Raw genomic sequence first — 57,671 nt, 5'->3', positions numbered from 1 at the left:
TGCCGATCCCGTCGAAAGGTTCGGAAGTGAACGTGGGAACCATCCCGGTTCCGCCGGGGCACCGTCGCAGCCAGCGACGATTTCCTCGGCTGAGTGCACGGTCTGCTGATCGGGCCGGGGTGGGGCGGAGGGCCTGTAGTAGTCCGAGGCCGGGAAAGCCGGTCACATGGCGAAGGGGTCCAGTGTGATCGCAGTGACAGAAGCAGAAAAGGAGGCACAGCCGTGAATGCGGATGTTCCGTGGCCTGCCGACACATCGGAGGCGTGGGCGCGGGTACTGACTATGCAGACGAAACTGCACCAATGGGCGACGGGCGATCCTGCTCGTCGTTTCGATGATGTGTTCAATCTGGTCTATGACCCCGCGTTCCTCGCCGCGGCGTGGAATCGGGTGGCGGGAAACAAGGGAGGCCGCACTGCTGGAGTCGATGGGATCGCGCCGCGATCCGTCACCCCGGACCGAGTGTCGGGGATGCTCGCCGATCTGCGCGAGAGCGTCAAGAACGGCGAGTTCGTCCCGGAACGGGTGCGTCAGAAGTCGATCCCGAAGGGCAACGGCAAGGTCCGTAGCTTGGGGATTCCGACGATGACGGACCGGATCGTTCAGGCCTCCCTGAAACTGGTGCTGGAACCGATTTTCGAGGTGGACTTTGTGCCGTCCTCGTATGGGTTTCGGCCGCGCCGTCGGGCGCAGGACGCGATCGCGGAGATCCACTACTACGCCTCACGTGGTTACGTGGAGGTATTTGAAGCGGACATCACCGCGTGTTTCGACGAGATCGACCACGACGCGCTCATGCAGCGTGTCCGCGGTCGCATCACCGACAAACGTGTATTGCGTCTGACCCGCGGTTTCCTGAAAGCGGGAGTCCTCAGTGAGGACGGTGTGAACAGGGACACGTTCACCGGTACCCCGCAAGGCGGGATTCTGTCGCCGTTGCTGGCAAATATCGCCCTGTCCGTGGTGGACGAGCATTTCCAACGCAAGTGGGAGGCGCTCGGACCGCAATGGTCGCGCACGAAGTATCAACGCGCTGGGGGCGCGACGATGAAGATGGTCCGCTACGCGGACGACTTCGTTGTCCTCGTCCGTGGCACCCACGCTGATGCCGAAGCGCTCTGGGACGAAGTCGCTGCAGTGCTCGCGCCGATGGGATTACGCCTGTCGGTCGAGAAGACGATGGTCACGCACATAGACACCGGGTTCGACTTCCTCGGGTGGCACATCCAGCGCCGCCGAATCAGAGGTCATGGCGGGAAAACCGCAATCTACACCTACCCGTCATGGAAGTCCCTGGCTTCCATCAAGGACAAGGTGCGGACGCTGACCCGCCGGGCATCTCATCGAACACTCGCCGACCTGCTGCGCCGGTTAAACCCGGCATTGAGGGGTTGGTGCACATACTTTCAACACGGCGTCGTAAAACACCTCTTCAGCTACATCGACCACTTCGCCTTCTGGCGGATCGTCGGCTGGTTGAAGAAACGACACCCGAAACTGAACATGCGCACCCTGGTACGTCGTCATCTGCCCGGCTGGCAGATCCGCGACCAAGGAATCGAGTTCTTCCGATGCCAGCAGGTCACCGTGGCCCGCTACCGGTATCGAGGAACCCGCATTCCCACACCATGGACGAACGCCTTGGCATGAGCACATGGAGAGCCGGATGCTCAGGAATGGGCACGTCCGGTTCGGAGGGCGGCCAGCAGAAACCCACCAGTTCAAAGATTGGCAGGGCGCTGCTGGCCGACCCTACACGGAGCACAAAACGAGCGAAGGTCGGCTGTATCTTTGCGCGGTCAAGGACGCGTTCAGCGGTCGGATCGTGGGCTACTCGATCGACTCGAGGATGAAGGCATCTCTCGCGGTCCGCGCTGTCAGGAACGCCGTCCGGATGCGCGGAAACGTGGACGACTGCATCGTTCATTCAGATCGTGGATCGCAAGCCGTATTCAACTGGTCGTCGCAACACCTACCCGATGGAGGTGTTCGATGGGCACTAGTCCGAGGCAGAAGAAGATCAGGGAAGAGCGAGGGCTCATGTTCTCGCCAGGACGCCCCAGCATCGCGTGGCGTCAGGACAGAGTCCGCTTCTGGGAAGCTATCGCGGCCGGCGCGAAGACTCGAGAAGCCGCGGTCGCCGCTGGGATTTCAGAGCCTGTAGCTCACCGCTGGTTCAAGCATGCTGGTGGAGTGAATCCACGACTGGCACCCACCACCTCCGGACGATACCTCTCCTCAGCTGAGCGGGAGGACATCGCCTTATGGCGCGCCCAGGAAGTCGGAGTCCGTGAGATCGCAAAGCGACTGGGCCGCAGCCCGTCGACCATTTCTCGGGAATTACGCCGTAACGCCTCCACTTGCACCTACCGCCTGGAGTACAAAGCATCAACAGCGCAGTGGCACGCCCAACGCCGAGCCAAGCGACCCAAGACCGCGAAGCTGGTCACCCACCACCAGTTACGCCAGTACGTCCAAGACAAGCTCAGCGGTGAAATCGTCACCGCCGAAGGTGAGATCGTCGGCCCCACCGGGCCGATCTGGGATGGAAAGAACAAACCTCACCGCGGGGACCGGGAGTGGGTCACCGGCTGGAGCCCTCAGCAGATCGCTCGGCGCCTGCCCTTGGACTTCCCTGAGGATGAGTCGATGCGGATCTCCCATGAGGCGATCTACCAGGCGCTCTACGTTGAGGGCCGTGGCGGGCTTGAGCGCAAGCAGTCCTGGCACCTGCGCCGAGGCGGGGCCAAACGGACCCCGAGAGCGAGAACCCGCCAACAAGCCTGGGCGCACGTGACTGCGGAGACGGTGCTTGAGAAGCGTCCCACGGAGGTCGAGGACCGCAAGATCGCCGGGCACTGGGAAGGTGACCTGATCATCGGGTTGAAGCGTTCGGCCGTGGCCACGTTGATCGAGCGCACCACCCGCTACGCGATGCTGGTCCACCTGCCCCGCCAGGCCGGGTACGGGCAAATTCGACCAACGAAGAACGGCCCGGCACTGGCGGGGTATGGGGCGTTGATCATGAAAGACGCTCTGGCGAAGTCGATCACCCATCTGCCTGAGCAGCTGGGCCGTTCTTTGACCTGGGACCGCGGCAAAGAGCTCTCGGCACATGCGCTGCTGACGAAAGAGACTGGGCTGCCGGTGTACTTCGCTGACGCGAAGAGTCCCTGGCAGCGTGGCTCCAACGAGCACCTCAATGGTCTGCTTCGGCAATACTTCCCGAAAGGCACTGACCTCTCCAGGTGGAACGCCACCGAGATCGCAGCTATCGCCACCGCCATGAACAACCGGCCACGCGGGATTTTGGGGTGGCGCACTCCCGCCGAGGCGTTCGCCGATCAACTACGCTCAGTCGAACAACACACTGTTGCGCCGACCCGTTGAATACGGCCAATTTCGAAGCAGGAAGCTGCGCCGCGAACTTGCCACGCACAACCTAGTCGGGTCGATGGGCCGGGTGGCGTCCTGCGGCGATTGTCAGTCTGTAGTCACCGATTCCCGCAAGGATGAGGAAGTCCCGGTCGGTGCGGTCTGACTCTTGCTGGCGACTGACCCACTTGGTGTCTTGGCGTTGATCTGTCGACCGCCCGGCTGGGCACGTAGTGAGCGCTGCCGCCGGACCGGGCGTGACCTAATAGGAGCCTGGAGCAGCATGTTGAGAGCGTCCCCGTGACAGTCCTGTCCACCCGCCGGCGACAGCGTCAGACCACGCTAGCCGTCGAAGGAGACAGGCACCATGAACACACTCGAATCCGTCCGGTCTGGATATGTCGTCGTCGGCGTCGACACCCACAAGCACATCCATGTTGCCGCCGTGCTGGACACCGTGGGCGGCATCCTCGCGACTCTCACCATTCCGACAAAGACGGGCGGCTTCAAGAAGCTTGAGGCCTGGGCGGGAGGTTTCGGAAAGGTCATCGCGTTCGGCATCGAGGGCACCGGCTCCTACGGCGCCACGCTGACCTCGTTCCTGCGACGCCACGGGCACAAGGTTGTTGAAGCGGGGCGTCCCGACCGGCGAGCTCGACGGCAGAACGGGAAGTCCGACACGCTCGATGCGGAGAATGCGGCTCGCTCCGTGCTCGCAGGGTTCGCCACCGCGATCCCGAAGACTGCGGACAACACGGTTGAGATGATCCGCCAGCTCAAGATCGTGCACGACTCCGCCGTTACCGACCGTTCAGCCTCGATGATCTCGATGAAGGCGATGCTCGTCCACGCCGACGACAGCTTGCGCCGTGAAACGAGCCGGATGTCGCCGACCAAGCTCGCTCGCCACCTTGCTGCACTACGCCCTCGCCGCCTCGAGACTCCCGCCGATTCGCTACGTCACTCCCTGCGGTCCCTTGTGCGCAGATGGCAGTACCTAGATGCAGAGATCAAGGAACTTCGCGGATCGATCGAGAAGCTCATCCACGTGACCGCTCCTCAACTCCTTGAGCAGTTCGGCATCGGGATCGATACCGCGGCCGAGATCCTCATCGTCGCCGGCGACAACCCCGAGCGCATCCGCTCAGAGGCAGCGTTCGCGAAGCTCGCTGGCATCAGTCCAATCCCTACCGGGTCGGGCATGACCAGCGGCCGTCATCGCATCAACCGTGGCGGCCACCGGCAGCTCAACGCCGCCATCTACCGGACCGTGATCGTCAGGATGCAGTTCCACGAACCGACCATCGCCTACGTCGCTCGACGCACAGCCGAGGGAAAGAGCAAACGCGACATCATCCGCTGCCTCAAGCGCTACGTCATCCGCGAGGTCTACCACCTCATCAAGATGAACCCTCGAACCGGTGAGATCGCGACTTGACTGCTATAGGAGCGTCAACGCGGCGATGGAATCGTTCTTCAGCCTGCTGCAGAAGAACGTCCTGAACCGGCGCTCCTGGGCCACACGCGAACAACTACGTATCGCGATCGTGACCTGGATCGAGCGGACTTACCATCGCAGGCGTCGCCAGGCCCGTCTGGGCCGTTTGACACCGATCGAGTTCGAGACCATCATGAACAACGACCTGGCCCTCGCGGCCTAACTAGAACTGTCACCTGTTCCTGCACCAGACCCCACGACTTGAAGAGGCCGCTCGCCAGTACTTTATTGGCACCCTTGCTGGCGGCCGCCAGCAAAACGAGTTGATCGAGAGAATTGTCGCTCGTCTTATCGGCGACTTGGAGGAGAATGGAGCATTCGTTGACTCGGTTAGACAGAACTTCTCCCTCCTCGTCCTGTATACGGTCAGATTCCTTGTCTATGTTGGCGACAGCGCCCCGCCATACACCAAGCCCATCCCTCGGGACGGTTCTACGCCGCTTGAGGCAGATCTACAGCAGCACTTTCACCAGTTCCTTAGCGGAACCGATCTCGTCGGTCGTGTAGGAATGGAACACCAGAGAATCGCTGGCGGGCGAGCTGATGTCGTCACGACCTTCGACGGTGCCCAGGGGTACGTGACCGAAGTCAAGCGTGAACTCAATGACGCGGCTCGTGAGAATTTGGAGGAGGCATACCTCGCCCAAGCGCTGGAGTACCAGTCCACAAGTCAACCTCTAGGGCAGCTGCTAGTTCTGGATCTTACGGACCATTCGTCAGGCACGCCCCACATCAACGACTCAATCTGGGTGGCCCATCACCGGGACGTCGAAGGCCGCGTAATCAGCAGTGCGCTCGTCGCCGTCGTGAGAGGCAACCGACCGACACCCAGTGCGATGCGGTGACTCACTGTTATGTCATCGACGTCATTGGCCGACGACCGGGAACGATAGGAACCGCTTCTCGCTGTCACTCAGCCCGTCGTCGACCGCCGACCCGGATCTTGGCACCTGCTGCGGCGATCGCCCGGCGAACCGCCTGCTGACTCACGCCAAACCGCATACCGACCTCTGTCAACGTTAGCCCGTCCGCATAGAGTCTGGTGGCCTCGGCTACATGCTTCTCATCAAGCCCTCCTCGACGGATCGGAATCGAACGACGGACAAGATGCGCGGCCACGGTGCGGCGATGCACGCTGAACCGCTTGGCAAGCTCGACCAGCGTCATGCCGTTCAGATACAGGGCCACCAACTCGTCCACCTGAACCGGGCTCAAAAAGGTTTGAGCCATCTCAACTGCACGCACCAACCGACCTCTTGAGTCCACCACAGCCGGCTCCAACGGTCGCCGGTCCCGCCTGTAGACCCCGCGAGAACGCCGCGAAGCCACGGTTTTCAGGACCGGGGAAGGGTTCTCAAACTCCCTACGGAGGTCCACAATGTAATGTCCTGGGACATCGTGCAAACGATGTCCCAGGACATTCGTGTTTTCTGGCTGCCTTCTAGTGGGTCCCGCACATTTTCTGGTGATGCAGAGATGAGGTCAGCGGGGTGTTTTCACACGGACGTATCGGGGCACGTCGATGCTGGGTGATTTTCTCGTTGCGGACAGTGTTCTCGATATTTTCGCCGGCGCTTGATGCAGCCGCATCGGTTCATGAATCCCACCGTGTCGTTAGTCTGCCGCGTTCCAGGGGGGCGAGCGCGTGTATCTACGTGTCGGGTGCCATCGTGCTCGCGGTGTCGTGCTGTCCGGCGTTGAGGGGCGGGGCTTGTGCTGTTGCCTGCCGGACGAACGATGTCTTAGGACTTTAGGTGAAGGATCTCTGTGGCTTCTAGGTGCTCGTCTTGGTGGTGTTGGGGTGCGAAGGATGTCTCAGGACATGGGTGAACGATGTGTTGAGATCACACAACTCTGAATTCACCCCGAGCAGCCTGAGGGCATGCCGGTCGGCGCGCGTCATGTACGGGTGCGACGGGAGGTCACTGCAAGCATCCGCAACACCCGCTCACGCATCTCCGGCGAGTACTTCCTGTTTGTCGTGTTCTATCCTTGCTTGAAGAACGGAATGAACGTCGGGCCGATTCAGTAGTCTCATTCATCGAGGACCGCCTCGACTGGTCGAACAATGAGTTCGTCCGGACCACACGCTGCAACCTCGCCATCCGCGTGCAGAGCATCATGGCCGACGGGTTGGCCCACGTTGGTGAACTTGCACAAGCAGCTGCGAAGCTGTGAAACCAACGCGCCGAAAATATGGATCTGGGTGACAATTAGCCGACCCAGGAACAATTACCATTCGCGGAAATCGACCACGTCACGATCGCGCTGCTGCTCGATGGTTCGGGCTCCCGACTCGCTCAGATCTCGGTAAAACGCCTCCGCATGTGAGCCGGGGGACAACCGCGATGCAATGGCTGCTCCTTCGTCACGAATGCGAACATCTTCAGCGAATGGCTCGCCGACCGTGCCTGATCGGGTGCCGGTGACTGCGGACGCCCACAGGCCGCTTCTCATTCGCTGTAGCGACTGAGAGCCAAGACGAGCAGCAGCGTCGAGCAATTCTGAAACCATATCGATCTGGTCGAAGACCATGCTGGGAGCTGCAGCTGAGAGTACTTCCGCGATTGTCGCACAATCCTCGGATGTTCCGGTTTGGACGAGCTTGAGCAACAGAGAAAGAACCGTATCATCGAAAGATCCTGCCGCCGCGGCGAACAGTTCCTTGCCCATATGCCGACGCTGCCAAGCCTCGCCTGAACCAATCCAACTCAGGACCTCCGTCAGGTACTCCAAGAAGGCAGGATCGCGTCGCAGGTCGAGCGAGTCATTCCAGAGAATCGGGACAGGTTGGTATCCCAGGGGAGCGTCCTCCCGCTCCGCCAACTCAATTCGGCCTTGCAACATCCGAAGGATCCGACGCGGATCTTCTGCGGATCTGTGTCGAAGAAATTCCTCGATCTCGTGGCCATCGAAGGAGACCATCCGACTTACTTCGACCAAGATCGACTCCTTTACCTCTGGAGTGAGTGCGGACCAGGTCAGTTCGCCGGATTCCCAAGTGAGATACGACAGAACCCGGTGGGAGACCACCGAGGAGTCCGCGAACGGAACGTTGCAGAGCAAGCTGCTGGCCGACGCGAGGTCGGAACTGGCTAGTGATGCGGCGGCGTGGACAACCGCCAGTCTCACGGACGGATCGTCGTGTCTGGCCAATCTGTGGAGAATCTCGAGTTCGTCGGGCGCGAGTGGGTGGTCGTGACGAGTGCGTGTCGCCAAACCACAAGCGGCTGAGACGCGGACGGCGACGTGATCGGCTTCGGCCAAGCGCCGATAGCTATGGATCAGTCGTTCAGGCTGTAGCCTGCCCGACATATCGATCATTGTTGGAATAAGACTGATTAGGCTTGGATCATCTGATGCCACTGCCCTCGTCGCAATCTCGGGGAGGATACTTGGTCGCTGTTGAGCCATCTCCGAGATCAGGCGGTTCGCGCCAGTCGAATCTCGATCGGGATCCGAGCGCTCGACAGCGAGTCGCTCCAAGACGAGATCCACGGCTTGGCCGTCGTTGCATTCATCGAGTACCCGACGGGAGATTCGTGTGAGCATCTCCGCGGTGACTTGCTGATGCTCCCCGAACGTCATGTCACGTTCTCGTAGGAGGTGCCCCCACCCATCGTGGACCATCAACGCGACCTCAAACGATAGGGACGTGGGTAGCAGAAGGAGGGCCGCTTCGGCAGCGTCATGGACCACCCCAGCTCCGTAGTCAGCATGCCAGTGCAACGCCTCCATCAGCGCTACAACGACCGCGGGATCGAGGTCCGCGCTCGACATAGCTTGTGCCACCCCGTCTACTGTTGCCACGAAATTGTCATCCCAAGAGTGTCGCTCGTCGAGGCTCACCTGTCGCCCGAATGCTCCTTGCGGGTACCTGATAGCCGATCCGATGAACTTCGCAGCCGCTATCCCACGCCACGTGTCAGGGTGGCAGAGCTCGCGGAACGCTAGATCCATTGCTGACTGCCTAATCGGGCGCACGACATCCTGATTTAGTGAGAACGGGTGGAAGTGCAGTGCATGGTCGCGGAATGTCGTGGAATGTCCCTCGGTCTCAACGATCGCTTTGATTGGAGACAGTGGCGAGATTGAAGGAGTGCCCTCCGACCATGAGACCGCCATGTCGAGCATTGTTCGGTTGAATGCTACTGGTTTTGAGACGTCATATCCGGCGAGTTCTTGGAGAACCCGGAGGGGGTGGCTGGGGTGTTGATGTGTCGCACGTCGATCCGACTGCGCTAGCTTCCAAAGAATCTCGCAAGCGTCACGGATGTGATCGAGGGAGTAGGCGGTCGGTTTGAGCACGTCCGGTATAGCTACGAGAACATCTGACCAGGTTGTATGCCAATGCCAGCCGTCGCTTACAGACGGCTCGTCGCTCTCAACGGGATGGCGGAGGATTTCGTTCACAGCTTTGATCGTGCGCGACGGCTGATACTGCGCCACCCGCTTCAGCACGCTGAGCAGCTGGCTGTAGGCGGCGACGCTGGCATAGCTGCTGATCTCGGCCAGCAGCGCATCCCAGAAGCGCGCGCTAAGGCGGACGATTCGTCGATCGATCTGCCAGTCTACCCGTGCCGTGTTCACGAACGCGTTCGTCAATGCGTCACCGGTCGTTGCTTCATATACGCGCTTAAGAAATCCGCTGTCTGTGCCCGAGCCGCGGTCGATCGCCGCGTCGACGAGGATCACATCACCCAAGAGGTCGGGCACGATACGAAGACTGTCGCCTCGGCGCAGAAGAGCCCCCGATTCCTCAAGAGCGACCAAGTGAGGGAGTAGCCGGTCGAACGGCCGGCCGATCAGAGACTCAAGTGCCACCCTGAACCCGTCATTGCCGATTCGGAAGGGTTGGAGCGCAGCGATGCAGCTGAGCACCTCGCTGCGAGCCTCTGGGTCAGCGACCCCGCTGGTTCGAACAAGAATGTCCTTGAATTTCAAGAGGACCTCTGACCTGATGTCTTCGTCCTGCTCCAACAGCATCGGGTCCAGGGACCTGATGCGGATTAGGAACCCGCCGACTGTAGTGACGAGCGGACAGTCGCGCGATATAGAGGCAAGACGCTCGGCCAAGATCTCGTTATCTGGTCCGAGGGCCTGCTGCGCGAGCTCAACGGCCGCCGATTGCGTCAGGTCGCCCAACTCGACGGTGTGGAGGTCAGATAGGCGCATGGATATTCGTGCGAACTGGGCAGCAAGTTCGGGCCTGCCGTAAGGACGGGTCGCGATCAGAACCTTCGCGCTGTCGTTCCGGTCGCAGATGCGCGCAACGACATTCGCGCAGTCGTTTCGATCGTGAGCGTCGTCGATGACTATGAGGAAGTTGCCGCTGGCGGGGAGAAGCTCGTAGTCGTGAGCTGTCGGCACGGCGCCTGCAGGGAGTATCCGCACTTGCCAATGGTCTGCTTCTAGGGCGGCGGCAACCTCCCGGATCAACCGCGTCTTGCCAATCCCGCCTCGCCCGACGAGAACCGAGACAGGCACCACACCGCTTCCAATCTCGTCGCGGAGCGATGCGAGTTCACTCGAGCGTCCAACGAGTGCCCAATCGTGGTTGAACCCACTTGTTCCAGTGAAGGTGGCGAAGAACTGGTCTGGGGTCTGCCATGAACTCGGCTCAGGAACCCCGAGGAACGACTCCCGGTGGTTCGGGAAGTAGGTCTCGACGAAGCGTATCGCGGATTCCGGCGAGTTGACGAACAAATTGGACCGCACCCAACGAGACAGGTCCTCGCCATCCCACAGCTGCCAGGCGGGCACTTTTGCGATTTCTTTGCGAGCGGCCGCAGAAGCTGTTGTGCGCGAGAGGAATAGGTAGTTGATGGCCGCAGGCACGTCGACCGCAGCGATTGCATCTCGGACCTGCTTGGGGCCGAATTGACGATGACGCTTGCATTGCCCTTTGACGCTCAGCTCGCCGTCGACGAGAAGATCGATGCCATCTTGCTTCTCACCAGTCCCGCCGAACCGTGATGCGTGACCTTCCGGATGTAGGTATCCGAGAACCTCAGCGCAAGCGTCCTCAAAGCGCTCCGCACTCAGCTCGTGGAAAGGTAAAGTGCGCAGCATAGGTCGCACGGGGATTGCCATTGTCTCCGCCGAAGGGGTGGAACTGTAGCCAGCCGCCTCGAGGATGTCCGCGAGGCGCAGGTTGAGGGCATTGGCCAACTTCTCAGCCAATGGACGGCGAGGCCGACTTCCTCCGCTCTCCCAGCGACTGACTGCCTGCTGGCCTACGCCAACGCGCCTCCCGAGCTCGGATTGATCGATTCCGAGTCGACCACGAGCCGCGCGCAGCACTTCGCCAAGGTCTGACATGACTACATGGTACGCACTTGATGCGTGCGAAGGCATCAGGTGCGTATGGGAGGTCGCCGACTCAGGGTGCAGAGCTCTGCCAAGCATCGTACGTCTTGCCCGTCCGCTCCTTCAGTTCCCTACGAGGTCGGCATGCCGGTAGTTCACCTAGGCAACCTGAGAGGCGTGGCCCGAGCGGGCCACGAGATTGGCGCGGGATGCGCAGTGCTACCCGGCGACCATGAGCTCGGTGTGGCGGAGGTGATGGATCGCGGGGTGCGGCCGTCGGCCTCGGTCGCGATGTCCTGTCAGCACAGTTGCTGAACGAACTGACCACGCCCACTCATGTCCGTGACAAGTACTTCGCGTAAGTCCACACCGTCATACGGCGTGCGTCGCACCGCCGAGAGGTGGATACGACGTTCTCACCGTTCGTTCGGGCAGTAACTGATGGGTGGCGGCTCCGTCTCTACTCCGACCACATTGTTGACAAGCCTGCCGAATGCACACACAAGCCCATCCAGACTGCGTTTAGTGGTTTGACGAATTGCACAGAGTGCAACATAGATCCTGTAGCCATCGTCCCTGGCGAATCGGTCGGTCTAAGGGCCGAAACTTTGCACGGCTACCGCCGAGCTGTTCCGTCGGTGTGACGCACCTCGCCGTTAGGATTGAGATCGTCCGTCAGTTTGTCTTGTCTATCAGGAGAAATGTCAATCGTGTCAGCACTTTCCGGCTTTGTGTGGAGTGTCGCCGACACTCTGCGCGGCCCGTACTCCGAGTCCGAGTACGGCTCAGTCATCCTTCCCTTCACGGTGCTTCGCCGCCTCGAATGCGTCATGGACCCGCATCGCGAAGTCATGGCCGAGATCGTGGCGCAGTACGAAGGGGAGCAGCAGCGGCGCACGCATTTGAAGCTGAAGACGCGGACAGCCGAAAATCCGGGCCTGTCATTCTGGACTACGAGCGACTACACGCTGACGAAGGCGCTCCAAGACCCCGACAATCTCGCTGAGAACCTGATCGACTACGTTGGCGGGTTCTCGGCGAACCTTGACGTGTTCAAGTCCTTCGACTTCGAGAACATCATCGGCACGCTCGACAACCGCGACCGACTTTCTCAGGTGACCCGACACTTCGAAGGCATCGACCTGTCGCCGCATGCGGTGTCGAACGCCGACATGGGCGACCTGTTCGAGAACCTCATCTACCGCTTCGCCGAGTCGGCCAACGAGGGAGCAGGCCAGTTCTATACGCCTCGAGACGTTGTTCGTCTCCTGGTCGATCTCCTCTATGCCGATGACGCGGATGCACTTCGTGGTCGAGGAACGGTCAGGTCGATCTACGACCCGACAGTCGGCACCGGAGGCATGCTCAGCGTTGCCGACGAGCACCTGCGCAGCTTCAGCCCCGACGCGTCGACGGCGCTGTTCGGGCAGGAAATCAACAAGCGCACCTACGCGATCTGCAAAGCCGACCTGCTGATCACCGGTCAGGACCCGTCCAACGTGCGACAGGGCGACACACTAGTCGTGGACCGGTTCGAGGATCGCAAGTTCGACTACGTCCTCTCAAATCCGCCCTTCGGGACCGACTGGAAGGCCGTCGAGTCGCAGGTGAAGGCCGAGCACGCCCGCGGAGGACAGGGGCGCTTCGCTCCGGGGCTTCCTGCAGTCGGCGACGCGGCAATGCTCTTCCTTCTGCACGTCGCCTCGAAGATGCGCGACGTCGACGAGACGGGGCGCGGCGGCAAGGCCGGCATCGTCTTAAACGGTTCGCCGCTCTTCAACGGCGGTGCAGGCTCGGGACCGTCGGAGATCCGCGGCCACATGCTCGAGAACGACCTCGTCGAGGCGATCGTGGCGCTGCCGAACGACATGTTCTACAACACCGGCATTGCGACCTATCTGTGGATTCTCTCCAACGCGAAGCCCGCCGAGCGCAAGGACACCGTCCAACTCATCGATGCGACCAAGCTCGGCACGAAGCTGCGCAAGTCGATCGGGTCGAAGAGGATGGAGATCCCCGACGCCCGCCGCGACGCCATTGTGCGGGCCTTCACCGGCACCCCGCGCGAGGACGACGTCGAGGTCCCGGTGAAGACGTTCCACAAGCGCGACTTCGCGTACTGGACGGTCACGGTCGAACGCCCGCTGCAGCTGCGCTTCCAGTGCACGCCCGAAGCGATCAGTGCCGTGGCGGAGCAGAAGACCCTGGCCAAGGTCGACGGGCTCGCCGAGGCGCTCGAAGCGTTCGGTGACGAGGTCTACCTGAACCGCGAGAAGTTCGACAAGGAGCTCGGCCGCCACCTCGGCGACCACGGCGTGCGGCTCACGCCGGCGCAGCGGAAGAAGCTGTGGCAGACGATCGGCGTCCACGACGAGACCGCCGACTACTGCCGCATCCAGTCGGGAAAGAACAAGGGTGAGCTCGACCCGAACCCTGACCTGCGCGACACCGAGAACGTCCCCTTCGGCTGGGGTGAACACCCCAAGACGCATGGCGCGTTCCAGGACACAGTGCAGGCCTACTTCGACGCCGAAGTGAAGCCCCACGTCGCCGATGCGTGGATCGACTGGGAGAAGACGAAGACCGGCTACGAGATTCCATTTACGCGCCATTTCTATGAGTATGTTCCGCCTCGGTCATTGGACGAGATTGACGCCGAGCTCGAACGTGTCGTCGGCGAGATCTTGGGATTGCTTCGGGAGGTTGAGGGGTGATTTCAAGGAGCGAAAGCATGAACAAACTCCCATTTTGGCTGGGGGAGATCCCCGCGCGCTGGTCGTTGGTAAAGGCAAAGCGCGTAATGTCCGTAGTCAAGGAAATTCCGGGCGCAGGGCTAGCGGCTGACTACGACCGGCTATCACTAACAATGAGCGGGGTGTTGCCGCGAGCTAAAGATGACCGAGATGGTCTACAGCCAGCGGATTTCAATTCATATCAGTTGCTGCGACCCGGCCAGCTTGTTTTCAAGCTCATTGATCTTATGAATGTGGCGACAAGCCGAGTCGGACTGTCGGACGATACTGGTCTCGTCAGTCCAGCCTACATCGTGACTAGTCTTGGGCCGGGCGTGGACGCGAGATTCATGCACTATTACTTCCATGATCTGTATTCGCGACGCATCTTCAATTTTTTGGGGAGCGCAGGGGTTCGATCTTCACTCGGCCCCAAAGACCTAATGGCGTTGCCGATCCTGCTCCCTCCCCTCGACGAGCAGCGCGCCATCGCCGACTACCTGGACCAGGAGACGGCCCAGATCGACGCGCTCGTGGCGAAGCAGGAGGAGTTCATCGGGCTGCTGCGGGAACGACGATCTGCAGTTCGAGACAGTGCGCTCACCGGCGGGCTCAATGGCATTGGGGTAAGCAAACGAACTGGAAACGTTTGGTTGCCGATTCTGCCGAGCGGTTGGCGAGCCGTTCCGACTCGCCGACTACTCTCTTTTGGTCCAAGCAACGGAGTCTCGCCAGAAGCCGGTCGGGTCGGCGACATGCGCTCTCTGTCAATCGGCGCTGTTCGTGACGGTCGAGTAAAGGCCAGTGAGGAGGTCACGAAGTATGTTGACCGGGATTCCCTAAGGGACGTCTCCCAGTTTCTCCTCCATTACGGCGATGTGCTCATAGTTCGCGGGAATGGCAACATTAGTATGGTCGGGCGAGCGGGGATGGTTGGTAACGAATTTACTCAGGAGGAGTACATCTACCCTGACCTCTTGATCCGAATCCGAACGACTGCCGACATGCGCCCAGATTTCTTCGTCGCGGCATTGGACACGCCTACGAGTCGAGCACAGATCGAGCTGTTGGCGCGGACGACAGTGGGAACCTTCAAGATCTCAGCTGCCGATGTCAGATCGATCGTTTTGCCTTGCCCGCCGATCGACGAGCAGCACGCGATTATCGAGCACATCAGTCAGCAGACCTCGCGCATCGACGCCCTCATCACAAAGGCTGAGGAACATATCGCCCTTGCGAAGGAACGTCGCGCAGCGCTGATCACGGCCGCGGTGACGGGGCAGTTCGACGTACGTACGGCACGAAAGGCTGGATGAAGACGATGGCGTCACCAGACGGCACCCGCGAGGAAGCGCTCGAGGTCGAGATTGCCGAGTACCTCGGCTCGCACGACTGGCTCTATAGCCCGAATGATGACGGCTATGACGCGGAGCGGGCGATCTGGCCCGAGGACGTGCTGTGGTGGCTGAGCGAGACGCAGCCGGACGAGTACGCGAAGGTCGTGCGTGTCGGCACGGGTGCCGAGCAGGCAGACCGTGAGGCGTTGCTGTCGAGGCTCGTCACCAGGCTGGACACTCCGATGAGTTCGGGCGGCGGGACGCTCAACGTGCTGCGCCGAAAGTTCTCGCACACGCGCGGGGCGACGGCGCATTTCCGGATGTGCCAGTTCAAACCGGCGACGACACTGAACAAGACGGTGACCGAGCAGTACGAGAAGGTGCGGCTGCGTGTCGCCCGGCAGGTGTACTTCTCGCCCAAGCGAGGCGACAAGCGGTCGATCGACCTCGTCTTCTTCGTCAACGGCCTGCCCGTGGCGACCTGTGAGTTGAAGTCGTTCTTCAAGCAGCAGTGGCGTACAGCCGTCACGCAGTACCGGAAGGACCGCGACCCGGCCGGTCAGCCGCTGCTCGGCTTCGGTACCCGCGCGCTGGTTCACTTCGCCGTCGACGACGACCAGGTGCACATGACCACGAAGCTCGCGGGGGAGAAGACGTACTTCCTGCCGTTCAACCGCGGCCACGACGACACCGGTGCCGCAGGCAACCCGGCCAACCCGTCGGGTCCGGCCACGTCGTACCTCTGGGAAGAGGTGCTGCAGCGGGAGAACTTCCTGTCGGTCCTCGGTTCGCAGATGTTCCTCAAGACCGACGTGGACGAAGATCCGGCGACGGGGAAGATCACGCGGTCGACGGCGCTGATGTTCCCGCGCTACCACCAGTGGCGTGCGGTGAGGAAGCTCGTCGACACGATCGGCGATGAGGGCCCGGGCCGTAGGTATCTCATCGAGCACTCTGCCGGGTCGGGGAAGACGAACACGATCGCGTGGACCGCGCATCGTCTCGCGCGCATGCACGACCGGTCGAACGAGAAGGTGTTCGACAAGGTCATCATCGTCTCCGACCGCCGAGTCCTCGATGCCCAGCTGCAGCAGGCGGTCGAGCAGGTCGACGACACCGGCGGCAGCGTCGCGGTCATCGACTCGGCGGCTGTGCGCCGCTCCGGCGGCTCGAAGTCCCGGGCGCTGCTGGATGCGCTGACGGGGTCGTCGTTGATCATCGTCGTCACGCTGCAGACGTTCCCGTTCGTCAAGGATCTGCTGGAGACGACGCTCGGGACGAAGAACTTCGCGGTGATCGTCGATGAGGCTCACACCTCCCAGTCGGGCAAGACGGCGGCGGAGCTGAAGAAGGTGCTCACCGAGGGCGGCGAGGTCGCCGATGGTGAGGGCGAGCTCGACGGCCAAGACGTGATCAACCAGCTTGTCGAGGCTGACACCGCCCGTGAGCGTCAGATCGCTTTCGAGACCGCGGCACGTGCTGGGGCACGGAATGTGTCGCTGCTGGCGTTCACGGCGACGCCGAAGGCGAAGACGAAGCAGCTCTTCGGTCGTCCAGGCGATGACGGCCTGCCGGTCTCGTTTGATGTGTACCCGATGCGGCAGGCGATCGAGGAGGGTTTCATCCTCGATGTGCTGCGCGGATACCAGACGTACAAAACGGCGTTCGAGATCGAGCAGCGGGGTAAAGCCGGCATCACGACGGGCATCGACCCCGACACTGACGACCTCCTGGTCGATCCAAAGATGGCGACGCGGAAGATCATGCGGTTCGCGAATCTGCATCCGACGAACATCGGCCAGAAGGTCGAGATTATCGTCGAGCATTTCCGAGCCAATGTCGCCCACTTGTTGGAGGGACACGCGAAGGCGATGGTCGTTACCGACTCCCGCCAGGCTGCGCTGCGGTACAAGATCGAAACGGACAAGTACCTCAAGCAACGCGGGTATGCGTATCAGTCGATCGTCGCATTCAGTGGGAGCTTGAGCGACGATGACTATGGCATCGAGGACGCGACCGAGGCATCAATGAATCCCGGCATCGGGTCCGACCTCGCACGGGAGTTCCGGCGTCCCGAGTACCGGCTCATGATTGTCGCCGATAAGTTCCAGACCGGATTCGACCAGCCACTGCTGTGCGCGATGTACGTCGATAAGAAGCTACCGGACGTGCACGCGGTGCAGACGCTGTCGCGGCTGAACCGCACGTACCGTGCTCCGTCGGGCGAGTTGAAGGACCGCACGTTCGTGCTTGACTTCGTCAACGACCCCGATGACATCCACGAGGCGTTCTTGACGTATTACCTCGAGGCACACGTGGAGAAGGAGACCGACCCAAACCTAGTCCATCAGCTGGCCGCTAAGCTCGCTCAGGCTCGGATATACACGCCGAACGACGTCGAGCGCTACGCAGAGGCATGGTGGACGCGAAAGCAGTCGCATGCAGCGCTGGTTGCGGCCGTGACGCCGGCACGTGACGAGTACCGCAACCGATGGACTGCTGCGGCCGAGAGAAATGACTCCCAGGCTCTCGACGAGCTCAGGACCTTCAAAAAGGACTGCGGTTCCTATGTCCGGCTATACGATTTCATGTCCCAAGTGGTGGACTATGGAACGAGCGACCTGGAGAAGCTGGCTGAGTTCTTGCGCCAGCTCGTGCGTATTTTGCCGGGTGAGAATCTCGATGGCGACGCCGACGTATCTGGGCTTGAACTCCGCCGCGTTCGACACATAGCCCAAGGTGCGATCGACATCAGTTTGTCAGGGAATCAAGACGCTCCTTCGCTGCCCAGCATCTCGTTCGTCGGTTCCCACGTCTCTCGTGCAGACACACAGTTGCAGTTGCTATCAGACGTCGTGGCCCGCATCAACGCTCTCTTCGGATCGGAGTTCTCAGATCCGCAGATCGAAGGGTTCGTGGTCGCAGCTGCCGGCATGGCGGCTGAAGATCCTCGCATCGCTGCTCAGATCGATCACAACGCGCTGGACCAATTCATGTCGTCGCCTGAGCTGAGAGAGACTCTCACCGACGCCGCGGTGCTCAATAGCGATGCCTTCGGCAAACTCACCGATGCTCTGACGGGCGAAAGTGAACGGGCGGAAGCATTTATCCGCCTCGTGGGCGAGTACCTCTATGCATCGCGCCGTCTGCGAATGGACGATGCGCAGGAAGACGAAGGCGTCGAGCGTTTGGACGAGAGCGTATGAGCCGGAAACCACAAAGGCAGAACTCTCCGCATCCTGCACTCGAGTATGTGCTGGGCGACATCAGTGTCGATGCGCCTATTAAAGGAGATCTGCGCGGCAAAACTGAAGCCCAGCACACTACAAGCATTTCGCTTGCCCGTGCACTCTCCGTCGGCTGTCTGGCCCGCTTGGACTCAGTCACTTCCTCAGTCAACATCTGGGACCCGGCGGCGGGATCAGGGTTCGCAGGATCCGTCCTTGTCAACGCGCTGCGATCAGCAGGTGTGCAGACGCACTACCGCGGGCAGGTCCTTGACCAAGCTGCAGTAGCCGATGGCCAACGGCGATTTCATGGATACCAGGACGCAGAGATTGCATATGGCGACACGCTGGTATACGACGCATTCCCGGAGCACGAGGCCGATCTCGTAATCGTCGATGCCCCGTGGGGCATGGACTGGAAGAGCTCCGCGCCGGGAGTGGAGGCCCGTAGAGAGTCTGGTTCGTATGGGTTCGGCCTTCCACAGCATTCGGACAGCATCTGGCTGTTCATCTCGCTCGCTCTGGAGAAGTTGCGCCCAAGCGCCGAGGGCGGAGGACGGGTCGCGGCCCTGGTCACTCCCGGTGCACTGTCTAGCAGTGGTGCCACCGGTGATGTAAGGCGCAAGATTCTCGAAGCTGCTCTGCTCGAGTCGGTGACCCGGCTGCCAGATGGGCTTGCATCGAGCACCGGCATACCTTTGTATCTCGTCACCTTTACCAACCGGCCGAAAGATTCTTGGCGGGGCAAGGCGATGATCGCCGATCTACAGACCGAGTTCACGACTGAGCGCCAGCACCGCTCAATGCCGGTCGGTTCGTTCCGAGAACTCGAGTCGGGGCTGAGGACAGGAAATCCAGGGCCCCGTAACCGTAGCGTCGCTGTCCGGCAATTCACTCGACGAAACACGCGCCTCGAACGGCTGACTCGGGAGGGAAAGCGACTGTCATGGAACGTGACGACGTACGCCGATACACCGATCGACAATCGGTTCCTGGAGTCCCGCTACGGTCCGGACTCCGGGGTATCGGTCGTTGGTAACACCCAAGAGACCATCGATCTTGATCCGAGCCGCATCTTCGAGGACGACTCGCGCGAGCTCCTCAAAGACATCGAGGCGAAGGGCTGGAAGACGCGCCGCCTAAGCGGCCTGATCGCGGCTGAGCCTGCGCCGATGAAGGCTCCAGGCCGCGCCGAGCTAAACGGACAGTTGTACATCCCGATGACGCGCGAGGGCAGAGCCGCCGCGGAGGCCTCCGGCACGGGCTCCAGCGGCCGGGTGCTCTCGATTCGGCTGGACGACGAGACGGTGGACCCGAGTTTCTTGATGGCTTGGCTCAACTCGGAGCAGGGCGTCTCCGGGCGTCGACGGGCCATAGAGGCTAGTAGCACCGGGTCATTCCCCCGTGCGCTGAGACCGGACTCCAGATCCTTGATGCGCTGGGCAGATGAGCTCATCGTCCCCGTGCCGGATCGCGGGACACAGCTAGCGCTTGCGTCGGCCGATGAACGACTCGCCTCCTTCGAAGCTGAACTGAGCACCCAGCGCGAGAGCATTTGGGCATCTCCCGAGAGTGCAGAGGCGGTCGTGAGCAGAATCGCCGGGGCCTTCGATGACTCACTCGGTGCCTGGCTAGACCAGTTGCCGTATCCAATCGCTTCGGCGCTGTGGACTGCGGAGACTGGGTCGTCGCCTGGGGAGCAGCAACGCGCCTACATCCATGCGTGGGAGGCGATCGTGACTTTCCATGCCACCGTCTTGCTTTCCGCGAGTCGCACAGATCTGAGGCACAGTGGTGAGGTCGAGGCCGCGATCGGGCAGGCGTTGCGGGAGCAGCACCTGGGTATCGAACGGGCTTCGTTCGGGACTTGGGTGATCATTATCGAACGTGTCTCGAAGGAGTTTCGCCGTGCGCTCGAAAAAGGCGACGCTGATGAGATCGCTCGCGTGCACAGATCCTTCGCCGATCTCGGCCAAGGCGGGATAGAGCGACTGGTCTCGAAGGACCTCGTCAAGAAGGTAAACGAGGTGAACAACAAGCGGAATCGGTGGCTCGGCCACACCGGCTATACCTCGGACGAGGAGTGGAATGCGCAGGTGGTGTCCCTAGTGTCGGACCTCAGCGAACTGCGGCAGATACTCGGCAACGTCTGGGCACAGTTGCTCCTCGTTCGAGCCGGAAGTTCGAAGCTTCGGCGCGACGGACGCGTCCAGACGGCGGAAGTGGCGGTCGGGACCCGCTCACCGTTCAAGACCAGGGAATTCAGCATCGGGGACGAGATGATCGACGGGGACCTGTACCTGGCGAAGGACGGATCGCAGTCGCCTTTGCCTCTGGGACAGTTCGTGCAGTTGCGCTCGGCTCCGCAAGACGCCCAGTACACGACCTACTTTTACAACCGGACGGAGGGTGCAAGTGTCCGCATGATCAGCTATCAGTACGGGCCGCAAAGCGAGATTCTGGACGACACAGAGGGCTTCCGCTCGGCGTTTGGGGGCCTGTCGCTCGGATGACACTGACCCTCGAACAGATCCTGCGCAGCGCCGGAATCGATCCTGCTGATGCCCAGGTGATACGCCACGCGTTCGTGCACGAGCACGAGGGTACGGGCGTCCGAGGCATTCATGCCGACTCGATCGACGAGGAGATCCTCGCATACACGAGCCAGCAGCCGACGAAGTCGCGCATGTTCCCCGTAGAGCCGCCCCGCTTCTGGGTCGTGTTCATCCGCGAAGGCGGCGACAGGGCCCGGCTCTGGTCGGTAGTTGAGAATCGCGGCGAAGTGTCGAATGATGGCAATCTGCGCACCTTCGACTTGGCCGTCTCCGAGCACCTTGCCGACCTCAGGAACCGGCTGGTGATTGGTTGGAGGTCTCCGCGTACATGGCGCCTCAATGGTCCGACAGCGGCCAGCTACCCGGTGATGGAGATCGCTGATGCGAAGCCAGTGCCGTTCCCCGGCTTTGACCGGTTAGTTCTCGACCGCCCGCACCTGCAGGCGGTCATGCGCGAGCATCGGTACGAGGCTTGGAGGACGGCGCTCTCTTCGGTTGTCGGTATTTACCTCATCACGGACACCCGCGATGGCCGTCAGTACGTGGGCAAAGCTGACGGCGCGGAGAGCATCCGCCAACGCTGGAGTACGTACGCGGCCAACGGCCATGGCGGAAACACCGAGCTACGCGACATCGACCCGAGCGGGTTTCGCTATTCGATCCTGCGGGTCTTCGATCCGGCGACCCCGACGCGAGTAGTCAATGAAGCCGAGAGCCACTTCAAGCTCGCCCTCGACACACGGAAGCATGGGCTCAACCGCAACTGACCTACATTCGGGGAAAGTTTAGTTTCGTTCGGTTCTGCCAACGACTCGCACGACCGACAATCGCTACGCCCAGCGACTTGGACAGGCCACACCATCACGGGGTGTCGTCGTTAATGCGCTGTAGGTTGAACCGCATGGTGCGCAGCGCCGCCGACACGGTCCGGCGCTCGTCGTCGTCGAGATTCTCCAGTAGGCGGGTCTCGAGCTGATTCACGTCACCCTGACATTCCTGCAGGGCGCGGTAGCCGCCGTCGGTGGGGAACAGCAGCAACCGGCGGGCGTGGTCCTGATCAGGCTCACGCCGGACAAGCCCCTTGTCCATCAGCACCTTGACGGTATCCGCCATGGATTGGGCGCGCACAAAGGTCCGTCGGGCCAGCTCGGACGAGGTGATGCCGGGGCGGCGGGCGAGCACGGTCAGAGCCGTGTACTGGGCGGTGCTGAAGCCGTGCTCGCGCAGGAGCTGTTCGAAGGGCGGCCGCAGCCCAGAGTCCAGCAACTTAATCATGTAGATGTGCCATCCCTCGAGGGCGGTGAGGCTGTGGTGCTCGCTCATCGAGTTACTGTACCGCGGGGTGGTAGAAGAACTCATCGGTGATCGGGTCCTCCGTCAGGAAGCCGTACTTGAGCATGATTTCGTTGAGGCTGCGGATCGCATCCTCGGGAATCTCGGCGTCGAAGACGTCGCGCTCGATCGACAGCTTCGCCACCTCTTCGGGGGCTTCGATGAAGTCCATGGTCGCTTCGATCTTCCCGGACTCGTCGGCCATGAACTGTTCCAACAGGTCACTCATGGCCGCCTGATACCTCGAGATCAGCTCAGCGTTCTCCTCGATGGTGGCGCCGTCGGTGAAGCTGACCACGGTGGGTAGGCCAGGGATGATCTGGTTCGGGTGCCCGAGGAGACGATGTCCGTCATCGTTGACTGCCGTGTCGAGGAACGGCTCGGGGACCCAGATGGCATCGACGTTGCCCAGCTCCATCTGCGCCTGCATATCGGGGAAGGCGAGTTCAACGAAACTGACGGCGTCCGGGTCGCCGCCATCCTCGGCCACCGATTCCATGATCGTCACGTCGCCTTGGCCGCGCACCGCGTTGACCGCCACGCTCTTGCCCTCCAGATCGGCCCAGGTCTCGATATCACTGTCGGCGTCGACGACCACGCCGTTCACATCGAGCCCCTCCGGGCGCGAGCTGGAATAGCCCGAGATGACCCGCATGTCGATGCCCTGCTCCACGGCCTGAAGAAGATTCGCTGCGTTGCCAATGACCACATCGAGGTCGCCCGATTGCAGGGCCGGGAGCATCGCGGCACCGCCGCCACCGGTGCTGATGGTGACGTCCAGGCCGTGCTCTTCGAAGATGCCCTGTTCAATGCCGTAAGGGATCGCCGACATGGTCCCGATCGGAATGATGCCCACCGAGAGTGGCATCATCTCTGGGCTGTCTTCCGCCGGCTCGTCGTTGTCGGAGGAGCAGCCGGTCAGAATGATGAGTGATGTGACGGCCGCGAGTGCCGCTGTCTTGTTGAAGATTCGCATGTCATCTCCTGGTGTGGTGGTGGGCTAGTGAACTCAGAACCGGGTGCCGTGGTCCGTGACGGACGTGCGGAGGTCGCGCATGTTGATCTTGCCCGTGGGTCCTCGGTGGCTTCGCTCCGAAATCATCACAACCCGGGGTTTCTTGTATCCGGCAAGGTGGGCACCCACGTGCTCAAACACCTCTTGCGCGGTGAGCGTGCTGTTCTCGGAAACCGTCACCGACGCGGCCACCCGCTCACCCCAGGTGGGGTCGTGGACGCCGAACACGACCGCGTCGGTGACGTCGTCCAGTTGCAGGATGATCTCCTCGACTTCACCGGGGAAGACCTTCTCCCCGCCGGAATTGACCACCGAGGAACCGCGGCCGAGCAGCTGAATATAGCGGTTCTGCTCGACCTGGACGTAGTCACCCGGTCGAGCGGTGCGGACGCCGCGGATGATCGGATAGGTTTCTTGTGTCTTGACCGGCTCGTCGAGATATCCGCGCGGCAGGGCGCCCTGGTATGCCAACAGCCCCAGAGCGCCGACGACGTCACTGACATCCTCATCGTGATCGTCGAGCACGACGGCGTCCGGGGTGAGCCGAAAGCGTGCGGGAAGGTCGGAGGCCGCATGTGAGAGGGCCATCGCGTACGGCCCGCCTTCCGTGGAGGCGAGAATATCGACGATGCTGACCTCCCCCAGGGCGTGGATCCGTGCCTTGGTGTCGTCGCTGAAGCGCATTCCTGAACTGATGACGGATCTCAGAGGCACGTCCTGGGTCCCTGCGTGCTGCTCGAGGGCGTCTAAGAGAGGAAGCGCCACGGCGTCCCCCGCGACCACGAGTTGCGTGACCCGCTGGTCCATGATGAGCCGGGCCGCGTCGTCGGGGTTCAGGCTCGCGGCCGGGTTGATGACCACGGTGCCGCCGGCCACCAGGGTGTTCATGGCGGTGAAGAGCGCGGTGGCGTGGATGAAGGGCGCCAGCGGCAGGGTCACGATCGGCGCCCGATCGGTGTTCCTGACGAGGTCGATGGCTTGCTCGACGTCGTCGGGATGGTCCCACCCGAGCGGCCCGTAGATCGATTGCTGCTGCACGTGGAGCAGATCACTGACGCCCCAGACCACGGCCTTCGGAATGCCCGTGGTTCCACCCGTGAAGACATAGAGTTCGGCATCATCGGGCGGAGGGGTCAGCGGGTCTTGATGGGCACTGTCAGCTGCCGCAGTGGACAGGAAATCGTTCCAGGATGCGCTGGAGAAGGGCGACGACTGGCTATGCGGGGTGTGATCGTCTGCATCCAGGTGAATCAGAACGTCCGGCAGTGCGGACGCGGAGAGGCTCGTGGTCAGCGTTTCCACGACGTGCTGATTCTGGTGTGCGTAGATCAGACCGCGAGGGGTGCTAGTGGAGATCAACTCGGAGACCTCTCGCGCACCGTAGCGGTAGTTGATAGACACCGGGATCACACCGATCTTGAGGCATGCGTAGAACAGCACCAGATACTCGGGAGTGTTGTGCAGATAGAATGCCAACCGGTCACCCGAATCGAAGCCGTGATGCTTCAGCGCACGAGCGGCGGACTCCGCCTGGCCGCGGAATTCTTGATAGGTCTGCCGGGCGGTAGCCGTCTGCACGGCCGCACGACGCGGATGTTCCTCGGCGATGCGATCCCAGATGCAGGCGTAGTTGGCGAACATGGCGGCCCTACCAGTTCTCCGGCGACGGTTTCACTGGCGGTCCGGCGGGTTGCATCGCTCTTGAGAGGTCGCGATGCCAGGCGTCGGAGATGTCCTGCTGACTCCAGCCCCCGTCGCGATCGGCGATGGCTTCCTCTCGCGGATGCGCATAGACGATGATTCGGTCTCCGCCCAGTCCCAAGGCTTGGCCAGAGACACCCGCCGCATCGTCGGAGGTAAGCCAGGTCACCAGCGGGGCGACGTCCATCGTGCTTCCCAACCCATGTTCTCGGCGTGCCAACGGAGGCAGGTCGCGACCGGCTTCGACGTCCTTCACCCATCCGCTGTAGGCGGGGATGGTGGCGGTCATCTCCGTCAGGGCCGTGGGGATGATGGCGTTGACCGTGATGTTGAACCGCGCCAGTTCCAGGGAAAGGGTGCGTGTCAGGCCGACCACACCGGCCTTGGCGCTGGAATAGTTGGATTGGCCGAACGAGCCGTACTGGCCCGCGGGGGAGCCGACCAGAATGACCCGCCCGCCGTCGCCCTGCTCCCGAAACTGCTCCGCAGCGGCTTTGGCGCAGGTCCACGCGCCCTTGAGGTGGGTGCTGACGACGAGATCGAAATCCTCCTCGGTCATCTTCCAGACGACACGGTCACGAAGGACTCCCGCGTTGGCCACCATGATGTCGAGTCGACCCGTGTGCTCGACCGCAGTCTGCACCAGTTGCTCGGCCGTGGCGAGGGGCCCGATCGCAGCGATGTGCGCAGTTGCCTGTCCGCGAGCCTCGCGGATGTCGTCGACCACCCGGTGCGCGGCTGCCTCATCGACGTCATTGACGATGACGTGTGCACCGGCCGCAGCGAGTGCGAAAGCATAGGCGCGTCCCAGGCCTCGCCCTGCGCCGGTGACTACAGCGGTTCGCCCTGTCAGCGAGTCGGCCTCCACCCGGGATGCACGGAGATGAAAGTGTGCTGAATCGTCCATCGAGAGCACCTCAATCTGTGAGCTATGTCATATTGAGTTTCAGGCATCCTGATATTAATGTCAAGGATCTGTCGTGACGTGAGCAGTGCACTGACGGCCGATACCCGGGTGGGGCTGACCAGAGTGGCTCGCCCGCTACAGTGTTGACTCTCCCGTGAGGGGAGGCGGGAGTATGGACTCATGTTGAAAATTGGCGAATTCGCAGGACTGACCGGGCTGAGCGTGAAAGCGCTGCGGCAGAATGCTCACGACTTCGCGGTGGAGCTCTCGGTGACGGTGCACGAACGCTAACGCGCTGGAGCGGCGTCCTCCAAAACCCAGCGCATCAATGTCGCTCCGATGCCAGCCGATCTGAACGTGCGCGCCACCTTCGACCTGCGCGACGCTATTTCTTGAACAGGTCGCGCACGTCGAAGGTGGTGCGCTGGTAGGCCGCGTTGCGTGCCGCACGCTTCGGGTCACGGAGCCAACCCATGCCCTTCTTCCCGTAACCGGGGATCAGCGCGCGCTTGACCGCGCGGGTCGCTCGCCCGGTGGTGCGAGCGGCGATGGACTTGTTGAGCGAGGGCTTGCGCATGCCGAACTTCATGGACTCATCGTACGGCTACGCTCGCCGCAGGTCACGGGTTCAGAACGTGAGCATCACTTTGGTGGCCCGTCGTTCGTCCATGGCGCGGTAGCCCTCGGCCGCTTCTTCCAGGGGAAGGGTGAGGTCGAAGACGGCGCCGGGGTTGATCTGATCGGTCATGATCAGCTCGATGAGCTCCGGCAAGAACCGCCGCACCGGGGCGGGTCCGCCGAGCAGACTCACGGTGGAGACGAAGAGATCGATGCCCTCCAGGGTGACCCCGTGGCTGACGCCGACGAAACCGACGTGCCCGCCGGGACGGGTGGCGTGAATGGCCTGCAGCATGGACTCCTGGGTGCCCACGGCCTCGATGGTGGAGTGGGCGCCGTACCCGCCGGTGAGCTCCTTAATGCGGGCCACGCCCTCTTCGCCACGCTCTTCGACGATGTCGGTGGCGCCGAACTGGCGGGCCAGCGCCTGACGGTCGGCATGCCGCGACATGGCGATGATGCGTTCGGCGCCGAGCTGCTTGGCGGCCAGGATGCCCAGCAGACCGACCGCGCCGTCGCCCACGACGGCGACGGTCTTGCCGGGGCCGGCTTCGGCGGCAACAGCAGCGAACCAGCCGGTGCCGAGCACATCAGAAGCAGCGAGCAGGCTCTTGGTCTGTTCTTCAGTGGGTTCGCCGTCGACCTTCACCAGGGTGCCGTCGGCCCAGGGGATGCGGGCGTACTCGGATTGGGTGCCGATGGAACCCATCATCACCTGGTGGATGCAGCGGGACTGGAAGCCGGCCTGGCAGATCTCGCAGGTGTTGTCGGAGGCGACGAAGGAGCCGACCACGAAGTCGCCGACCTGGATGTCGCGCACGTCGTCGCCGATTTCTTCGACCACGCCGATGTATTCGTGCCCCATGGCGGCGGGGCCGTGGACGTCCTCAGCGCCGCGGTAGGGCCAGAGGTCGGAGCCGCAGATGCAGGCGGCGGTGACGCGGATGATGGCGTCGGTGGGCTCGACGAGGGTGGGACGTTCGATGTCTTCGACTCGGATGTCGCCGGGGGCGTGCAGCATGACAGCGCGCATGAGGTGCTCCTGGGGTGGGGTGCGGTTGGTCTGGTATCCATGAAAACACGGACGGCGTACTGCTGGGAGGCCCGGTCGAAACAGGTACCGACAGGGACTCCCTCCGGCGGGCGGGTCTGGCCTACCGTAGAACGATGGACAACAAGGCCGATGTGCGCGAGTTCCTCACCTCGCGCCGGGCGAAGGTGACGCCGCAGCAGGTGGGGCTGCCCGGCGGCTCGAACCGGCGCGTGCCCGGTCTGCGCCGCAGCGAGGTCGCGACGCTGGCCGGCGTGAGCGTGGAGTACTACACCAAGCTGGAGCGCGGCGCGCTCGGCGGCGCCTCTCCGGAGGTGCTCGACGCCCTGGCCCGGGCTCTGCTGCTCGACGACGCCGAACGATCGCATCTCTTCGACCTGGCGCAGGCGTCCAGCCCAACGGCGCGTCCGCGGCGCCGCAGTCGCTCGACTGAACAGCCGCCCCACGAGAGCCTCCAGTGGATGCTCGATGCGGTGACCGCCGGTCCGGCATTCGTCCGCAATGGCCGAATGGACCTGGTGGCTGCGAATCCGCTGGCCCGTGCCTTCTACCGTGACGTGTACGCCATGTCACCGGACCGCCCGAATATCGCCCGGTTCACCTTTCTCGACGAACGCGCTCACAGCTTCTTCCCGGACTGGGACTTCTACGCCCAGGTGACGGTGGCGAATCTGCGCACCGAAGCGGGGCGCGACCCTCATGATGGACGGCTGCAGGATCTCGTGGGGGAGTTGAGCACGCTCAGTGATGACTTCCGTCGGCTCTGGGGCCAGCACGATGTGCGCCACCATGGCACCGGGCGCAAGGTGTTCTGCCACCCCGTGGTCGGTGAGCTGACACTGGCTTACGAAGGGATGAACCTGGAATCCGCGCCGGGGCTCACTCTGACGGTGTACGCCGCCGAACCAGGCTCCGCCTCCGCCGAGCGGCTCCAGTTGCTGGCGTCGTGGGCCGCGAGCCAGGATCTGCCCGGGCAGGAGTCCACGTCCGCGGTGATCTGAGTGACTTGCTAGTAGGGGTAGTCGTCGATGCGCGCGAGGCGCAGAGTGCTGTCCGTCTGTGAGGTACATCACTGACGTGACTAGGATAAAGGCAGTCACCATGAAGAATTTCAAACAGAAGCTTGCAACGGTCCTCTGTGCAACGGCGCTCGTCTTCTCTGCCGGTGTGGTGGGCGCCGCGCCAGCACAGGCGGCCAGCTGTACAAATGCCACGACCTCCAGCAATCAGTGGCGCGATTTGTCCGTGACCTGTTTCGGCAGCGGCTCGCAGTATCGGATCACCGTGACCTGTGGCTGGTACTCAGCAGGCAAGGGTGGCAGCTTCTCCAAATCGTCCAGCTGGGTGAAGAGCGGAGCCCGCGCGACGGTGTCCTGCGGCGCTGGCCACGTGGTGAAGAAGAACCCGCTCTTCAGAGCGACGTTCCGCTGATCTGTGCCGGTAGGTCCCCACTAGACTGGGGAGCATGACCGCGACCCTCACCCTTGACGACTTCTGGCGCCAGTGCCGTACAGAGTTGCCGGAATTGCCGGAGGAGCTACCCGAAGCATGGGCGTTCGGGGCGACCCCGGAGCACGCCGACGGGCTGTTGGAGCTGGTGCTCGCCGGGGTGAAGACGGCGACGTCGTCACCGCTGTGGGACTACGAGCACACCGGCGAACCGGTGCCAGCGGTGGGGGAGCTCAGTATCATTCTCGATGGGCGCGGGGCACCCCGGGCGCTGCTGGAGACCACCGAGATCGCCGTCGTCCCCTTCGCGGAGGTGAGTGAGGAGCACGCTCATGCGGAAGGCGAGCATGATCGCACTCTGGCCGCCTGGCGTGCCATCCACGAGCGGTTCTGGCGCGAGCATTCCGAGAACCCGCGCGGCTATGCCCCGGACATGCCGGTGGTGTGCGAGCGCTTCCGGGTGCGCTACCCGCTGTCGGCTACAGACTTAGCAGGACCGTGATGGCTTCGGGCTGATCCATGGCGCCTTGTCGGTGGTCTTCACTGTGGTCTGAAGGACGCGTGAGGCCCGTTTTTCCTGGTTGAAACAAACGCCCTCGCTAGCGGAAACATCGCCTTGCGAACGTAGAACCATGAAGACAGAGGTTCGGCAGGCACCGGGATCAGAGGGCGTAGTCCAACATGTCGTGGAGACCCAGGACGTCCCCACGGATCGGCTGGTGATGGCGCGAGGGCGCTGGATCACCAACTGGCGCCCTGAGGATGAGCAATTCTGGGAAGGGCCGGGGCGGCGGACGGCGCGCGTCAACCTGATCTGGTCCGTCTTCTGTGAGTTTCTGGGCTTCGCGGTTTGGCAGCTCTGGTCAGTGACGGTGGTGTTCCTCCCCGCCGCTGGTTTCGATCTGACAACATCCCAGCAGTTCTGGTTGGTCTCGCTGCCGCCGTTGGTGGGTGCGACCATGCGCATCCCGTACAGCTTCACCGTGGCGATGTTTGGCGGAAGGAACTGGACGGTGGTGTCCGCACTGCTTCTGCTGATCCCGACCGCGGCCATGGCGATCGCACTGGCTACCCCTGAGACCCCGGTGTGGGTGTTGTTCGTCGTCGCTGCCACAGCTGGCTTTGGCGGAGGGAACTTCGCCAGCTCGATGGCGAACATCACCTTCTTTTACCCGGCGAAGGAGAAGGGGGCGGCGCTGGGTATTAACGCCGCGGGTGGCAACCTCGGCGTCGCCGTCGCCCAATTCATTGTGCCGGTCGCCGTGACCATCCTGGCTTTCGGGCAGTACGGCCCGGCTCTCCCCGTGGCCGGGCTCATCTGGATTCCGCTGATCCTGCTGGCCGCCTGGGGCGCGCGCAAGCATATGCACAACCTCTCACACGCCAAAAACGACGTGAAGGGTTCGCTCTCAGCGCTGAAGGAAAAGCACTTGTGGATTATCGCGGTGATCTACGTCGGCACCTTCGGCTCCTTCATGGGATTCGGGTCCGTCTTCCCGACACTGGTCAGCATCCAGTTCCCCGAGTTCTCGAGCTTCCAGGTACTCGGTGCGGCTCTCTCCCTGGCCTTCATGGGGCCGCTGGTCGGTTCTCTGGCCCGACCCTATGGCGGTAAACTCGCCGACCGCGTGGGCGGTGCTCGGGTCACGGCCCTCTGCTTTATCGCGATGGCCGCGGTGACCGTGGTGCTCGTGGTGACTCTGTCGCTGTCCAGCTTCTGGCTGTACCTGGTGTTATTCCTGGTGCTGTTCACCTTGACTGGATTCGCCAATGGAGCCAGCTATCGGATGATTCCCTTGGTCTTCCGGCTTTCTGTAGACGCGAACGACCGGATCGGTCATGAGAGGAAAGCTTCCGCCGCGCTCGGTTTCATCGGCGCGATTGGCGGTTTCGGCGGTTTCGCCATTCCACAGGTGCTCAGTGCTTCACAGAACATCACCGGCTCCTTCGACACGGCCTTCTGGTGCTTCGCTGCTGCTTACCTGGGCTTTGCCTTCTTCACCTGGGCGGTCTACCTGCGCTCGGGGACCGTCTACGCCCGCAACCGGGTCTGAAGGACTCATCATGACCGAGACGACGTCGATCCCTGAACAAAGCACCCGGACGGTGAAGACGCACTGTCCATACTGCGCGCTGCAATGCGCCATGACCCTCACGGTCACCGAGCGAGACGGCGCTGCCACCGACTACGAAATCGAGGGGGCTTCCTTCCCGACCAACCGGGGCCGTCTCTGCCGCAAGGGCAACACCGCTCACGAGCTGCTGAAACGCACCGGAGATCGAATCATGGCTCCCCTGGTTCAGGAGAGGGCTGCTGACGGAGCACGAACCGGGGCGTTCCGGGAAACCACGTGGGACCACGCGCTGAACGTCATCGCCGATCGGGTCCGGAACATTCAGGAAGCACACGGCCGTGACGCCGTCGGCGTCTTCGGCTCGGGCGGGCTGACCAATGAGAAGGCATATGCTCTTGGGAAGTTCGCTCGAGTCGGGCTGGGCACGTCCCACATCGACTACAACGGCCGGTTCTGTATGTCTTCGGCGTCCAAAGCCTCCACCCTGGTCTTCGGGTTGGACCGCGGCATGCCCTTTCCGCTGACGGATCTGGACGATGCCTGCACCATCTTGCTGTTGGGCTCCAACGTGGCCGACACCATGCCGCCCTTTGTCCAGCATCTCGACGGCGCCCGCGAGAAGGGAGGGCTGATCGTCGTGGATCCGCGGCGCTCCACCACAGCCGAGCTCACAGCGGACGGCGGCGGCCTGCATATCGCGCCTGCACCGGGAGGTGACCTGGTTCTGCTGCTGGCCCTGGCGAACGTGATCATCGAGGAAGGATTCGCGGCGCAGTCATACCTGGACTCGCGTGTTGAAGGGTATGCCGAATTCCGCCGGTCTGTCTCCCACTGGTGGCCTGAGCGAGCCCAAGCGACGACCGGGGTCGGGGCCGATCAGATCCGCGCGGTCGCGCGCAAGCTGGGGCACGCCGCTCATGCCGCACGCCACGGTGGGGACCCTGTTTATATTCTCACCGGTCGCGGGGTGGAGCAGCACCGTGACGGCACCGATACCGCCTGTGCCGCGATCAGCTTGGCCCTGGTACTGGGCCTTCCCGGCGCCCGTACGGACGGACGTTCCCGCGGTGGTTACGGGACGCTCACCGGCCAGGGCAACGGCCAAGGTGGCCGCGAGATGGGGCAGAAGTCGGACCAGCTGCCTGGCAACCGGAGGATCACGGATCCCGAGGACCGCGCGCATATGGCGCAGGTCTGGGGAGTGGCGGAGACAGAGATCCCTGGCCCCGGGACTCCGGCCACCCAGCTGCTCCACACCATGGGCACCGTGGACGAGTGGGGCGAACCCAAAGGAGTGAGCGCCCTGTTCGTCCACGGCTCGAACATTGCGGTCTCCGCCCCTGACACGGGACGGGTGATCCGCAACCTCCGATCTCTGGAACTGTTGGTGGTCGCGGACTTCTTCATGTCCGAGACGGCATCCGAAGCCGACGTCGTGCTTCCGGTGCTCCAATGGGCCGAGGAAGACGGCACCATGACCAATCTGGAAGGCAGGGTACTTCGCCGTCGGAAGGCGGTGGATCCGCCATCGGGTAGGTCCCATGCCAGCCCTGCGACAGACGTCGGTCCCCGTTCAGAACTGTGGATCTGGCACGAGCTTGCTCGACGCCTGGGCAGCCCGGCGGAGTTCCCCGTTGACCCACGCGCAGTCTTCGCGGAAATCCGCGAAGCCACCAGCGGCGCGGCAGCCGACTACTCCGGCCTCGACTGGGACCTCATCGACGCTGGCCACGCTCCTTACTGGCCGGTGCCGTCTTCCACGCTGTCGGGGGAGGAATCGCTGACAGGGGAACCTGTGGTCGGGACGTCGCGCATGTTCGAGGAGCGCTTCGCCCATGCGAATGGGAAAGCTCGGCTGACCGCCCTGCGTCCGCGACGTCAGCCTGTTCCCGTGGCAGGACAACTCACCTTCACCACTGGACGGGTGATGGAGCACTACCAGTCCGGTGCCCAGACCCGGCGGGTGGATGCCCTGCGCCAGGTTCATCCCGAAGCGGTTGTCCAGATTCACCCGGCCACCGCTGCCGAACACGGTCTGGACGAGGGCGGCTACGCCGTCGTTGAAAATGCTCAGGGGTCGATGGTCGCCAAGGTGGAGTTCGCAGCCGGAATCCGCTCGGACACGATTTTCGCTCCCTTCCACTTTCCCGGCCAAGGCACGGCGAACCTCCTGACGCGCGGGCTGACCGACCCGCAGAGCTTCATGCCGGAGTTCAAGAACACCCCGGCCTCGATCCGGGCCGCCACCGCGGAGGAAGTGCCTGCCGGTGAGAGTACGCCCGGTGCTCTCACCCCAAGAGAGAACCTGGCCTCAACGGAAGGAGCACAGTGATGGAGGGCAAGCCCCACGTGGTGATCATCGGATTCGGGCCCGTGGCGTCGCGTCTGGTGGAGGAGCTGCTGCCGGACGTCACTGCGGGGGCGTTACGGCTGACTATCGCCGGCTCCGAGTCCCGCGCGGCCTACCAGCGAATTCGTCTCGGTGACGTCAGCGTCGGCAGGATCGCGCCGGAAGAGCTGTCCACGGACAATGAAGAGGACCTGCGCGCCCAAGGGGTCGACGTCCTCCTCAATACGACGGCGACCGGGCTGGACCCAGCCGCCAGGATCGTCACCCTCAACGGTCCCGGTGGCGAACGGAAGCTCACGTACACCAAGATCGTGCTGGCCACCGGCGCCGAACCCATCATGCCCGCGATGTCCGTGGAATCGCGGCACAGCGGCAACGTCGACGCCGAAGTCACGCACTCGAGATACCCCGATGGCGTGACCGCACTGCGAGACATGACGGATGCGCTGCATATCCGCTCCCGTCTGAAGTACGGCAGGCCCGTCGTCGTGCTCGGCGGAGGGGTGCTGGGTGTGGAGGCAGCGCTCGCGGTTGCCGAAGTGGGCGTCCCCGTGACGTTGCTGCACCGAGGTGAGGTACCGATGGGCCGTCAGTTGGGCACTGATGCAGGCATGCTGCTCCGCCGCGAATTGATGTTGGCTGGTGTCGACGTCCGCGCCGGCAGTGATGTGACGACCGTTGTCGTCGACGACGGTGAGCTCACCGCGGTACGGACCTCACGGGACGAGATACTTCCGGCTTCCCTCTTGATTACGTGCACCGGGGTGAAGCCGCGTGACGAACTAGCCGCAGCCGCGGGCTTGCCGGTGAAGCGTGGCATCGTCACCGGGTGGGACGCCCGCAGCACGGGAACCGCCGAAGGCCACGCCGATGTATACGCCGTGGGAGACTGCGCCGCTGTCGACGGCCGAGACCCCTCCGGACTGATCGGTGCGGGCTGGGCGCAGGCAGAGGCCGCTGCTGCAGCGCTCCGTCAGCAGCTCAATCTGGGGGTGGCGATCGAGCTCGATGCCTCCGGAGCTCCAGTGGAGTTCGACGCCGCTTACGGCGATGGAACACAGGACTCGGTCGGTCTGGAAGTGTTTCTCTTGAAGTCCAAGACGCTCAACGTCGCGTGTGCTGGAGAGACCTCCCACGACCCATGGGGTAGCGATCTCTGGGATCCGGCGGCGCCCACCGTCTCCAACTGGTCGGATACCAAGCGCGGTCAGTATCTTCGCATTGTCACCGGGCCGAATCCCAGCGCGGTTGAGTCGTGCGCGGATGCTCCTACGGGAGAGCGACTGTTGGGATTTGTCTCCGTGGGCTTACCCCGCGCCGCGGCAGAATTAGCGATGCACGCTACGCGTGGCACCATTCCGGTGGCCGATCGCACAGCTTTGCTGGCGGCCGAGCACGCCACCAGAGAAGTTGAGCTCGGTCCCGACGACGTCCTCTGTCGCTGCGCGGGCATTACTGCGGGGACGGTCATGGAGGCAGCATCGACGTGTTGCCGCACGGTCAAGGAGATCAGCGCCGAGACTCGGGCTGGGACCGGCTGCGGAACCTGTCACAAGAACATCGAGAAGATTCTCGCCGCTGCCGCCTCGATGACCGCCCCCGTCTGAACCGAGCACCATGATCCGTACGCCGAGCGGGCGTGGCAGGGTCACCGATAATGAATAAACGAAACTTATACGCAAGCGTGGTAGCGGTCCAGAACGATCTGCGGGAGTTCTTCCGGCACGCGAGGCGTCCCGCCGGCGAGATGCATCAGGGGCTGCGACACCAGCACGGCCCCGGCCTGTGCAGCACGTGATTCCAACAACCCTTGGAAGTAACCGGGCGCCAACAGATAACTGACGATGGCCACGCGTCGCTCCGGTGCTCTCTTTTGTGCCTCGTGGATCGCTTCCGGCACGGTGGGATGGGCGAACGAGAGATAGGCCGCCCGCACGGGATTTCCCAGACGATCAGAAAGCAGTCGAGCTGTTGCTTCAACGTCGTCGACAGCGGAGGAGTCGGAAGAACCGGCGGCCGCGAGGATCACGGTGTCCTTCTGGGGGTCGGCCCCAGCCTCGGTCAGGCGTCGCTCGAGTACCGCGGCCAGGCGTTCGTCGGGTCCCAGTGCCCCGGCGATGACTGTGGGCCGGTCGGCCTCGGCCACGGCGTCCCTCATATCCACATTGACATGGAACCCGGCTGAGAGCAGCAGCGGTACCAGCACCGCGCCCTGGCCCTCGTCGAGGGCGCCGAGGGTCGTGGCGATATCGGGCTGCTGAACGTCCACATGGCCGGTCCTGACCGGACCGATCGCATCGTCCGACGCGGCCAACCGGCTGATCTCATCGGTGAGGGCTTGCACCACGGCCTGCCCGGCGGAGGAAGAGGTGCCGTGGGAGATCGCGGCAAGTGCAGCAGGCCCCGCGTCGGTCGGTGTCGTGGCCGCTGGTGATGAGCCCATCAGAGCTTCACTTCGATCTGGCCGTTCTCCACACGGACCTCGTAGGACCGTAGGGCCACCCCCTCTTCGGAGAGACATTCCCCGTATTCGAGGCTGTAGACCTGTTTGTGGATGGGGGAGGCCAGCGTGGGCGTACCTCCTCTGGAACCGACAATCCCGCGGGCCATGACGTTGGCCTTGGCCACCGGATCCCAGTGATCCACGGCGAAGAGCCGATTGTCGGTCAGGCGGATCAGGGCGACCTGTACGCCGTTCACCAAGGCCGCCTCGCCCCACATGGGCTCAAGTTCTTCGAAGGCGCAGATGCGGTGCCAAGATTCGGTGTCTGTCGCGTGTTCTTTGCTCACGCTCACCATGGTAGGTGCGGGTGATTTCAGAGGGTTTTCGCTCGTGTTAACCGAAGATCAAGCACCTTGCAGGCCTCTCAACGCAATGGCTGAAGACCATGTCACATCGGCTTTACAAAGGAGACATGCCAGGGAAATCGACTCTTTGTAGCGTGAAAACACTCTAATCGAGCAGAAGGTGAGGGACCGATGTCTGCTAAGAATCCACGTCACATCGCCGTCGTTGGCGGCGGACCTGCCGCGCACCGGCTGGTCGAGGCTTTGCTCTCCAGGGATCCTGAGGAGGTGCAGATCAGTCTCTTCACCGAGGAAGCGACGCCTCCCTATGACCGCGTCGGCCTGTCCAAGAGGTTCGAGGACCCGGCCAACGATCTCCTTCTCGGCGACCCTGACCTCTGGGACAATCCTCTGGTCTCCCTGCATACCTCCACCCCGGTCGTCGAGCTGGCCCCGGCGTTGAAGACTCTGACGACGAGCACCCCCGACGGGGGCACCAGCACATACACCTACGACGAGGTGGTGCTCGCCACTGGCTCCACCGCTCCGACACCGCCCATTGAAGGCCGCGAACACATCGCCGTCTACCGAACACTCGACGACGTCGACTGGTTAACGCAGCGCATCGAAGAGCTCCGCGAAGAACTGGGACGCACCCCGCACTGCGTGGTGATCGGCGGCGGACTGCTGGGGATTGAAGCTGCCGGCGGGCTAAAGGGCCGCGGTGCGACGGTGACCATCGTCCACTCCCGCGACTATCTGATGAACGCGCAGCTGGATGAGGGCGGAGGCCGAGCGCTCAACCGGCTGCTGGCGAAGGCAGGCTATGACTTGCACTTGGGCGAGCGGCCCTGCGCCCTGACTGTCAACGGGGCAGGCTTGTTCAAATACATGCTGAACTTCAACGAGACCGGCGACGTCGCCGCGGATCTGGTCGTCGCCGCCATCGGCATCACGGCCCGGGACGAGCTGGGCCGTGATGCCGGACTGGAGACCGACCCGCGTGGAGGACTGGTCATCGACCAGACCTGTGCCACCTCTGCGGAGAACGTCTGGGCTATTGGCGAGGTTGCCAGCTTCGAGGGCACGTGCATGGGCTTGGTCGCGCCGGCGAATGCGATGGCCGAGGTGGTCGCTGACCGGCTGCTCGGCGGAGAAGCTAGCTTCGATGGCTTCGACACCGCCGCCAAACTGAAGCTGGCGGGCATGGACGTGGCCAGTTTCGGGGACACCTTCGGCGAGACAGAAGGGTCGCTGGAAGTGGTGTATGCCGACGCCGTTGGTGGCGTCTATCAGAAATTGGTGGTCACCAACGATGCTTCCACCCTGTTGGGCGGCGTTTTCGTGGGCGACGCAACCCCGTACTCGTCCCTGCGTCCGTTGCTGGGCCGTGCGTTGCCGGCTGAGCCGGGGGCGTTCCTGTCTGCCGCCGGCGGGGACGTGGATATGGACCTTCCCGACGATGCCGAAGTGTGCTCGTGCAAGTCCGTTTGCGCGGGAGATATCCGGCATGCGGTCAAGGGTGAGACCACAGGCGAGCCCATCACCGAGATGGGAGCGCTGAAGAAGTGCACCAAGGTTGGAACCCAATGCGGATCCTGCGTGCCGTTGGCGAAGAAAACCATGGAGAAGGAGATGCTCACGCAGGGCATGGAGATCTCCAAGTCCATGTGCGAGCACTTCGATTACGCTCGCGCTGATCTCTTTGAAGCGGTGCGGGCGACTCACCTGACCTCATTCACGGACATCGTTGACCGCTTCGGCACACCGGCGGATTCGTCCATCAACTTTGGATGCGACCTCTGCAAGCCAGCGGTGGCATCCATGTTGGCGGCCCTCCACGACGAATACATTCTGGACAGCGGCCGCGGAGCCCTGCAGGACACCAACGACCGCGCGCTAGCGAACATGCAGCGCAACGGCACCTATTCGGTGATGCCGCGCATCCCGGCCGGAGAAATCACCCCGGAAAAGCTGGGTGTCATCGCTCAGGTGGCCCAAGAATTCGGCCTGTACACCAAGATTTCTGCGGCCCAGCGTATCGATATGTTCGGCGCGCGGCTGGAGCAGCTCCCGGCTATCTGGCAGCGACTGGTTGACGCCGGGTTCGAATCCGGTCAGGCCTACGGCAAGGCGCTGCGCAACGTGAAGTCCTGCGTGGGTGCCACCTGGTGCCGTTACGGCTTGCAGGACTCGGTGGCCATGGGCATTCGTCTGGAGATGCGGTATAAAGGGCTGCGCTCGCCGCACAAGATGAAGTTCGGTGTCTCCGGCTGCGCTCGGGAATGCGCCGAGGCTCGCGGCAAGGATGCCGGCATCATCGCCACTCCAGATGGGTGGAACCTCTACGTCGGAGGCAACGGCGGTGCCACTCCGGTCCACGCCCAGCTGCTGGTAAAGGACCTCGATGATGAGACGCTCATCAAGTACCTGGACCGTTACATCATGTACTACGTGCGCACCGCTGACCGGATGCAACGTACCGCCCGGTGGATCGAGGAACTACCCGGAGGGGTAGATCATATCTACGACGTCGTCGTGAAGGACACCCTGGGCATCGCTGAAGACCTCGAGAGGGCAATGGCTGAACATGTGGATCGCTACGAGGACGAATGGGCGGCCACGCTGAGGGACCCGGATAAGCTGCGTCGGTTCCGCAGCTTCGTGAACGCCCCGGATGCGCCCGACACGGACCTGAAATACGTCATGGAGCGTGATCAGCCCCGTCCGGCCTCCGAGCAGGAGAAGGCCTCATCCGTGGCCGGGAATGGTCCCGTCTTGATCGGTCCGGTCATCCCCGTCCGGTCCACTGCGACTGACGCCTGCGCCTCGGTCGAGGCGACGGAGGAGGGCGTTCACGAGCAGCTTCCGGTGCTCGTCGGCCAGAAGGTTGGTGCGGTATGAGCCTGATGATGACGACGGCAGGAACCACCACGACACCTGGGCGTGTGACACTGGTCGGCGGCGGGCCAGGAGCCGCAGACCTGATGACCGTGCGTGCCCGTGACACTCTTGCTGAGGCCGATGTCGTGTACTACGACCGGCTGGCGCCCTCCGACGATCTGCGGTCCTGGGCGCCTCGCGCCGAGCTCTTCGACGTGGGCAAACGTCCGGGACATCATCGGGTCATCCAGGAGAGCATCCATCGGATGATGATCGACGCGGCACGTACCGGAAAACATGTCGTCCGGTTCAAAGGGGGTGACCCATTTGTCTTCGGCCGCGGTTGCGAGGAGGTCGCCGCCTGCAGGGAGGCCGGTATTCCCGTCACCGTGGTTCCGGGGGTGACGTCCGCCGTCGCGGTTCCGGCCGCGGCCGGCATTCCGGTGACCGCACGCGGGGTGACCCGGGCCTTCACCGTCATTTCCGGTCATGACCCGCTGTCGGAAGAGGAACTCTCGGGGCTCGCCAGTCTGGGCGGGACCATTGTGGTGCTGATGGGTGTAGGTACGCTTGCCCACACCGTGGAGGGACTGCGTCGTCACGGGCTGGGCTCGTCGACTCCGGTCGGCATCATCGAGAAGGGGTACAGCCCCTCTCAGCGTGTGTGTCTTGCCTCGTTGGGCGACATCCTCTTCGCGTCCGCGTCCCAGCGAATCACCTCACCTGCGGTGTTAGTCATCGGTGACGTCGTCCGGCTCGCGGCCAACGGGCCCGGAACCGGTGAATCGGCTGTGGCAGTCGTTCGGGAAGCGGCCTTGCAGGCGGGCGCGTGGAGATGAGCGCAGCACATCAGCCTGCATGCTCCGAGCCCGACCTCAGAGCAGGGTCTGCTCTACCGCAGACGCTCGCGGGGTTTCGTATCGGGGTGACCTCGGACCGGCGCAGTGAGGAGCTCATCTCCGCTTTCCGGCGTCGCGGCGCCGAAGTGATGCATGCACCGGCGCTGCGCATCGCCCCGTTGACCGAGTCGGTGAGCCTGCAGCAAGACACGTACAAGGTCATCGACGTGAAGCCCGATTACGCCATCATCACCACCGCATACGGCATGCGACGCTGGGTCGAGGCTGCTGACACCTATGGGGTCTGGTCTGAGTTGCGTGACGTCCTGGAGAGGGCGACGATCCTGGTGCGCGGTCCCAAAGCCCGTGGTGCCGTGCGAGCCTCCGGTCTCGATGACGACGGCGCGGCCGAAGACGAGCGCACCGACACGGTGCTGGACATGCTGATTCAGCGTGACATCGCCGGCAAAACAGTGGTCCTCCAGCTGCACGGCATGGCGGATCACGGGCACATTCGCCGTTTGGAAGACGCTGGTGCGCGCGTGGTCACCGTGATGCCCTACACCTGGGCGCGGCCCGCCGAGGATAATGCCCTGCTGCGCATGATCGACGCCGTCATCGAGCGCCAGCTAGACGTACTTACCTTCACCGCCGCGCCCGCTGTTGAGGCGTTCCTGGGTGTGGCCCGACAGTACCGCAAACACGAGGAGCTGGTGGAGGCGTTGAAAACCGACGTGATCTGCGCGGGAGTCGGAGGCGTGACCGTCGCGCCGCTGACCGAGATCGGTATCGAAACGGTGATCCCCGATCGCTGGCGGCTGGGCGCAATGATCAAGAAGGTTTGCGACCATCTCGAACGGCACCACGCGTTACGTCTGCAGACCCAGTATGGTCCGGTGGAGCTACGTGGGGTTCAGCTGACCATCCCGGAGGTCAGCGAGGCGCCGGTCCGTCTGGCTCCTGGCCCGCTCGCCTTGCTGCGCGCCCTCGTGGAAGCCGAGGGGTCGGTACTCTCGCGCGAACATCTACTGGAGAAAGTCCGCTACTGCGACTCCGGCCACGCTCTCGAAATGTGGGTGTCCCGTCTTCGAAGGGCCATTCCTGCCGATCTGATTCAAACTGTCGTCAAGCGCGGCTACCGCATTAAAGTCTGATGTCGCTTCGACCACGTCAGTGGGCTCCTTGATCCTCGGGGGTACACCCCAGACATGCCCGTGGTGTGCGAGCGATTCTGCCTGCGCTTCGCGCTGCCGGAAAGGGGCCCGGAGCGCTAGGCTGAGCCTCATGACCGAGCAGAACGCAGTGTCCACCGTCCCGAACATCATCGCCGGCATGATGCGCATCGCCGACCGAACCGATGCCGAGATCCGCGCCGTGTACACGGCCGCGCGCGAGGCCGGGGTCACCCAGTTCGACCATGCCGACCTGTACGGCTTCAACCACCCCGGCGGCTACCACCACTGTGAGCGACGTTTCGCCGAAGCCCTGCAACTGAGCGGAGCGCAGCGCGAGGAGATCGTCCTGCAGTCGAAAACCGGCATTGTGGACGAGCCGTGGGGATACGACCAGTCCTACGAGCACATCATCGCCTCGGTCGACCGATCCCTGGCGGCACTGCGCACCGACTATCTGGACGTGCTGCTGCTGCACCGCCCGGACGCGCTGGTGGAGCCCGAGGAGGTGGCGCGGGCCTTCGACGAACTGGAGGCGGCCGGCAAGGTGCGCGCCTTCGGCGTCTCCAATCACACCCCGCGGCAGATCGACCTGCTGAAGACGGCGGTCACCCAGCCGCTGGTGGTGAATCAGGTGCAGCTGTCACTCGTGCACGCACCGATCATCGCCCAGGGGCTCACCGCCAATATGCTGGCCACGCCCGATGCCGTGACCCTCGACGGCGGTGGGCTGCTGGAGTACTCACGGATCCACGGAATCACCCTGCAGGCATGGTCTCCCTTCCAGGGGCCCGGCGGGGTGTTCCTGGACTCGCCGGACTATCCGGGGCTTAATGCCGAGCTGAACCGGCTGGCCGAGAAGTACGGCGTCGCCCCGATCGCGATCGCCACCGCCTGGATCACCCGGCATCCGGCGACCATGCAGGTGGTGCTAGGCACGACGACACCGCAGCGGGTAGCCGACGCCGCCGCCGGGTCCACGCTGCCCCTGACCCGTGGAGAATGGTACGGATTGTTCCGCGCCGCTGGGCACCACCTGCCCTAACGCGGCACACATCGTCTGCCGAGAACGTCTGAGAGGTCACTATGGAGAGCAGTAGCGTCACATCGACGGTCGCAAAGTCGTTCGCTCAGCGTGTCCGGCGGTGGGTGGTGATCATGATCATCGCCTCCTTCTCGATCGCCGCGATCGCGGGCATCATCGTGCTGTTCGGCGACGTTAACTCCGACCCCGCCTACCAGGTGCTGGCGAGCACAGCGCTCATCGGCGTTTTTAGCGTCGCCGTGTTCTGCGGTGTGGTGCTGGTGGGAAAACGCTGGCAGACGTTCGGGTGGGTCACGGTCACCGTTGCACTCCTCACGCTGCTCTGGTGTCTCAGACTGGTGTGGGGCGAGCCGAGCTGGGACGAACCAACCGTCGAGGTGACGGCGACCGCCTGCGTGGTGACCGCGGCCCTGTCGGTCGCCTCGCTCCTGCTGTTGCTCGCCGAGCACCGCATCCGGGCGGTGCGCACCGGGCTGTTCGCCACCCTCGGGCTTATCGGAGTCGGGGTGGTGATGGTCCTGATGCCGGTCTGGGGTCTGGAACTGGATGACTTCGACTGGTATCTCCGGACCGCAGGAGTGATCTGGATTCTCGCCGCGCTGGGCATTGTGGTGTTGCCCGTGCTGAGCTTCGCGCTCAAGAACGCTCAGCCCCTGCCCGCTGATGCAGCGGGGCCGCGGCTGTCGCCCGCAGCGGTGCACCACATTGAGACGGCGGCCCGGCGTGAAGGCATCAGCCCGGACGCACTCATCGCCCGGGTACTCCCATCAGACACCGAGCCGCGCCAGTAGCCCCTCGCGGACGGCGGGCCACTCTTCTGGCACGATGCTGAAATAGTCGACGTCGACGATAGACCCGTCTGCCGATCCCCGGAAGTTCCGCAGCGTGCCCTCACAGTGTGCACCCAGTTTCGCGATGGCGCGGTGGGAACGAGTGTTGCGGGAGTCGCAGCGCAGCGCCACCCGCTGCAGCTCGAGCTCGTCGAAGGCGTGGCGGAACATCAGGTACTTCATGGTCGGATTCACGAGCGTGCCCCACACCTCAGGGGCGAGGAACGTGGAGCCGACCTCCACCCGCAGCCCCGGCACCAGGTCGTAGAACACGGTGCGTCCGACGATGTTGCCCTCGAACTCCACCGTGAAAGCGAGCACGGTCTCCGATGCCAGCATGGGGGCGTGCAACTCGTTGAGCGCGGCCGGGGTCTCGGGGAAGGGGTCGGCCATTCCGGCCCACATCTCCGGGGACAGGGTGCGATGTAGCGCCTCGGCGTCGTCGAGTGTGAGCGGGCGTAATCGTACCGGGCCGTGGGTGAGGGTGATCGAGTGCTGCATGGGGCGACGGTAGCATGCAGTCCATGAGGATTCTGATGGTGGGCGCCGGTGGCACCGGCGGCGCATTCGGCACGTACTTACACGAGGCCGGACGCGAGGTGACCTTCCTGGTGCGCTCCGAGCGCGCGGAGCGTCTGCGCCGTGATGGCCTGCGCTTCGTCTCCTCGGGGCTGGACCGGACCCACCCGGTGAACTTGCTCGTGCGGGGTGAAGAAACAGCACCCTTCGACCTGGTGGTGCTGGCGGTGAAGGCCACGGCATTGGATTCCGCGCTGGACGACATCGCGCCGTATGTGGGTCCGGACACCCTCATTCTGCCGATCCTGAACGGGATGGCGCATTTGGATCTCGTGGAGCAGCGCTACCCGGGGCGCACGCTCGGCGGGTTCGTGCGCATCGTCGCCACCCTGGACGGGGACACCGTTCACCAGCTGACGCCGCTGTGCGGGCTCACGGTGGGGTCGCTCACCGAAGAGCCGCTACCCGCTGCGGTGGTGGAGGCACTGGATGTGCCGGGCATCGATTTCGCGGTCCGCGACGACATCCGCTCCGCGCTGTGGGAGAAGTGGATGTTCATTGCTGCGGCGGGCGTGACCACCTGCCTGTTTCGCGGGCCCATCGGGGACATCATTGATGCTGGCGGACTCCCGCACATCCACGCCACGGTCCAGGAGCTGGAAGCCGTGGCGGCGCACGCAGGATATCCGGTGTCGGAGGCGGCGCAACAGGCAAGTCGAGCGATGCTCACCGAGCCCGGGTCGGAGTTCACCTCATCCTTATACCGGGATCTGGTCGCCGGCTACCGCACCGAGGCCGAGCACCTGTTGGGCGACCTCGCCCGCCGGGCCCGGGAGCTCGGGTCGGACACCCCGCTGCTGGACCTTGCGCTCGTCCAGATCAGAACGGTGAGCCGCGCAGTCCGGCCGGAGGCATAAGAATCAGCGGATCTCGGGGTTGCCGCCGAGGGCGCGCTCCAGCGGGATGGATCCGTCCTGCCACGGGGTCAGCGCCCACATCACGAGGTAGAACCCGACGCCGACCACCGGCAGTAGGAACGAGACGAGCACCAACAGTCGGGCGAGCCAGACGTTGATGCCCACATGCTGGGCGATGCCGCCGGCGATGCCCCCGGCCAGGCGGGCCGGGCCGCGGCGGAATCCGAGACGGCGGATGGACGTGAAGAATTTCTGCATACTGACGACGGTACGCGGTGCCGGGCGGCGACGCCATGGGGAAAACCCCCGGATCACCGGGGAGGAACCGGGGTGATCTCGTCCATGGACCCTTACCTTCGCCGGGTGTCCGGGGCCACCATGGTGGGGAAGCAAGAATGCTTCCGTCGAGATTTTTAGGAGGATCACGTCATGCGTGCTGCACGCTACTACGACCGCAAAGACATCCGCATTGAAGACATTGAGGCCCCCGTGGCCGGCGCCGGCGAGGTGCTGATCGACGTCGCTTGGTGCGGGATCTGCGGCACCGACCTGCACGAATACCTCGACGGCCCGATCTTCGTGCCGCCGGCAGGCCACCCGCACCCCATCTCGGGCGAATCCGCGCCGGTGACGCTTGGCCACGAGATGTCCGGCACCGTGGCCGCACTCGGTGAAGGCGTCACCGATCTGGAGGTCGGCCAGCACGTGGTGGTCGAGCCCTACATCATCCACGAGGAGTATTACGGAAAAGAGAATTACCAGCTCTCGCCCGATATGAACTTCATCGGCCTGGGCGGCCGTGGTGGCGGGCTCGCCGAGCAGATCGCCGTGGACCGGCACTGGGTGCACCCCATTTCCGAGAAGGTGGGTCTGGATGAGGCCGCACTGATCGAACCGCTCTCGGTGGCCCACCACGCGGTGAGCCGTTCCGAGGCCGCAGCGGGCGACGTCGCCATCATCGGCGGTGCCGGGCCGATTGGTGTGCTGACGGCGGCGGTGCTGAAGGCGCTGGACATCACCGTGATCGTGTCCGAACTGTCCGAACTGCGGCGTCAGAAGGCGTTGGAGACCGGCGTGGCCGACTACGCCTTCGACCCGCGCGACGTGGATGTGGCCGAAGAAGTGCGGAAGCTGACCGACGGTAAGGGTGCCGACGTCGGCTTCGAAGCCACCTCGGTGGACGTGGTGTTGAACATGCTTTTCGACGCCGTGCGTCCCGGCGGCGTCATCGTCAACGAGTCGATCTGGGGTCACCGTCCGGAGGCGGACCTGGCCACCCTGGTGCTCAAGGAACTCGATCTGCGCGGCACCATCGGCTACTCCTTCGACCATGCGGCCACCATCAAGCTGGTGGAAGAGGGCAAGATCGACCTCAAGCCGTTCATTACCGGCAAGATCGGGTTGGACGGGTTGATCGACGAAGGGTTCGACACCTTGATCAACCGCAACGAGACGGCGGTGAAGATTCTGGTGTCGCCGTCGGGCAAGGGGCTGTAACCCCTCGCTCATTGTGGATTCGCCGGGCAGATTTGGTGGATTCGCCGGGTGCGCGGACGCGGTCAGGTCGGTGTGACCGACTGCCGCAGTAGCGTGCGCATCCACTCGGGGCGGTGCGTCTGACGTCGCTGAAGTACACCTCATGGTGGGTGTTGCTCAGGCGCAGCCCTTGGGTGGGGATGAACTCGTGATGCATGCGCTCGAGCACGTCCGCCTCGTCGCCCAGGGGCTGCCATGACCAATTTCTGCTCTTCGGTGCGGGCATTTCTCCCGCGAGGCATGACGTCATCGCGGTAGGTATACTGATCTACCTACTTGCATTCTTGATGCGCGACCACAGAAGAGGACCACATGACCTCGGAGCGAATTTCTGCCCGCACGAAGCTGCTCGGTGCGGCATCGCGGCTGTTCTACACGGACGGACTCACGGCCACCGGAATCGACACCATCACCGCCGAGGCGCAGGTGGCGAAGAAGAGTCTGTACAACAACTTTTCCTCCAAGGGGGAGCTGGTGGGTGCCTACATCGACGAGCGCCACCAGGAATGGCTGGTCCTTTATCAGCAGCGCGTCGATGCTGCCTCGACACCGTCGGAGGCGGTGCTCGCCGTCTTCGATGCCTACATCGACCATGGCGAACGCGAAGCGGAGCTGGGTTTTCGCGGGTGCGGGTTGCTCAACGCCGCGGCAGAACTCACCGCCGGGTCCGAGGGGCGTGAAGCGGTGCGTGCGCACAAGGAACAGGTGGAGCAGATTCTGCTCGAGCACCTGCGGGAGATCGTCGACGACGAACGTGCGGCCATCTTGGCAGAACACTGTGCTTTCCTGTTGGAGGGGGCGATGATCCGCGCCGGACTCGAGGGCCAGACAGTGCGACTCTACCGGGCCCGCGAACTGGCCGTCGGACTGCTGGCAGGACTGCGGTGAACACCGGGCGCGGAGCCGGACTCGCCGCCATCACGGTCACCTCCCTGCTCTGGGGAACCACCGGTACCGCCGCGACTTTCGCACCGAGCGCCGGCCCGCTGGCCATCGGCGCTGCCGCACTCGGCGTGGGCGGGCTTCTGCAGGCGCTCATTGCCATTCCGGCGCTTCGTACGGCGCGGCCTCAACTGCAACAGCAACGCAGTCTGGTGCTGATCGGCGCGCTCGCCGTCTTCTTGTATCCGCTGGCGTTCTACAGCTCCATGCACACGGCCGGGGTGGCCATTGGTTCTGTGGTGTCGCTTGCCTCCGCGCCACTGGCTTCCGGGGTGTTGGAGCGCGTGGTGGAAGGCCGCGCCCTGAGCCGGTGGTGGATGCTCGCCGCCGGACTCGGCATCACCGGCAGCGTGATGCTCTGCGTCTCGACCATGAACGACTCTACCCGCGGGCTGGCCCCGACCCTGCTGGGGGTGGCTCTCGGGCTGGTCGCCGGCACCACCTACGCCCTGTACTCCTGGACCACTCACCGACTCATGAGTTCCGGGGTGAGCCGAGCGGCCTCGATGGGGTCAGTGTTCGGTCTCGGCGGTGCCCTGCTTTTACCGGTGCTCTTCATCACGGGTGCGCCGCTGGTGGCGTCATCGGAAGCCCTGGCGGTGGCGGCCTACATTTCTCTGGTGCCGATGTTCCTCGGGTACCTGCTCTTCGGCTTCGGACTCACCCGCGTGTCGGCGAGTACTGCCACGACAGTGACGCTCACGGAACCGGCCATCGCCACCCTGCTCGCGGTGCTGATTGTAGGGGAGCGGTTGACCCCGCTGGGCTGGATCGGGCTGGCCCTGATGGCGTTGGTGCTGGCCCTGCTCACGGTGGCTCCCACGGCGGAATACCGGGCCACCACCAGCCGTTGATATTCAGTGTGATGGCGGAAAACTCAGTACACACAGAGTCGGGCGTCCGGGATGTGACGGTGCTGGTGATCGGCGCCGGTCAGGCGGGGCTTTCGGCGGGCTTCCACCTGCAGCGCTCGGGCTTCGACAGTGCCCTCGAGCACCCCGACGGCGCGCACACTTTTGTGTTGCTTGATGCGAACCCGGGCCCCGGCGGTGCCTGGCAGCACCGTTGGGAGTCGCTGCGCGTCGGCACCCTCAACGCCATCTTCGATTTGCCCAGGACGCCGAAGCCGCAGATGAACCCACAGGAACCCAGCAATCAGGCGGTGCCACGGTACTTCGGGGAGTTTGAAACTCAGTTCAATCTGCCGATTCTGCGCCCGGTCACGGTCGAGCGGGTCACGCGCGACGACGCCTCCGGCCGGCACGGTTTCCTCGTGGAGACCTCGCAGGGCACCTGGCGCGCCGAGTACCTGATCAACGCGACCGGCACCTGGAACAATCCGACCCTGCCGGCCTACCCCGGAGCCGACACCTTCGAAGGCCTGCAGCTACACACCCGGGACTACACGAGCCTGGAGCAGTTCCGAGGGCTGCGCACCGCGATCGTTGGCGGCGGCATCTCGGCGCTGCAACAACTCGAGGAGATCTCGCGGGTCACCGACACCGTCTGGTACACCCGCACACCGTTGCGGTGGATGACCGACGAATTCGACATGGAATATGGACGCGATGTGATCCGCCGCGTGACCGCCGACGTCGAAGCCGGACGTCCCACCGGCAGTGTGGTCTCCTACACCGGTCTGCCACCGGACGCCGCCTACACCCGAGCCGCCCGCGAACGCGGCGCCCTGAACCGGCGTCCCATGTTCGCTGCTATCGAGCCACACGGGGTGCGCGAGGCGGATGGGTCCTTCACCTCGGTCGACGCCATCCTCTGGGCCACCGGCTTCAAGGGGGACCTGCGCCACCTGGAAGACCTGCAGCTGCGCACCGATCTGGGTGGGGTGAAACTGCGTGGCACCCAGGCCGACGCTGAGCCGCGTCTGCACCTCATCGGCTTCGGCCCATCGCAGTCGACGGTCGGTGCCAACCGGGCCGGCCGCGACGCCGTGCGCGCCATCGAGAAGCAGCTCGCCCAGGACGCCGTGACAGTTTCGACCCCTTGAAACACTGCGTAGACTAGTGGTGTGGAATCAAATCTTCCTGAGGTGCTCAACGCAGCCCGGTCGTTGACCCGGGCTGAGCGTGCTGCCGTCGCTCAGGAATTGATCTCCGAGCTCACAAACCACGAATACGAGGACCTGCGTTCCGCCGATCTACGCGCCGTATTGGAACAGGGGCTCACGAAGCTCGAATCGGGTCAGGGCATCCAGGCCGCCGTGGACCACGTGGACGACCACCTCAACCAGGCAGGTCGCTCCGCGGCCGAGTCCGCCTCAGAGTAACGGGCCGTGCGGCCACCCTAGGTGAACAGGGTGATTCCGTAGAGCAGGAACAGCAGCACATGAGCAGCACCATGTAGCGCACTGACCTTCTTGCCCGCGAAACTCGTGAGTGTCAGCAACAGGGTGACGGCGAACAGGGCCAGCCCGGTCGGATCATCGCCGAGTATCACCGACTGGCCGGTGAGCAGCCCGATCGTCAGCACCGCGGGGATCGTCAGCCCCACCGTGGACACCAGGGCGCCGTGGCAGAGGTTGCTCACGCGCTGGATCTCACCACCCCAGGCCGCGCGGAACGTCGTGATCGTCTCCGGCAAGAACACGATCATCGCGATCAACACCCCGGAGAGGGCCACGGGAGCCCCCAAGCGGTCCAAACCGACGTCGAGCAGAGCCGCCATGTCGTGGGAGAGCAGCACAATGGGGATCACCGTGAGCACCAGCACCACCGCCCGGCTGAGAATCTCCGCTCGGTGCATGCGCAGCACCTCGGTGACACTCGCCGCATGGGAACCGTCGGAGCCCGGCGCCCGACCCGAAGGGTGAGCGAGGTCGACCTCCTGGAAATCGCGGCGCTGCGGCCCCATTTGTCGGTACAGGAAGAATCCGTACAGCAGCACGGTCAGCACCGCGACCGGCACGGCCTGGCCCGCCGTGTACGCGCCCTGTTCCCCGATCAGCTGCGGTAGCGCAAAAGCCACGGTCCCCAACACCACCAGCAGTGACAGATACGCGGACACCCCGGTGCTATTCGGTTGCAGGTTCGCGTGGCGGGATCCGCCCACCAGCAGGGCCACCCCGACCACCAGGTTGAGGATGATCATCGACACGGCCATCACGGAGTCGCGCGCAATGGTGGCATGATCGCCGGGGCCGAGCATCACCGCCGAGATCAGGATGACCTCGATCAGCACGATGGACAGGGTCAACACCAGGGTGCCGTAGGGGTCGCCCAGCCGGTGCGCCAGATGCTCCGCCTGGGTGACCACCCCGAAGGCGCAGACCACGATGACGCCGATGATCGCCAGTAACACGGTGAAGAGCGCCAGCGTGGAGAGTCCAGCCGCGTCACCGAGCAGCGGGCCGGCGAACAGCAGGAGAGCGAAAGCGCCCCAGCCGAGGGCGAGACGAGCGAGGGCGCCGCGGGTGAGCACGGTGCGCAGGGTGGAGGAGAAGGTCACAGAGGTCACGATGTTCGACCGATTCTGCAGGGTCGTCCCAGCTCGTGAGGGTTACCGTGCGGGTCGTCCCGCCGGATACGTACCCATCCAGCTTCTCACAATACGGTCAACCCTGAGGGATGCGGACGACCATCTTGCCGGTGTTGGCTCCGCGCATCATGTCGAGGAACGCATCCACGGAGTTTTCGATGCCCTCCACCACGGTCTCGTCGTAGGTGATCTTTCCGGCGCTGAACCACTGCGCCATCCGTTCCTGGAACTCGGCGGACTGGTCGAGGTGGTGACCCACGGTGAAGCCACGCAGCCGCAGGCTCCGCTTGATCATGTTCACCATGTTGTCCGGCCCGGATGGGGTTTCGGTGCTGTTATAGGTCGAGATCGCCCCGCACAGCGCGCCGCGGCCGCCGTCGTTGAACACATCCAGGGCCGCCTCCAGATGGTCACCGCCGACGTTGTCGAAGAACACGTCGATCCCCTCGGGCGCCAGCTCTGCCAGCTGCTCGCGGACCGGGGCGTCCTTGTAGTTCAGGGCGGCGTCGAAGCCGTACTTTTCGGTGAGCAGTGCGATCTTTTCCGCGGACCCGGCAGAACCGATCACCCGGGAGGCGCCCAGCAGGCGTGCGATCTGGCCGACGGCGGTACCCACCGCACCGGCTGCACCGGAAACGAATACGGTGTCGCCCTCGGCCACCGGGGCAATGGTGGTCAGCCCAACATAAGCCGTGAGCCCGGTCATTCCCAGAATGCCGAGGTACACCGAGGGCTCCACGCCCGGGATCTCCGGCACCGCGCGGAACTGAGACGCCGGGGCTTGGGCCATGTCACGCCAGCCGAGCTGATGCAGCACCAGCGTGCCCACAGGCAGCGACTCGTCATGTGACTCAGTGACGACACCCACGGCGCCGCCGGTCATGGTCTCCTCGAGCCCGAACGGCGCTACATAGCTCTTCGCGTTACTCATGCGGCCGCGCATGTACGGGTCCACTGAGAGGTAGCTGTTGCGAACGCGCACCTCCCCGGGGGCCAGCTCGTCCAGGGTCACCTGGACGGTGCGGAAGTTTTCCTGAGTCGGCCACCCCTGCGGGCGGGACACGAGTTGGACCTGGGTGCTGATGTTCTCGGACATGGATTTGACGATGGCACTGCCGTGAACCCGGCGCAATGTCGTGGGCTAGTTGTCCGCTGAGGGACGAACCATCCTGGCGAGCCGGGTGCCCAATTCAGGGGTATGCGAACTATTTATGAAGACGGGTGATTGCCGCCGAATATTCAATGATTTACACTCAAGCCACGATGTGTTCATGCTCACAATAGAACGTTCACCACTCATCTACTCGCATCACTTCGGCCCGGCCGGAGCCACTGAAGGAGAGTCTCTCTATGTTCACGTTGACGACGTCGAAACGACGCACCGCTGGATTCGCCGCCCTGACCTGCGCCGGGGCACTGTTGCTGACCGCTTGTGGTGAGGGTTCTCCCTCCGGCGGCGAGGAAGAGGCTTCCGCCGAGGCACAGGGTGAGCTGACTCCGGTGGAGGTGGGTGTGATCCCGATCGGTGACGTCGCCTCCATCTACGTGGGTCAGCGCGAAGGAATCTTCGAGGAGCATGGCCTGGACCTCACGCTGACTCAGGCCCAGGGTGGCGCCGCCATCGTGCCCGGTGTGCAGTCCGGGGACCTCGATTTTGGCTACTCGAACGTGACCTCCCTGGTGGTGGCGCGCGACCGTGGTCTGCCGATTAAGATTGTCGCCACCGGTCCGCAGACCACCGGCAGCGAGCTGGAAGACTTCGCTGCCGTGATGGTCAACCCGGATTCCGGCATTGAGTCCATCACGGACCTTGAAGGCAAGACCGTTGCCGTCAACACGCTGAACAACATCTTCGACTCCGTGATCTCTGAGGGCATGGAGCAGGAGGGTGGCGATGCTGACTCCATCAACTTCGTGGAAGTGGCGTTCCCGGACATGGTTCCGCAGCTGGAGGCCGGGAATGTGGATGCGATCACCGCGGTCGATCCGTTCGCCGTGATCGGCGACGAGGCCGGCCTGGAGCGCATTTTCGGGCCGTTCTCGCAGCCCGTGGAGGATCTCTCCATCGGCGGGTACTTCGCTACCGAGGGCCTGATTGAGAGTGACCCGGATCTGGTTGAGGCTTTTGCTGCCGCCATGAAGGAGTCGCAGCAGTTCTCCGAGGAGAACCCGGAGATCGTACGCGAGGTGATCGCCGAGTACACGACCTCCTCGCCGGAGACGCTGGAGAAGACCACCATCCCGCTCTTCCCGCAGGAGCATCACCGGGAGTCGCTGCAGCAGATCATTGACATTTCCGACCGGATTGGTCTGATCGACGAGCCGATTGCCATCGAAGACCTGCTCAACGACGGCGCCTGATCCCCGAGGCAGGCGTCATCTCGGTTTGCTACGCTCGCCAGTGTTTTCGCCGAATGGCGACGACGCCGCGCGGCGCGCAAGATCGAGCCAGGTGACGGTCATCCGATGCCGCGATTCCGCTGGTGGGAACTGAACCCTGGTGCTGGCCGCCCTGCTGGCCAGCACCGGGCGCGCTCTGCGTCTCCGCTACCTGGACGGCTGACCGCGCTTAGTTAGAGGGTGTCGACGTCGATGACGAACCGGTAGCGCACATCGGAGCGCAGCACCCGCTCGTAGGCGGCGTCGACGTCGTCAGCGGAGATCACTTCCACCTCGGCAGCGATGCCGTGCTCGGCGGAGAAGTCCAGCATTTCCTGGGTCTCACGGATGCCACCGATATTCGACCCGGTCACCACGCGCCGGGCGGAGGTCAGTGAGAACACGGAGAGCGACTGCGGGTTCTCGGGCAGGCCCACGAACACCAGGACCCCGTCCAGGGTGAGAGTAGCGAGCAGGGCGTCCAGATCGACGTCGGCGGAGACGGTGTTGATGATCAAATCGAAGCTGCCTCGCAACGACTCCAGGGTGCCGTCTTCGGAGGTAGCGCGGTAGTCATCGGCGCCGAAGCGGCGACCGTCGTCTTCTTTGGAGCGGGTCTGCGAGAGCACGGTGACGTGGGCGCCCAGGGCGTGAGCGTACTTGACCGCCATGTGGCCGAGTCCACCCATGCCTACCACGGCGACGCGCTTGCCCGGTCCGGCATTCCAGTGCCGCAGCGGGGAGTAGGTGGTGATGCCGGCGCAGAGCAGGGGAGCGGCGGCGTCGAGGCTGAGCTCTTCGGGGATGCGCAGCACGTAGCCGGCGCGGACCACCACTTCGGTGGAGTAGCCGCCGTAGGTGGGCTCACCCGAATACTCCTGTGAGTTGTAGGTCATCACGGTGCCGCGGGTGCAGAACTGCTCTTCGCTGGCCTGGCACGGTTCGCACTCACCGCAGGAGTCCACGAAACAACCGACACCCACCCGGTCGCCGGGCTGGAAGTCGGTGACCTCCGGGCCGACCTCGGTGACAACACCGGCGATCTCGTGGCCGGGCACCATGGGGAAGGTGCCCGGGCCCCATTCGCTGCGAACCTGGTGAATATCGGAGTGGCAGATTCCGGCGTAGGCGATGGCGATGCGTACATCGTCGGCACCGAGGTCGCGACGGGGGATCTGGCCGCGCTCGAAAGCGGCGCCGGTGGAGGGGGCAATCAGGGCGGTGGCGTTCGTCGTCATGCCTCCTGTTTATCAGATGGCCTCGGGGCTATGCTCGGTTCATGGCACCGCAGGAGTTCCTCCCCGCAGATTTCGACCCGCCGCGCTCGCTGGTCACCGAGCAGTTCCGGCTCGAGCCGCTGGGGCCGCAGCACAACGAGGCGGACCTGGCGGCGTGGAGCTCGAGCGTGGAACACATTCGGGCCACCCCGGGATATCCCGATGGGTCGTGGCCGCCGGTGGAGGGGATGACGCCGGAACGGAACCGGGCGGACCTGGAACGGCATGCGAGCGACTTCGAGGCCCGGCGCGGATTCACCTTCACCGTGCTGAACCCGGCCGATGAGGTGGTGGGGTGCGTATACCTGTACCCGGCCGCGGAGATTCCGGAGGCTGCCCGGCGGCCCGAGCGCGACGTATCGGTGCAGTCCTGGGTGCGCGCTGATCACGCGCACCTGGATGAAGTGCTGGCGCTCGCGTTAGTGGACTGGATTGCGGTGGCCTGGCCCTGGAGCCACCCATACCGGTACGGGCGCTGATGAGGCGAGCACCGCTGCGGCCCGAGGTGGGAGTCGCGTTCACCGCTGCGGCGGCATTCGCCTGCTTCTTTGGGGTGTACCCGAGCGCGGCCCTGATTCTCTCGAGCGGTTCGGTGGCGCCGGGAACCCTGGTGGCGGTGCTGATGGCCGTGGTGGTGCTCATTCAGCCGGTGATCGTGTGGGCCGGGCGCTGGTTGACGCCTCGGGTGCGTGCGGTGCGGCTGGGGCTGGCGTTGATGGTGGCCGGGGCGGTGGCGTTGCCCTGGCTGGACCACTGGCCCGGCATCGTGCTGTTCGGTGCTGGATTCGGGGTGTTCGTGATCTCCTGTACCTCCTGGGCGAAAGAGGTGGTGGCGCCGGAGCGCATCGCCCCCGCCCTGGCGCTATTCGGGTTCGCCAACGCCGTGGGCGGGCTGATCGGCGGTCCGCTGGGCATGCTGCTGGTCACCCAGGTGGGCCCCGGCGGCACCCTGACCATGGCCGGCATTGCGTCCGGGCTCGGGCTGGCCGCGACCACGCTGGTGAGGGTCCCTGCCGGTACGGCGGAACTACAGGTCGGTTCGGGGCACGACGCCGGCGAGGCGCTGCAGGCGGCGGATGTCGGTGATACCGACGACGCAGCATCTTCGACGGAACGCCGTGGGAGGCCTGTATCGCGGAGTCCACTGTTGTGGCTGAGCAGTGTGGCGCTGACCGGGCACCTGATTGCCGTCACCTGTTACGCGGTGGCGCTGTCGTCGATGAGCGTGCTCGCTCTGACCTCGGCCGCCTGGGTGGTCGTGCTCGCGACCGCCACCACCCAGTTCTCGGTGGCGCTGGGCAGGCTGGCCACCGGCGCCGTCATCGACCACGTCTCGGCCCGCGTGCTGGCCGGTGCCGCGCTGGCGGTGCTCGCCGTTGGGTCCGCGTGGTTTATGGTCGGCTCCGGCCCCGCCACCGTGATGATCGCCGCTGCCCTGATCGGTGCGGCCTCGGGCATCGTGCAGACTACCGTGCTCACCGTGCTGATGCGCCGGGCCCACACCCGGCTACAAACCGACCGCATGAGTGCGGCCTGGAACATCATCTTCGATGTCGGACTGGGCCTGGGTGCGGCCCTGGTGTCGGTGCTGACCCTGGCATGAGTTTCCCTGTGGGTGGGAGGACGAGTGACGATGCTGAACCGAATCGCCTACCTGGCCCTGGTGCTAGGTCTGTACGCCGTGGCGGTGGCCGGAATGGTGGGCCTGGTTGCCTGGATGTTCGACCGCCCCTTCCTGGAGGCCGCCGGTAACGTCTGGCTCGCCATCGTTTTGTTCCTTGGCGTCGCCATCTACCACGGGCTGCGCCATGACCTGTCCTGACGCCTGAGCGCGCTACTAGCTTGCCGCTGAGGCTTGTTCAAGGCGCCCTGGAGGAGCACCATCAACGACAACGCCCATCGCGGAGGGGAGCCCGATGGTCTACGTCCTGTCATGACCGCGCCGCGTGATCCGTGAGGCCAGCGATCAGACAGGACTGTCCCATGAGCAACATCACCGTCGCCCACGCCGACTCCGGGCTGGTGACCACCCAGGTGTCCGAGAATTCCAGTTTCGAGCGGATGTCGCAGCGGTTCGGCATGGGCGGCTACCTCAAGTACCTCACCCTGCCTCAAGGAACGCGTCCGGTGATCCGGAGCTACACGGTGCGTGCCTTCCGCCAGGCCGCGCCGGGTTTGCCGGCCGAAACGGACGTGGACTTCCTGGTGCACGGCGACGACGGCGTGGCCGGCCCCTGGGCCGTCGCGGTGCAGCCCGGTACCGAGGTCGCCATGATCGACCAGGGCTGCGGGATTCCGAAGTCGCATGTCACCTTCTGCGGCTACTGGAAGCGCGAAAAATCCGCACCCAGCTAAGCCGTTCCAGGTGGCGAACGTCTCCTTCCTCGAGCTCATAACTGTACCGAACGTTTGGTACAGTTATGGGCATGCAAGCTCTTTCACCGCACGCCACCGCGCCCACGAGTGCGGCTCAGCGCTGGACGTTCCTCGTCGTGATCAGTGCCGGACTCTTCTTGGTCGGCGCCGACAACTCGATCCTCTACACCGCCCTGCCCGAGCTACGCGATCAGCTCGATACCACCGCCACCCAGTCGCTGTGGATCATCAACGCCTACCCGCTGGTGCTCTCCGGGCTGCTGCTGGGCACCGGCACCCTGGGTGACCGCATCGGGCACCGGCGCATTTTCACCCTCGGAGTGATTCTCTTCGGGCTCGGCTCGCTGGCCGCGGCGTTCTCGCCCAGCGCCTGGTTCCTGGTGGCCGCCCGCGCCCTGCTCGGAGTGGGCGCGGCCACCATGATGCCGGCCACCCTGGCGCTGATTCGTATTACCTTCACCGACGAGCGAGAGCGCAACACCGCCATCGGCATCTGGGGTTCCGTGGCTGTAGTGGGCGCCGCGATGGGACCGGTGATGGGCGGACTACTGCTCGAGTTCTTCTGGTGGGGCTCGGTGTTTCTGATCAACGTGCCGGTGGTGGTGCTCATCCTGATCTTCACCGCGCTGATTGCCCCGCCGAATCTCGCCAACCCGGCCAAGCACTGGGACGCCGTCTCCTCGGTGTGGGCCATGGCGGCGATGGTCGGCCTGGTGCTGAGCATCAAGGAGGTCGCCAACGCCAACCGCTCCGGAATCGTGCTGGCCGCCGGGCTGGTGCTTGGCGTCGTCGGCGCGGTCCTCTTTGTCCGCCGGCAGCAGCGCCTCACCGAGCCGCTGCTGGTGTTCGGTATCTTCAAGAACCGCATTTTCACCGGCGGCGTGCTGGCGGCTGGGCTGATGATGGTCATCATGTCCGGCACCGAGCTGATGACCACCCAGCGTTTCCAGACGGTGGCGGATTTCTCCCCGCTCGAGGCCGGGCTGCTCGTTGCATCCGTGGCCGTGCCCGCCATTCCGATGGCGGTGTTGGGCGGGGCGAACCTGCACCGGTTGGGCTTCCTCCCGTTGATCTCCGGAGGGTTCACCCTGATGGCGCTGGGGCTGACCGGAGCGATTCTGGCCTTCATCGCGTCCGCCCCGCTGT

The 57,671-nt window shown here is 63.8% G+C and carries 47 protein-coding genes and 2 pseudogenes (1 of these 49 cut by a window edge); 34 read left to right on the top strand and 15 right to left on the bottom strand.

Annotation, left to right across the window (positions count from 1 at the left end; translation table 11 throughout):
- Window positions 1-93 precede the first annotated feature (93 nt).
- From ltrA to P8192_RS12380, 6 genes and pseudogenes are all read left to right on the top strand, one after another.
- Window positions 94-1,650, top strand: coding sequence for a group II intron reverse transcriptase/maturase (gene ltrA, locus P8192_RS12405; RefSeq protein ID WP_278157337.1), 1,557 nt, complete (start codon window positions 94-96; stop codon window positions 1,648-1,650).
- 106 nt (window positions 1,651-1,756) lie between these two features.
- Window positions 1,757-1,945 (top strand): annotated as a pseudogene (locus tag P8192_RS12400) (DDE-type integrase/transposase/recombinase); the annotation flags it as partial.
- A 47-nt stretch (window positions 1,946-1,992) separates the two neighbouring features.
- The gene (locus tag P8192_RS12395) at window positions 1,993-3,390 is read left to right on the top strand and encodes an IS30 family transposase (RefSeq protein WP_278157336.1); all 1,398 of its coding nucleotides are present in this window, start codon (window positions 1,993-1,995) and stop codon (window positions 3,388-3,390) included.
- A gap of 352 nt (window positions 3,391-3,742) precedes the next feature.
- A complete protein-coding gene (locus P8192_RS12390; protein ID WP_278157335.1) occupies window positions 3,743-4,813 on the top strand; it encodes an IS110 family transposase in 1,071 nt (356 codons plus the stop codon).
- A gap of 16 nt (window positions 4,814-4,829) precedes the next feature.
- Window positions 4,830-5,036 (top strand): annotated as a pseudogene (locus P8192_RS12385) (IS3 family transposase); the annotation flags it as partial.
- 100 nt (window positions 5,037-5,136) lie between these two features.
- A complete protein-coding gene (locus tag P8192_RS12380; protein WP_278157333.1) occupies window positions 5,137-5,718 on the top strand; it encodes a hypothetical protein in 582 nt (193 codons plus the stop codon).
- A gap of 64 nt (window positions 5,719-5,782) precedes the next feature.
- Here the strand turns inward: P8192_RS12380 and P8192_RS12375 are convergent, their stop codons facing one another.
- Window positions 5,783-6,103: a hypothetical protein gene (locus P8192_RS12375; protein WP_278157332.1), complete on the bottom strand. Its 321-nt coding sequence runs from the start codon at window positions 6,101-6,103 to the stop codon at window positions 5,783-5,785.
- A 1,002-nt stretch (window positions 6,104-7,105) separates the two neighbouring features.
- Entirely contained in the window at window positions 7,106-11,194 is a 4,089-nt protein-coding gene (locus P8192_RS12370) for a helix-turn-helix domain-containing protein (protein WP_278157331.1), read from the bottom strand.
- 689 nt (window positions 11,195-11,883) lie between these two features.
- Here P8192_RS12370 and P8192_RS12365 point away from each other — a divergent pair.
- Genes P8192_RS12365 through P8192_RS12345 form a run of 5 tightly spaced genes read left to right on the top strand, consistent with a single transcriptional unit; the run spans window position 11,884 to window position 21,800 of the window.
- A complete protein-coding gene (locus tag P8192_RS12365; RefSeq protein ID WP_278159824.1) occupies window positions 11,884-13,896 on the top strand; it encodes a type I restriction-modification system subunit M in 2,013 nt (670 codons plus the stop codon).
- A gap of 17 nt (window positions 13,897-13,913) precedes the next feature.
- The gene (locus P8192_RS12360; RefSeq protein ID WP_278157330.1) at window positions 13,914-15,230 is read left to right on the top strand and encodes a restriction endonuclease subunit S; all 1,317 of its coding nucleotides are present in this window, start codon (window positions 13,914-13,916) and stop codon (window positions 15,228-15,230) included.
- A 5-nt stretch (window positions 15,231-15,235) separates the two neighbouring features.
- Window positions 15,236-18,457, top strand: a complete 3,222-nt coding sequence (locus tag P8192_RS12355; protein ID WP_278157329.1) for a type I restriction endonuclease subunit R — start codon at window positions 15,236-15,238, stop codon at window positions 18,455-18,457.
- A gap of 47 nt (window positions 18,458-18,504) precedes the next feature.
- Window positions 18,505-20,991: an N-6 DNA methylase gene (locus P8192_RS12350; RefSeq protein ID WP_278157328.1), complete on the top strand. Its 2,487-nt coding sequence runs from the start codon at window positions 18,505-18,507 to the stop codon at window positions 20,989-20,991.
- A complete protein-coding gene (locus P8192_RS12345; RefSeq protein WP_278157327.1) occupies window positions 20,988-21,800 on the top strand; it encodes a GIY-YIG nuclease family protein in 813 nt (270 codons plus the stop codon). The genes P8192_RS12350 and P8192_RS12345 overlap by 4 nt, the downstream gene beginning before the upstream one ends.
- A gap of 94 nt (window positions 21,801-21,894) precedes the next feature.
- On the opposite strand, the gene P8192_RS12340 is transcribed toward P8192_RS12345, so the two are convergent.
- The 6 genes from P8192_RS12340 to P8192_RS12315 form a co-directional block, all read right to left on the bottom strand.
- Entirely contained in the window at window positions 21,895-22,356 is a 462-nt protein-coding gene (locus P8192_RS12340) for a MarR family winged helix-turn-helix transcriptional regulator (protein WP_278157326.1), read from the bottom strand.
- A gap of 4 nt (window positions 22,357-22,360) precedes the next feature.
- Window positions 22,361-23,341 (bottom strand): ABC transporter substrate-binding protein, encoded by a 981-nt coding sequence (locus tag P8192_RS12335; protein WP_278157325.1) that lies wholly within the window; start codon window positions 23,339-23,341, stop codon window positions 22,361-22,363.
- Window positions 23,342-23,374: 33 nt separating this feature from the next.
- Entirely contained in the window at window positions 23,375-25,021 is a 1,647-nt protein-coding gene (locus tag P8192_RS12330; protein WP_278157324.1) for an AMP-binding protein, read from the bottom strand.
- A 7-nt stretch (window positions 25,022-25,028) separates the two neighbouring features.
- The gene (locus tag P8192_RS12325) at window positions 25,029-25,988 is read right to left on the bottom strand and encodes an SDR family NAD(P)-dependent oxidoreductase (protein WP_278157323.1); all 960 of its coding nucleotides are present in this window, start codon (window positions 25,986-25,988) and stop codon (window positions 25,029-25,031) included.
- 385 nt (window positions 25,989-26,373) lie between these two features.
- On the bottom strand, window positions 26,374-26,577 hold the full coding sequence (locus P8192_RS12320) for a hypothetical protein (protein ID WP_278157322.1): 204 nt from the start codon (window positions 26,575-26,577) through the stop codon (window positions 26,374-26,376).
- Window positions 26,578-26,616: 39 nt separating this feature from the next.
- The gene (locus tag P8192_RS12315) at window positions 26,617-27,639 is read right to left on the bottom strand and encodes a zinc-dependent alcohol dehydrogenase family protein (RefSeq protein ID WP_270107161.1); all 1,023 of its coding nucleotides are present in this window, start codon (window positions 27,637-27,639) and stop codon (window positions 26,617-26,619) included.
- Window positions 27,640-27,773: 134 nt separating this feature from the next.
- Here P8192_RS12315 and P8192_RS12310 point away from each other — a divergent pair, with 134 nt between their 5' ends.
- The 6 genes from P8192_RS12310 to P8192_RS12285 all read left to right on the top strand — a co-directional run bounded on the left by P8192_RS12310 (window position 27,774) and on the right by P8192_RS12285 (window position 35,138).
- Window positions 27,774-28,658, top strand: coding sequence for a helix-turn-helix domain-containing protein (locus tag P8192_RS12310; protein ID WP_278157321.1), 885 nt, complete (start codon window positions 27,774-27,776; stop codon window positions 28,656-28,658).
- Window positions 28,659-28,758: 100 nt separating this feature from the next.
- Complete coding sequence (locus P8192_RS12305; protein ID WP_278157320.1) at window positions 28,759-29,088, top strand: hypothetical protein; 330 nt, start codon at window positions 28,759-28,761, stop codon at window positions 29,086-29,088.
- Between the two features lie 34 nt (window positions 29,089-29,122).
- Entirely contained in the window at window positions 29,123-29,608 is a 486-nt protein-coding gene (locus tag P8192_RS12300) for an ASCH domain-containing protein (protein ID WP_278157319.1), read from the top strand.
- A gap of 130 nt (window positions 29,609-29,738) precedes the next feature.
- Entirely contained in the window at window positions 29,739-31,160 is a 1,422-nt protein-coding gene (locus P8192_RS12295) for an MFS transporter (RefSeq protein WP_278157318.1), read from the top strand.
- A gap of 10 nt (window positions 31,161-31,170) precedes the next feature.
- Window positions 31,171-33,513 carry a molybdopterin oxidoreductase family protein gene (locus tag P8192_RS12290; protein ID WP_278157317.1) on the top strand — a complete coding sequence of 781 codons (2,343 nt, stop codon included), beginning with the start codon at window positions 31,171-31,173 and terminating at the stop codon, window positions 33,511-33,513.
- A complete protein-coding gene (locus P8192_RS12285; RefSeq protein WP_278157316.1) occupies window positions 33,513-35,138 on the top strand; it encodes an FAD-dependent oxidoreductase in 1,626 nt (541 codons plus the stop codon). Before P8192_RS12290 ends, P8192_RS12285 begins: the two co-directional genes overlap by 1 nt.
- A 65-nt stretch (window positions 35,139-35,203) precedes the next feature.
- Here P8192_RS12285 and P8192_RS12280 read toward each other — a convergent pair whose 3' ends face one another.
- Both P8192_RS12280 and nirD read right to left on the bottom strand, forming a co-directional pair.
- Window positions 35,204-35,974: a sirohydrochlorin chelatase gene (locus P8192_RS12280; RefSeq protein WP_278157315.1), complete on the bottom strand. Its 771-nt coding sequence runs from the start codon at window positions 35,972-35,974 to the stop codon at window positions 35,204-35,206.
- Window positions 35,974-36,330, bottom strand: a complete 357-nt coding sequence (nirD, locus tag P8192_RS12275) for a nitrite reductase small subunit NirD (protein ID WP_431521114.1) — start codon at window positions 36,328-36,330, stop codon at window positions 35,974-35,976. Before nirD ends, P8192_RS12280 begins: the two co-directional genes overlap by 1 nt.
- Before the next feature lie 180 nt (window positions 36,331-36,510).
- Here nirD and nirB point away from each other — a divergent pair, with 180 nt between their 5' ends.
- The 5 genes from nirB (at window position 36,511) to P8192_RS12250 (ending at window position 43,048) form a co-directional block, all read left to right on the top strand.
- On the top strand, window positions 36,511-39,222 hold the full coding sequence (gene nirB, locus P8192_RS12270; RefSeq protein ID WP_278157313.1) for a nitrite reductase large subunit NirB: 2,712 nt from the start codon (window positions 36,511-36,513) through the stop codon (window positions 39,220-39,222).
- Window positions 39,219-40,040: a uroporphyrinogen-III C-methyltransferase gene (gene cobA / locus P8192_RS12265; RefSeq protein ID WP_278157312.1), complete on the top strand. Its 822-nt coding sequence runs from the start codon at window positions 39,219-39,221 to the stop codon at window positions 40,038-40,040. Before nirB ends, cobA begins: the two co-directional genes overlap by 4 nt.
- A complete protein-coding gene (locus P8192_RS12260) occupies window positions 40,037-41,194 on the top strand; it encodes a uroporphyrinogen-III synthase (RefSeq protein WP_278157311.1) in 1,158 nt (385 codons plus the stop codon). Before cobA ends, P8192_RS12260 begins: the two co-directional genes overlap by 4 nt.
- A gap of 130 nt (window positions 41,195-41,324) precedes the next feature.
- A complete protein-coding gene (locus tag P8192_RS12255; protein ID WP_278157310.1) occupies window positions 41,325-42,257 on the top strand; it encodes an aldo/keto reductase in 933 nt (310 codons plus the stop codon).
- 113 nt (window positions 42,258-42,370) lie between these two features.
- Window positions 42,371-43,048: a hypothetical protein gene (locus P8192_RS12250; RefSeq protein WP_278157309.1), complete on the top strand. Its 678-nt coding sequence runs from the start codon at window positions 42,371-42,373 to the stop codon at window positions 43,046-43,048.
- On the opposite strand, the gene P8192_RS12245 is transcribed toward P8192_RS12250, so the two are convergent.
- A complete protein-coding gene (locus tag P8192_RS12245) occupies window positions 43,025-43,588 on the bottom strand; it encodes a GNAT family N-acetyltransferase (RefSeq protein WP_278157308.1) in 564 nt (187 codons plus the stop codon). The genes P8192_RS12250 and P8192_RS12245 overlap by 24 nt on opposite strands.
- A gap of 23 nt (window positions 43,589-43,611) precedes the next feature.
- Between P8192_RS12245 and P8192_RS12240 the strand changes: the two genes are divergently transcribed.
- The gene (locus P8192_RS12240; protein ID WP_278157307.1) at window positions 43,612-44,523 is read left to right on the top strand and encodes a ketopantoate reductase family protein; all 912 of its coding nucleotides are present in this window, start codon (window positions 43,612-43,614) and stop codon (window positions 44,521-44,523) included.
- A gap of 3 nt (window positions 44,524-44,526) precedes the next feature.
- Here P8192_RS12240 and P8192_RS12235 read toward each other — a convergent pair whose 3' ends face one another.
- Window positions 44,527-44,781: a PspC domain-containing protein gene (locus tag P8192_RS12235; RefSeq protein WP_278157306.1), complete on the bottom strand. Its 255-nt coding sequence runs from the start codon at window positions 44,779-44,781 to the stop codon at window positions 44,527-44,529.
- Window positions 44,782-44,952: 171 nt separating this feature from the next.
- Between P8192_RS12235 and P8192_RS12230 the strand changes: the two genes are divergently transcribed.
- From P8192_RS12230 to P8192_RS12210, 5 genes are all read left to right on the top strand, one after another.
- Window positions 44,953-46,020, top strand: coding sequence for a 2,3-butanediol dehydrogenase (locus P8192_RS12230; protein WP_278157305.1), 1,068 nt, complete (start codon window positions 44,953-44,955; stop codon window positions 46,018-46,020).
- Between the two features lie 351 nt (window positions 46,021-46,371).
- Window positions 46,372-46,947 carry a TetR/AcrR family transcriptional regulator gene (locus P8192_RS12225; protein WP_278157304.1) on the top strand — a complete coding sequence of 192 codons (576 nt, stop codon included), beginning with the start codon at window positions 46,372-46,374 and terminating at the stop codon, window positions 46,945-46,947.
- The gene (locus tag P8192_RS12220) at window positions 46,944-47,855 is read left to right on the top strand and encodes a DMT family transporter (RefSeq protein ID WP_278157303.1); all 912 of its coding nucleotides are present in this window, start codon (window positions 46,944-46,946) and stop codon (window positions 47,853-47,855) included. The genes P8192_RS12225 and P8192_RS12220 overlap by 4 nt, the downstream gene beginning before the upstream one ends.
- A gap of 11 nt (window positions 47,856-47,866) precedes the next feature.
- Window positions 47,867-49,006: an NAD(P)-binding domain-containing protein gene (locus P8192_RS12215; protein WP_278157302.1), complete on the top strand. Its 1,140-nt coding sequence runs from the start codon at window positions 47,867-47,869 to the stop codon at window positions 49,004-49,006.
- A 21-nt stretch (window positions 49,007-49,027) separates the two neighbouring features.
- Window positions 49,028-49,285: a hypothetical protein gene (locus tag P8192_RS12210; protein ID WP_270107173.1), complete on the top strand. Its 258-nt coding sequence runs from the start codon at window positions 49,028-49,030 to the stop codon at window positions 49,283-49,285.
- A 17-nt stretch (window positions 49,286-49,302) separates the two neighbouring features.
- On the opposite strand, the gene P8192_RS12205 is transcribed toward P8192_RS12210, so the two are convergent.
- Both P8192_RS12205 and P8192_RS12200 read right to left on the bottom strand, forming a co-directional pair.
- Window positions 49,303-50,472, bottom strand: a complete 1,170-nt coding sequence (locus P8192_RS12205; protein WP_278157301.1) for a calcium:proton antiporter — start codon at window positions 50,470-50,472, stop codon at window positions 49,303-49,305.
- Between the two features lie 97 nt (window positions 50,473-50,569).
- Entirely contained in the window at window positions 50,570-51,589 is a 1,020-nt protein-coding gene (locus P8192_RS12200; RefSeq protein ID WP_278157300.1) for an NADP-dependent oxidoreductase, read from the bottom strand.
- A 254-nt stretch (window positions 51,590-51,843) separates the two neighbouring features.
- On the opposite strand from P8192_RS12200, the gene P8192_RS12195 reads away from it, so the two are divergent.
- Window positions 51,844-52,854: an ABC transporter substrate-binding protein gene (locus tag P8192_RS12195; protein ID WP_278157299.1), complete on the top strand. Its 1,011-nt coding sequence runs from the start codon at window positions 51,844-51,846 to the stop codon at window positions 52,852-52,854.
- Between the two features lie 212 nt (window positions 52,855-53,066).
- Here the strand turns inward: P8192_RS12195 and P8192_RS12190 are convergent, their stop codons facing one another.
- The gene (locus P8192_RS12190; RefSeq protein WP_278157298.1) at window positions 53,067-54,110 is read right to left on the bottom strand and encodes an NAD(P)-dependent alcohol dehydrogenase; all 1,044 of its coding nucleotides are present in this window, start codon (window positions 54,108-54,110) and stop codon (window positions 53,067-53,069) included.
- Window positions 54,111-54,151: 41 nt separating this feature from the next.
- On the opposite strand from P8192_RS12190, the gene P8192_RS12185 reads away from it, so the two are divergent.
- From P8192_RS12185 to P8192_RS12165, 5 genes are all read left to right on the top strand, one after another.
- The gene (locus P8192_RS12185; protein WP_278157297.1) at window positions 54,152-54,628 is read left to right on the top strand and encodes an N-acetyltransferase; all 477 of its coding nucleotides are present in this window, start codon (window positions 54,152-54,154) and stop codon (window positions 54,626-54,628) included.
- A complete protein-coding gene (locus tag P8192_RS12180) occupies window positions 54,628-55,752 on the top strand; it encodes an MFS transporter (RefSeq protein WP_278157296.1) in 1,125 nt (374 codons plus the stop codon). The genes P8192_RS12185 and P8192_RS12180 overlap by 1 nt, the downstream gene beginning before the upstream one ends.
- A gap of 30 nt (window positions 55,753-55,782) precedes the next feature.
- Window positions 55,783-55,971, top strand: a complete 189-nt coding sequence (locus P8192_RS12175; protein ID WP_278157295.1) for a hypothetical protein — start codon at window positions 55,783-55,785, stop codon at window positions 55,969-55,971.
- 161 nt (window positions 55,972-56,132) lie between these two features.
- Window positions 56,133-56,504, top strand: coding sequence for a siderophore-interacting protein (locus P8192_RS12170; protein WP_278157294.1), 372 nt, complete (start codon window positions 56,133-56,135; stop codon window positions 56,502-56,504).
- A 71-nt stretch (window positions 56,505-56,575) separates the two neighbouring features.
- On the top strand, window positions 56,576-57,671 hold the 5' portion of the coding sequence (locus P8192_RS12165; RefSeq protein ID WP_278157293.1) for an MFS transporter. The gene runs 428 nt beyond the window's last position; 1,096 of the gene's 1,524 nt are visible here — the first part of the coding sequence; the start codon lies at window positions 56,576-56,578; its stop codon lies off the right edge, out of view.

The sequence above is a fragment of the Citricoccus muralis genome, from assembly GCF_029637705.1.
Taxonomy (GTDB): Bacteria; Actinomycetota; Actinomycetes; order Actinomycetales; family Micrococcaceae; genus CmP2.
The sequence above is the reverse complement of the archived record's forward strand: the minus strand, read 5'-3'. Positions and strand labels throughout refer to the sequence as shown.

Excerpts from the sequence above, each read along its gene's own strand:
- P8192_RS12245 (WP_278157308.1), bottom strand. The coding sequence starts at position 43,588 with ATGCAGCACTCGATCACCCTCACCCACGGCCCGGTACGATTACGCCCG.
- P8192_RS12290 (WP_278157317.1), top strand. The coding sequence starts at position 31,171 with ATGACCGAGACGACGTCGATCCCTGAACAAAGCACCCGGACGGTGAAG.
- P8192_RS12180 (WP_278157296.1), top strand. The coding sequence starts at position 54,628 with ATGAGGCGAGCACCGCTGCGGCCCGAGGTGGGAGTCGCGTTCACCGCT.
- P8192_RS12200 (WP_278157300.1), bottom strand. The coding sequence starts at position 51,589 with ATGTCCGAGAACATCAGCACCCAGGTCCAACTCGTGTCCCGCCCGCAG.
- P8192_RS12235 (WP_278157306.1), bottom strand. The coding sequence starts at position 44,781 with ATGCAGAAATTCTTCACGTCCATCCGCCGTCTCGGATTCCGCCGCGGC.
- P8192_RS12230 (WP_278157305.1), top strand. The coding sequence starts at position 44,953 with ATGCGTGCTGCACGCTACTACGACCGCAAAGACATCCGCATTGAAGAC.
- P8192_RS12285 (WP_278157316.1), top strand. The coding sequence starts at position 33,513 with ATGGAGGGCAAGCCCCACGTGGTGATCATCGGATTCGGGCCCGTGGCG.
- P8192_RS12215 (WP_278157302.1), top strand. The coding sequence starts at position 47,867 with ATGGCGGAAAACTCAGTACACACAGAGTCGGGCGTCCGGGATGTGACG.
- P8192_RS12310 (WP_278157321.1), top strand. The coding sequence starts at position 27,774 with ATGGACAACAAGGCCGATGTGCGCGAGTTCCTCACCTCGCGCCGGGCG.
- P8192_RS12365 (WP_278159824.1), top strand. The coding sequence starts at position 11,884 with ATGTCAATCGTGTCAGCACTTTCCGGCTTTGTGTGGAGTGTCGCCGAC.
- P8192_RS12300 (WP_278157319.1), top strand. The coding sequence starts at position 29,123 with ATGACCGCGACCCTCACCCTTGACGACTTCTGGCGCCAGTGCCGTACA.
- P8192_RS12190 (WP_278157298.1), bottom strand. The coding sequence starts at position 54,110 with ATGACGACGAACGCCACCGCCCTGATTGCCCCCTCCACCGGCGCCGCT.
- nirD (WP_431521114.1), bottom strand. The coding sequence starts at position 36,330 with ATGGTGAGCGTGAGCAAAGAACACGCGACAGACACCGAATCTTGGCAC.
- P8192_RS12195 (WP_278157299.1), top strand. The coding sequence starts at position 51,844 with ATGTTCACGTTGACGACGTCGAAACGACGCACCGCTGGATTCGCCGCC.
- P8192_RS12255 (WP_278157310.1), top strand. The coding sequence starts at position 41,325 with ATGACCGAGCAGAACGCAGTGTCCACCGTCCCGAACATCATCGCCGGC.
- P8192_RS12170 (WP_278157294.1), top strand. The coding sequence starts at position 56,133 with ATGAGCAACATCACCGTCGCCCACGCCGACTCCGGGCTGGTGACCACC.
- P8192_RS12225 (WP_278157304.1), top strand. The coding sequence starts at position 46,372 with ATGACCTCGGAGCGAATTTCTGCCCGCACGAAGCTGCTCGGTGCGGCA.
- P8192_RS12330 (WP_278157324.1), bottom strand. The coding sequence starts at position 25,021 with ATGTTCGCCAACTACGCCTGCATCTGGGATCGCATCGCCGAGGAACAT.
- P8192_RS12240 (WP_278157307.1), top strand. The coding sequence starts at position 43,612 with ATGAGGATTCTGATGGTGGGCGCCGGTGGCACCGGCGGCGCATTCGGC.
- P8192_RS12395 (WP_278157336.1), top strand. The coding sequence starts at position 1,993 with ATGGGCACTAGTCCGAGGCAGAAGAAGATCAGGGAAGAGCGAGGGCTC.
- P8192_RS12335 (WP_278157325.1), bottom strand. The coding sequence starts at position 23,341 with ATGCGAATCTTCAACAAGACAGCGGCACTCGCGGCCGTCACATCACTC.
- P8192_RS12250 (WP_278157309.1), top strand. The coding sequence starts at position 42,371 with ATGATCATCGCCTCCTTCTCGATCGCCGCGATCGCGGGCATCATCGTG.
- cobA (WP_278157312.1), top strand. The coding sequence starts at position 39,219 with ATGAGCCTGATGATGACGACGGCAGGAACCACCACGACACCTGGGCGT.
- P8192_RS12185 (WP_278157297.1), top strand. The coding sequence starts at position 54,152 with ATGGCACCGCAGGAGTTCCTCCCCGCAGATTTCGACCCGCCGCGCTCG.
- P8192_RS12315 (WP_270107161.1), bottom strand. The coding sequence starts at position 27,639 with ATGCGCGCTGTCATGCTGCACGCCCCCGGCGACATCCGAGTCGAAGAC.
- P8192_RS12320 (WP_278157322.1), bottom strand. The coding sequence starts at position 26,577 with ATGAAGTTCGGCATGCGCAAGCCCTCGCTCAACAAGTCCATCGCCGCT.
- P8192_RS12260 (WP_278157311.1), top strand. The coding sequence starts at position 40,037 with ATGAGCGCAGCACATCAGCCTGCATGCTCCGAGCCCGACCTCAGAGCA.
- P8192_RS12360 (WP_278157330.1), top strand. The coding sequence starts at position 13,914 with ATGAACAAACTCCCATTTTGGCTGGGGGAGATCCCCGCGCGCTGGTCG.
- P8192_RS12355 (WP_278157329.1), top strand. The coding sequence starts at position 15,236 with ATGGCGTCACCAGACGGCACCCGCGAGGAAGCGCTCGAGGTCGAGATT.
- P8192_RS12325 (WP_278157323.1), bottom strand. The coding sequence starts at position 25,988 with ATGGACGATTCAGCACACTTTCATCTCCGTGCATCCCGGGTGGAGGCC.
- P8192_RS12295 (WP_278157318.1), top strand. The coding sequence starts at position 29,739 with ATGAAGACAGAGGTTCGGCAGGCACCGGGATCAGAGGGCGTAGTCCAA.
- P8192_RS12345 (WP_278157327.1), top strand. The coding sequence starts at position 20,988 with ATGACACTGACCCTCGAACAGATCCTGCGCAGCGCCGGAATCGATCCT.
- P8192_RS12280 (WP_278157315.1), bottom strand. The coding sequence starts at position 35,974 with ATGGGCTCATCACCAGCGGCCACGACACCGACCGACGCGGGGCCTGCT.
- nirB (WP_278157313.1), top strand. The coding sequence starts at position 36,511 with ATGTCTGCTAAGAATCCACGTCACATCGCCGTCGTTGGCGGCGGACCT.
- P8192_RS12370 (WP_278157331.1), bottom strand. The coding sequence starts at position 11,194 with ATGTCAGACCTTGGCGAAGTGCTGCGCGCGGCTCGTGGTCGACTCGGA.
- P8192_RS12340 (WP_278157326.1), bottom strand. The coding sequence starts at position 22,356 with ATGAGCGAGCACCACAGCCTCACCGCCCTCGAGGGATGGCACATCTAC.
- P8192_RS12305 (WP_278157320.1), top strand. The coding sequence starts at position 28,759 with ATGAAGAATTTCAAACAGAAGCTTGCAACGGTCCTCTGTGCAACGGCG.
- P8192_RS12390 (WP_278157335.1), top strand. The coding sequence starts at position 3,743 with ATGAACACACTCGAATCCGTCCGGTCTGGATATGTCGTCGTCGGCGTC.
- P8192_RS12375 (WP_278157332.1), bottom strand. The coding sequence starts at position 6,103 with ATGGCTCAAACCTTTTTGAGCCCGGTTCAGGTGGACGAGTTGGTGGCC.
- P8192_RS12175 (WP_278157295.1), top strand. The coding sequence starts at position 55,783 with ATGCTGAACCGAATCGCCTACCTGGCCCTGGTGCTAGGTCTGTACGCC.